This window comes from Fodinibius salsisoli (assembly GCF_026229185.1).
GTDB classification, from domain to species: domain Bacteria; phylum Bacteroidota; class Rhodothermia; order Balneolales; family Balneolaceae; genus Fodinibius; species Fodinibius salsisoli.
The window spans coordinates 1-57671 of record NZ_JAGGJA010000014.1; the positions used below are offsets into that span (position 1 = coordinate 1).

A 57671-nucleotide genomic window follows, 5' to 3' on the forward strand; every position below is an offset into this window, starting at 1 on the left:
CGCCGCCGAAATGCTTCGCCATTACGGTCGTTATCGCCGCCGTCGTGGTCGTCTTTCCGTGGTCCACGTGGCCGATCGTTCCTATATTTACATGTGGCTTGTCTCGCTGAAATGTCTCTTTTGCCATAATACTATTGGTTAATGATGTTTAAGCTCTGGATTCTACAATTTCCTTTTCTAAGTTCTCTGGGACAGCCGCATACTCCAAGAACTCCATAGAAGAAGTTGCACGTCCCTGTGTAATTGATCTCAGATCAGTTGTATATCCGAACATCTCGGACAGAGGCACTTTAGCCTTCACAACCGAACCTTGATTATTGTTATCCATCTTACCGATAAGGCCTCGTCGACCATTAAGGTCGCCAATCACATCACCCATATATTCCTCGGGAGTGATAACTTCAACATCCATAATCGGCTCGAGGATGGTTGGTTTTGCCTTCCTTGCTGAATTTCGGAAAGCAAGCTTAGCACAAAGCTCAAAGCTAAATGCATCCGAATCAACATCATGGTAAGAACCATCGTAGAGACGTACTCCTATATTCTGTGCAGGGTAGTCAGCCTGGATTCCACCACTCATAGCTTCTTTAAATCCTTTCTCTACAGAAGGGATATATTCACGTGGTATATTACCACCTACAATTTCATTAACAAACTTAAAGCCTTCATCGACGGAGACATTATTATCCTCCTCGTCGTACTCTTCAAAGTCAGACAGTGGACCAATCTCAAATTCCATATCAGCAAACTTACCACGTCCACCAGACTGCTTTTTGTACGTTTCACGGTGAGCAATACTCGAGGTAATAGTTTCTCGATAAGACACTTGAGGTGCACCAACATTAGCTTCTACCTTAAACTCACGCTTCAGTCGGTCCACAATAATTTCGAGGTGAAGCTCACCCATACCGGCAATCGTAGTCTGACCGGTTTCTTCATCCGTCTTCACTTCAAATGTAGGATCTTCTTCCGCAAGCTTAATAAGTCCGGTCGTAAGCTTTTCAGCATCGGCCTTAGACTTGGGCTCAACAGCCAACTTAATTACTGGCTCTGGAAACGAAATCTCCTCTAAAAGAATAGGATTGTCGACATCACAGAATGAATCACCGGTACGAACCTCCTTAACTCCTACAGCTGCTGCAATATCGCCAGCTCGTACCACATCAAGATCTTTTTTGTCGTTGGCGTGCATTTCCAGAATTCGACCAACACGCTCCTTCTGACCTGTTGTTGCATTATATATGTAAGAACCTTTTTCAAGCTCCCCGGAATACACCCGGAAGAAGGTCAACTTACCTACATAAGGATCAGACATTATTTTGAAAGCAAGAGCAGAGAATGGCTCCTGAACACTGGGTTTACGCTCCAGCTTCTCATCATGATCTTCGGGATTCTTACCCTGGATTGCGGGAATATCGTAAGGACTTGGGAGGTACTTAATAACCTTGTCAAGAACCGTCTGGACACCTTTATTTTTGAGAGCAGAACCGCACATTACCACAGTAATATCCCTACTCAAGGTAGCCTCACGGATAGCATCTTCAATTTCCTCTTCACTGATCTCCTCTTCCATGAGGTACTTTTCCATCAACTCATCGTTGTGATCAGCGATAGCTTCGAGCATAATCTTTCTATACTCTTCAGCCTTTTCCCTGAGATCATCCGGAATATCAACTTCATCATACTCCATTCCGAGCGTCTCATCATCCCAGATGATACCCTTCATACTGACAAGATCAACCACTCCCCGGAAATTTTCTTCAGAACCAATTGGAACCTGAATTGGAATAGCATTGGCATTAAGCTTACTCTTCATTTCTTCAACAACGTTAAAGAAATCAGCCCCAACGCGGTCCATCTTATTCACAAACGCCATCCGAGGCACATTGTACTTATTGGCCTGCCGCCAAACAGTCTCGGACTGTGGCTGAACAGCTCCAACCGAATCAAAAACACCAATCATCCCATCCAATACACGCAAAGAACGCTCTACCTCAACAGTAAAGTCAACGTGACCAGGAGTATCAATTATATTAATTCGATGATCCTTCCAGATACAGTGCGTTGCAGCAGAAGTAATTGTAATACCACGCTCCTTCTCCTGATCCATCCAGTCCATCTGAGAAGCACCATCATGCGTTTCTCCAATACGATGCGTAATCCCCGTATAATAAAGGATACGCTCAGTCATCGTCGTCTTACCAGCATCTACGTGTGCAGCAATACCAATATTCCGCGTCCGCTTTATCTGGTCTACAATTTTGGGATCTGTTTTTGTCTTCGTCTCAGCCATTACTATAAGTTATCTCTATAAAATCGTTTAGAATCTAAAGTGGGCAAATGCCTTATTTGCTTCCGCCATGCGATGCACTTCGTCTTTCTTACGAATTGCACCACCTTCATTATTAGACGCATCCAAAAGCTCGCGAGACAATCGTCGAGCCATTGACTTATCATTCCGGCCAGAAGAAGCACTAATAATCCAACGCATTCCTAAAGCCGTACCACGATCCGGTCGCACCTCAACAGGCACCTGATAGGTAGAACCACCTACTCGTCTGGACCGCACCTCTACAACAGGTGATACATTACTCAGGGCATTCTTAAATACTTCCATACCCTCTTCACCTGTCTGCTCTTCAATAATTTCAAAAGCCTGATAAAGAATCTTACGAGCTACATTCTTCTTACCGTCCTTCATCAGATTGTTTACGAAGCGCGTAATCAGCTTATCCCCAAATACCGGATCAGGCTGTACATCACGCTTATCTGCTGTCTTTCTTCTCATTTTCTTAGGGTTTAATTCCTACTCAACAATTATTAATTAGGCTTCTTTGTACCATAAAGACTTCGACCCTGCCTACGATCCTCAACACCAGCAGTATCGAGCGTTCCACGCACGATATGGTAACGAACACCAGGCAAATCTTTTACACGGCCACCGCGAACAAGCACGATACTATGCTCCTGTAGGTTATGACCCTCACCAGGAATATAGGCTGTCACTTCATAGCCGTTAGTTAAACGTACACGAGCTACCTTACGCAAAGCCGAATTTGGCTTTTTAGGCGTAGTAGTGTAAACTCGAACACAGACCCCGCGCTTTTGCGGGCAATTTTCTAAGGCAGGAGCAGTTGTCTTACTCGTCTTTGTCTTCCTGCCCTTACGTATAAGTTGTTGTATAGTAGGCACTATTTTAAACGCTTAATTGATTTTTCGGTCAAACAAGAGTTGCCAATGATAAGGAATTATCAACCAATAACGCAAGTATTAAATCCATATTTCTTTTCTTTTTTTGTTTAAAGATTTATTTCTTTACTCAAAGGCCCAAAATTCGGTTAAAATGGGCTCAATAAGTAGTATATAATAATATATCAGTATATCTATTTTGAAATTAATTGACCTTCCAAATCTAAGTACCAAGCGGATAAAGGCACTCTCTGAGAGTGGAATCAATAGTATTCTGGATCTGCTTAATTTCTTTCCCCGGCGCTATTTGGATCGAAGTACGGTTCTGTCTATACGCGATGTAAAAGGCCAGGGCGAAGAAGTGACAGTTGTAGGGCGTGTAAAAAAAATACTGCAGCAGGGATACGGCCGAAAAAAAAGACTGGAAGTCATCATCCAGGATGATACGGCATCACTAAAGGGAGTTTGGTTTAAAGGGGGCCACTATATAAAGAAACAGTTTTCGGAAGGTCAAATGGTGGCTTTCTTCGGGACAGCCAAAAAATACGGGCGCTATATTTCGATTGCTCATCCGGAGGTTAATAAAATTGGCGACCAATCAGATATTGCTGACTTTAGCCGCATCGTCCCTATATATCCGGGGAATAAAGCCCTTTCTAAAACTCATACTACAAGCAAACTGATTCATCGCTGGCAAAAAATAGTCTTAAAGCATGAGAAGCCTCCGGAGTTCTTACCAGACACAGTGCGGAAGGATTATGATCTGCCGCTCCGTCATAAGGCCTACCGCATGATTCACCTTCCGGAGTCTGATTCAGAGTACAAAAAGGCGTTTCAGCGGTTCAAGTTTGAAGAACTTTTCCTTTTCGAACTTAGTGTCGCCAAGACCAAAAATTCGATTATTGAAAAGCACCAAGGGCCTCTTTTCGAAGATTTAGGCAACTATACCCAACGTTTTTTTAACCAACACCTTCCCTTTGAACTCACAGACGGACAAAAATCATCTCTTTCAGATATTAAAAAAGACGTACGTTCTGGAAAACAGATGAACCGTCTCATTCAGGGCGATGTGGGTTCCGGAAAAACAATTGTTGCCATCGGAGCTGTTTTGATGGCTCTGGATAACGGATTCCAAGCCGCCTTCATGGCGCCTACTGAGATATTAGCCGAGCAACATTACCATACCCTGTCGACCTTCCTTGAACCACTGGATATTAACATCCGGTTGTTAGTAGGTAATCAAAAAAACAGCCTGCGGACGGACATCCTCACCGATATTGCGGGTGGTAATGCTCAGGTCGTTGTGGGTACCCATGCCGTCATCCAGGATGAGGTGACTTTTAACAAGCTGGGATTAGCTGTGATCGACGAACAGCACCGATTTGGGGTAAAACAGCGTGCTGAAATTCTTCAGAAAGGCTCGCATCCACACGTTTTAGTCATGTCAGCCACGCCCATTCCCCGGTCACTGGCCATGACAATCTACAGCGACCTGGATATCTCCGTTATCAAGGGGTTGCCCGGGGGACGAAAACCGGTAAAAACGGCGGTTCGTCCACAGAAAAAGCACGATGAAATCTATAATTTTGTCGAGCAAGAACTTGAGGATGGAGGTCAAGCCTATGTCGTCTATCCGCTGGTAGAAGAATCAGAAAAGGTAGACCTTAAGGATGCCACAGCCGGATATAAAAAACTCAAGAAACGATTTTCCGGTTATAATGTCGGCCTGCTTCATGGACAGATGTCATCTGAAGATAAGGAAGCTGTAATGCAACAGTTTATAGCGAATGAAATACAGGTATTGGTTTCTACCACGGTCATTGAGGTTGGTGTAGATGTGCCCAATGCCAGTATTATGATTGTGGAGCATGCTGAACGGTTCGGACTTTCTCAGCTTCATCAGCTGCGGGGTCGCATTGGACGTGGCCAGCGACAGAGCTACTGCGTTCTGATCCATGGCCAAAAAGTGAGTAAGGAAGGCCGCTTCAGGCTAAAAAAGATGGTTCAAACCAATGATGGCTTTGAAATTGCCGAGGCCGACTTAGAATTGCGTGGTCCTGGTGATTTTCTGGGCACTAAACAGAGTGGCCTGCCAGAGTTTAAAGTAGCTGATATTATCGAAGACCAGTGGATTCTGGAGCAAGCTAAAACCGAAGCCTGGAGACTGATCAATAGTGACCCCGATTTGCAAAATAATGAGAACCAAGAGTTGAGGGAAGTTTTCATTCCTTACTATAAAGAGAAAAGTCGCTTTTACGGAATGGGATGATTAAGAATTAATGAGTTGCACAAGTTTCCTAAAATAACTGCTTCTTCTAAAAAGTTTCATTCGTCACGCCATCAAGATTAAAGTGGCTTCAAATCACTGTGGCGTTCTCATCCTGCTATGCAACCAACTCAATATTAGAAGAATATAATAGCTAAATAGTGTTATTCTTCAGAGTTTGAAAACGTCTACAAGTATTTAGTTGCATCAACTAAGAGGGAGTGTGAATAGTTTAAGCGATATAGGATACGTATTCATTTCAAAAAAAGTTCTGGCTTTAATCGTAGTATTCATAGTCTTTCAGCCCATTTACCTGATGGCCCAATCGTTGCTTTTGACTCCTGTCCAAAAGAAAGGTTGGTTTAACCATAGTTCTGAGTACTCTTCAAACCTTCCCCTTCATGCTACTTCATATCAGCAGCCCGCCCAAAATCGAGAACTGATCAATTGGCCCACTTTTGTAGCTACCTCAACCATGATAACCGGTATATATACCGGTCTATTTATCTATGAACAGAACCACCGATGGAACGTCCCCAAGGTCCCCTTTCACTTCAGCAGCGGTTTAAATGCTAAAGGTTTTGATAAATTTGGCCATTTTTATGCAACCAAGTCACAAGCAGAACTGATTTCTAATCTCTATACATTTTCAAACATACGCTCGGGCCGGTCTAACTTGCTGGGAGCCGGTATTGCCCTGACCGTACAGTCACTGATTGAAATAAAAGATGGTAAAGTCTCGGATGTAGGATTTGATGTCTATGACCAGATATCGAACCTAATGGGGATTGCCTGGTTTTATGGGAGAGAAAATAGTGCCTTCCTAAAACGATTTAATTTCCGTTGGTTTTATCATCCCTCAAAAGATAAGCAATTGCTGCCAAAGGGATCGCTAACACGCTTCATAGAAGATTATAACGGACACAGTTACTGGCTAACCACACAAGTAGGTGATTTTATTCCCTATTGGCCCCGATTTATTGTACCTGCTGCAGGAATCACACTGAACAACTGGTCGTATGAACAAAATCAGTCGGGCTACTATTCGTACCACCTAAGTTTTAACCTTGATTTTACTCATATTATACCTCAGCACAGCTCTTGGGGCAAAATAAGCGCTGATCTGCTGAACAGTTTCTACGTCCCTGCTCCCGCAATTGAAGTTTATCCGGATTTTGGCTTTGAACTGCTTTTTTCGATTGACCTTTAACAGATATTTGACCTTTCGTTTAGAAAAGAGCCTCAAAAAGACTCGCAATAAGCCAGCCAATGAGCAGTAAGAGTCCTATAATAAGTAGGATAAGTACGGCAGCAATGCTCCACAACATCCAGCGGCTGTGCTGCTCTGCTGATTGGGCATCGTTTTGATATTCTTCCAGCAGTTCGGCATTGCGGAGGTTCGCCTTCCAGCTTACGTCAAAGAGATCACCCAGCAGCGGTATGGACCCAATAACAATATCCAGCAGCACATTAAATCCCATCCGGAGCAGTACGGATGGTGGCAAATCTGCTCGCACGCCCAAAAGGATGAAGTAACTGGAAATCATACCGGCCAGCCAATCACCGGCCCCGGGTATCAGACTAATGATGGGATCTAATCCAAACCGAATATTGGTACCCGGAATGGTAAAGCGGCTATCAAGCCATTCGGCCAGCCTTGTTACGTTTTGCGTATTATGATCATTATCCATCATTAAAAAATTTAAAATCCGTATTTCTTATGTAACACTACTATTTAAAAAACGATATACTTAGTTACTCTACAAGAATCAAAATATTATTAAAGGAGGCTTTACAAAACCTGACTTCTCATCCTAAATTTAGTTCAGGATCTCCTTTCAGAGGCTACCAAAGCTATCTGATATTCTGAAATGAGTTCAGAATGACAAGATGTGATGGTTTTGCGAATCCTCCTTTAAAACGTTAACCAACAAAAAATTGCATATGCGAAGACTTCTTTATCTTTTTGTAGTATTAGCAATGGTTGCCGGTTGTTCTCCCAAAATGGGCGACACCATTGAAAATAATAATCAAGAACCCGCTGCTGACCAAAAGCCTATTGCCTCCTCCATCGATCTTACCGAGGTCAATAATGATCGTGTCTGGGTACAAATTGATCCCGGAAGTTTTGATGCCGACAGCGTCATCTTTCGCCTGCCCCGGGTTGTACAGGGTACCTACTCTGTTAGTGATTTCGGAAGTTTTACCGACAGCCTGGTGGCCTATAATTATGAGGGACAACCCATCACTGCAACCAAGGATGGGCAAAATACGTGGATCATCCCCAATGCCAGCAAACTTGACAAGCTGGGGTACTATGTAAACGATACTTTTGATATTGAGAACAGTGATAAAGCGACTCCCTTTTCTCCATCAGGTACGAATATCAAGGAAGATAACTTTGTGCTAAACCTGCATGGCTTTGTGGGGTATTTTGAAAACCTGCAAAATCACGAATACCAACTGGATATTACCGCTCCCGCAGAGTTTACACACACATCAGCACTGCCTGTCGTTAAAACCAGCTACAACAGCGACAGCACGGAAGCGACCAATACCTATGTCGCAGATCGCTATTTCCAGATTACGGACAACCCCATGATGTATGGCAACCTTGATGTGGCTGAATTCATGGTAGATGATATGCAGATTGTGCTCAGCGTATACTCTCCCAATGGAAATCATTCGGCATCGGCTATCCAAAAGACAATCAAAAGTATGATGGATGCCCAAAAGGATTACCTGGGTACCCTTGAAACGACCGACCGTTACGACATCTATTTGTACCTGGCTCCACGTAGTGAAACAGCTCCCACGGGCTTTGGTGCGCTCGAGCATCACACCTCAACAGTGGTTGTGCTGCCCGAAGCGATGCCCGCCCCAAGGCTTAACCAGACCATGACGGATGTCGTCTCCCATGAGTTTTTCCACATTGTAACTCCACTGAACGTACATTCCGAGGATGTTCACTATTTTGACTACAATGCCCCGACCTTCTCAAAGCACTTGTGGATGTATGAAGGGGTTACGGAATATTTTGCCAGTCACTTTCAGGTTTATGAGGGGCTGCAATCCAAGCAGGAGTTTTATGACAAGATGAACGGTAAAATTGAGTCTTCGCTTGGGATGAATGACGCTATGAGCTTTACCAAGATGAGCGAAAATATCCTGGAAGAGCCGTATGCATCCAACTACTACAATGTATATCAGAAAGGGGCACTTATCGGCATGTGTATCGATATACTGATGAGGGAAGAAAGCAACGGCAAGCGTAGCATGATGTCGCTGATGACCGAGCTCTCTCAAAAATATGGTACGGACAAACCCTTTACGGATGATAAGCTGATCAACGAGATCACAGCGATGACCTATCCATCAGTGGGCGATTTCTTGCAAACGCATGTAGTTGGTAACACACCCATTGATTATAACGACTTCTTTACCAAGGTTGGACTTGAGCGAGTCAAAGGATCAACACAGACGACCCTTTTCTTAAATGGACAAACGGCATTTATCAAAGCAAATCAGGAAGAAGAAACCATAGAATTCCGTGATATAGAGCTCAATAGTTCGCTTAAAAAACTCGGTGTGCAGAGCGGAGATATTATCAAGTCCGTAAATGGGACAGAATACAGTCTCCAAAACATCCGTCAGCTTATTCCGAAATCTATGAATTGGACCTCTGATACCGATATTGAAATGGTTGTCATCCGGGGAGATCAAGAAGTTACTTTGTCTGGAAGAGTAGGAACACCTATGGTTGAAGCGTTTAACCTTATAGAAATTGAAGAAGCAAGTAAAGAGCAACTCAAGCTCCGTAAGCAATGGCTCGGCCAATAATTTTTTAAAAGCCAAACAAAAAGCCCTTCCTCACAGAAGGGCTTTTTTATTTTCAAGAACTTGTCTGTTGTTCTGTTTAAACGAACTCCTTACGCTTTTCGGCTCGCTTGCGCTCATTGGGATCCAGATAGATCTTACGGACCCGCAGGCTTTCGGGGGTCACTTCCAGCAGCTCATCGTTATCGATAAACTCGATATACTGCTCGAGGCTCATCTTTTTGGCGGGATCAATTTTTACGGCATCCGCACTTTGGGTGGCCCGGTGGTTAGTTAGATTCTTTTTCTTAACCACGTTGACCACCAGGTCGTCTGAGCGGTTATTGATACCTACCACCTGCCCTTGATACACCTCGTCTCCCGGTTCTACCAGAAACGTACCTCTATCCTGCAAACCTTCCAAGGCATAGCTGGTTACCTCTCCCTTTTCGAGGGAAATAAGCGTGCCACTGGTGCGACCCGGAATCTCTCCGGCAAAAGGATCATAGGTATCAAATTGCTGGTGCATAATGCCTGTACCGCGTGTTTCGGTAAGCATTTCCCCACGAAAGCCGATGAGCCCGCGTGATGGCACCTTGAAAATCAGGCGATTGTTATCTCCCTCCTTCGTCATGGAGGTCATGATCCCTTTCCGCTGCTGCAGGTTGTCAATTACGCGGTTGCTATAATCCTGGTGTACATCCACCACTACTTCTTCGTAAGGTTCGTGGCGTTGTCCGTCGATCTCTTTGTAGAGCACCTCGGGACGTGATACAGCAAATTCGTAGCCTTCGCGCCGCATCGTTTCCGTCAAAATGGCCAGCTGTAGTTCGCCGCGTCCGGAAACTTTGTAAATATCCGGATTTTCAGTCTGCTCTACCTTGATAGATACATTGGTCCGGATCTCGCGCATCAGGCGATCCTTAATCTGGTTTGAGGTCACATACTCTCCCTCCAGTCCCGCAAAAGGCGAATCATTGACGCGGAAAAACATCGCCATCGTAGGCTGGTCAATATCGGGATAGTCAATGGAGGTCATATCTGCCGTATCGGTCAGTGTATCACCGATATCCACTTTTTCGTAGCCTGCAAGCGCAAAAATATCACCTGCTTCGGCTTTTTCTACGGGTTCGCGCTTCAGTCCGTTGAATGTAAAAAGCTTGGTTGCCCGTGCTTTTTCTTTCAGCTCTCCATCACTGTTGAGCAGCGCAATCTGCTGCCCTTGTTCGATGGTACCCTGCTCCACGCGCCCAATCGCAATTCTTCCCACATAGTCGTTCCAGTCAATACTGCTGACCAACATCTTGAAAGATGCATCCAGATCCTGCTCCGGCGCCGGAATAGTCTCCACAATTTTATCGAAAAGCGGCTTCAGATCCTCATTATCATCTTCCAACTCATGTTTGGCAATGCCGTTAATGCCTTCCGCATAAATGATGGGGAAATCGAGCTGCTCGTTCGTGGCATCAAGCATTACAAAGAGGTCGAAAATCTCGTTCAGCACATCATCGGGTCGTGCATCTTTCCGGTCAATTTTATTGATGACGACGATGGGCTCGTAACCCAGCTGTAATGATTTACGGAGCACAAATTTAGTCTGGGGCAGCGGTCCTTCGGCGGCATCAACCAGGATAATTACACCGTTCACCATCTTCAGGATACGTTCCACTTCACCACCAAAGTCGGCGTGCCCGGGCGTATCCACGATATTAATTTTGGTATCACCCCACTTAACAGCGGTGTTTTTGGAGCTAATAGTAATGCCTTTTTCACGCTCTAGGTCGCCCGAGTCCATCACGCGCTCGGCCACCTCTTCATTCTCACGAAAGGTGCCACTCTGCTTAAGCATTTGATCGACGAGCGTGGTCTTGCCATGGTCAACATGGGCAATAATGGCAATATTTCTGATATCCTGATACATATTAGGTGTGGAAAAGTTGTTTGGTCAGTTGAAAACGAATTACCGGGTCATATAAACCCAGACAATTTTAGTCGCGTAAGATACGGTTTTATTTTTCCAATTCATTATATCTTTCGTGTATAAGATTATTCCTGTGGAATTAAAATTATGCCATACTTACGTATGATTCTTTACGGGTCAACAATAGCTAGATTTTATCCAGCGAGAAAGCAACTGCGTGGGAATGAATTCCAGCATTAATCATATTATATTGACAGAAATTAATATCAATATTGATCTAAGTATTTCATGGATTTAGAAATCACGAACCAACGCTTTGTAGTATGCGGCGCCAGCAGTGGATTTGGCCGCGCCATAGCCGAACAATTATTAAATGAAGGGGCTAAAGTGATTGCCGTAGCCCGCCGCGAAGAAAAGCTGGATGAACTCACCGCACAATATCCGGAGTTAGCCCAAACAGTAGCTGGTGATTTAACAGATGATGATACGCATAATAAGATTGAAGCAGCCATCGGCAATGCGCAATTGCATGGGGTAGTCATCAATGCAGGTGGACCGCCGGCGCTTACCCCTCTCGAAACGGCCATCCCCGATTGGGATGAAGGTTACAAGAACGTGATGCGCTGGAAAATTGAGCTGGTCCTTAGGCTGGTTTCCTATTTCACTGCCAAAGATTATGGCCGTATCCTGTTTGTTGAGAGCCAGTCGGTGAAGCAACCCATCCCTTCGCTGGTACTTAGCAACTCCTTCCGCGCCGGGGTTGTCGGTTTTGCAAAATCGTTATCCCAGGAAATTGCAGACCAAGGCGTGACCGTCAATGTGCTGGCACCGGGCTCTCACGATACGCCTGCTATTGAGCGCGTCATCCAGAAAAAAGTGGATAATTCGGATAAATCGTTCGAGGAAGTAAAAAAAGAAATGGAAACAAGCATTCCCGTGGGACGCTTCGGCAAGGGCGAAGAAATAGCCTCTCTCGCCGCTTGGATTCTCTCCCCCCATGCCGGCTACGTTACAGGACAGACGATCAGCCACGACGGCGGCAGCATTCAGGGCCTTTTTGGTTGAGCAGGTTGCAGGTAAAATGTGACTCTTATTTGAGATATAAATCAAATTTATTTTTTGATTTTATTCTGAATTCTGGCTTCCGTATTCTGAATCCTCCAAGATCAATTCCTAATTGTTCATTTTTAATTTTTAATTAAAATATGTGGCATCAAACAAAAGTAACGCTTTCGGCTAAATCACGGGGCTTTCATATCATTACGGATGAAGTATTGCGCAGCATACCTGAAATTAAGCAGATCCAAACCGGGCTGGCTCATGTATTCATCCAGCATACCAGCGCCAGCCTGACCATCAATGAGAATGCGGATCCTTCGGTGCGCCGTGACTTTGCTACCCACTTCAAGCGAATGGTTCCTGAGGATACTTCTATGTATGAGCATACCCTGGAAGGTGCCGATGACATGACCTCGCACATTAAAAGTTCTATGCTGGGCTCCTCTGTAAGCATCCCCATCACCAGTGGATCGTTGAATCTGGGAACCTGGCAGGGCATCTACCTGTGTGAACATCGCAATCGTGGCGGCCGGCGGAAGTTGGTAGTAACATTGCACGGAGAATAATCATTAAAATCTTTTTAGCATGAATGAACTAAGCGAATCAGAGATCAAGCAGCTTGCCAGCCAGTTACGAACGCCCGAAGGTTCTGCAGGTATTGATGTTGGACATAAAATGCATGAGACGAACATCAATATGACGATGACCGCTGTTAAGGCACTCAATCTCTCGGATGGAGACGCCATACTCGAAATTGGTCACGGTAATGCTGCTCACCTAACGCGCATCCTCAACCAGGCGAAAAACATCCACTATGCCGGCCTTGATATTTCCCAGACTATGCAGGAAGAGGCACAACGTATCAACGCCGACCTTGTCGGAGATGGCAAAGCCTCATTCCATCTCTATGACGGTCAACAGATGCCGTTTGAGGACAATCAATTTGATAAAATAATGACCACTAATACCATTTACTTCTGGGATAGGCCTGTCGGGCTCCTGAATGAGGCACACCGGGTGATCAAACCGAATGGATTATTTAGCATCTGCTTTGCGGAGAAGTCATTTATGAAAGAGCTACCGTTCGCACAGTACAACTTTCAACTCTACAGCACCGAAGATGTCCACGATATCGTTAAACAAACGTCCTTTGAAGCTGTCGATACCGACACCGAAGTTGAACAAGTAAAAAGCAAAGATGGCTTAAACGTAGACCGCCTATTTACGGTTGTGACTCTTAAAAAAGAATAACAATAAAAGGCTTATATTTGCAGGTACCAACCGAACAAAATACTTTCAATTGACGTGCCCGCTTAACATCTACTAAAATAAAATATTATGGAACTCCTTGACCTGGAAGAACTTAGGCTCATCGGACTGGCCCTCCCCGAGAAAACGACCAATAAAGATGGGCAGTCTTCCATCGACTGTGGAAAGCTGTGGCAAAAGTTCGAATCAGGCAATTATTCATCCAGGATCCCTCAAAAACTGACCGATGAAGTTATTGCTGTTTACCATGAATATGAGGGAAACCACCTGCAACCTTTTTCGTATTTCATTGGTTGTAAAGTAGCCTCGGATGCGCCCATGCCTGATGGACTTAACTCCCTCTCTATTTCTGCCGGAAAGTACATCAGAAAGATTGCGCGTGGAAAAATGCCGGACTGTATTGCAGAGACCTGGCAGGATGTATGGCAACAAGAGCAAGAAGGAAAACTGCACCGAGCTTATCAGGCAGATTTTGAGGTCTATGGCCCCAAGAGCCAAGATTGGGATGATGCGGAAGTAGAAATTTATCTGTCAACAATATAGCGTTTCACCTTCATTTTTTATTCACTAACAAAGATATTTAGTTCTACATTGCCCATAACTTTTATCCACATTTAAAGGATTTATTATTTAATCAATGAAAGCCAAACTCCGCCAGGCATTCCATAATCTACGGGAAGTATTTCGGGATGAACAATTCTACCTGAGCCTGCGGCATACGGTTGGCGCTTTCATCCCGCTTATCCTCTGCGAATTACTGGGCTATGAATCCATTGGATTGGAAATGATGCTGGGTGCTTTTTTTGTGTCTGCCGTGGATATTGCCGGGACCTTACGATCCAAAGCCACGGCCCTGATTGTCACTACGGCCATATCGATCACCATCACATTTAGTATTCTTGTGGTAGGCAACAACCTGATTCTGATGTTGCCGTTGCTCTTTATCTTCATCTTTGGCCTGGCTTACATCTCTCCGTACAGCTTGCGCTACACCCTGATGGCCGTTATGGGATATATTGCCATTATTCTTGCCGTAAGCATGGTAGGGCGGTTTAGCAGTATGGATGGGATCCTCAGGCACTGCTTTCTTCTACTCTGTGGATCCCTTTGGTATTTTGTTTTTGCTATGATTATCCACTGGTTCGCCCGATCCAGAGAAATTAATCGTCGCATAGCAGAGTGTACCCGGCAGACGGCACAATATTTTCAACAGCGGCTGGAGCTGTTGGAGCCCGAAACAGATCATACCCAAGGCCTTCTTGAATTAGCCCGTCTACAACAGGAGCTTAGTGAAACCCAGGAAAGCGTTCGGGAACTGTTATTTAGCGATACCTCCATGCTGTCCCGGCGTAGTTCCGAGCGACGGCGTTTTTATCTTATTTTCATCGAGTTGGTGGACATGCATGAATTAGCCATGGCTACGCCCATTGACTATCCCAAAATCCGGGAGCTGCTGCATCGCTACCCCGAGTATAATATCATTCATTCTGTTATAAGCCGCATCAACCAGGAGATGCATAACCTGGCGGATATTTTGCTCCATGGCGCAAAATATAAGGGTCACCTTCAGTTAGAAGACGAGCTGGATCAACTTCGAAATCAGCTTTTGGCTCTCAAAAAAAGAGTTATGCAGGAAGAAAGTAAGGATGAAGAGGCCTATCACACGCTGCGGCGTATTGAATTGTACCTGCATCAACAACTCCAGAAAGTGGAGGTTATCCAGAATGCGGTTTTAAACCGCAAGACGTATGATGATGCAGATATCAAGCAGTTAGCTTCAACGGATGTCTCCACTAAAGACCTCCCACAGTTTGTTACTCCTAACCCATTAAACTGGAGTAGTGTAGTAGATAATTTTGGTTTCGAATCCAGTTACTTTCGGTATGCTTTACGTACAGCAACAACAGCGGTTGTGGGCTATGCTTTGGCTGACTTTCTACAGTTCCAAAATGTCTATTGGGTGCTGTTAACCGTGCTGGTGGTGATGAAGCCCGGGTACGGCGTTACGCGTGAACGATTTTACCATCGCATTGTCGGAACCCTGATTGGAGCACTCATTGCCTACGGTCTTTACCAGCTGGACCCCGGCCGCTTTATGTCCCTAACCATTTTTGGTATTTCTCTTACCCTGGCCTTTACTTTTATCATCCATAACTATACCGTGGCCTCTTCTTTTTTTACGATCTTCGTAATCTTTCTGTATAGTTTTCTGAATCGTGAAATCCCCTCTATGGTTGTATTTCGCGTGGTCGATACGCTTTTGGGCGCAGTACTGGTGATTGGGGCTATCCGGTACCTCTGGCCCTATTGGGAGCATCAAAAGTTTCCCAGCCTGCTGAGGAAATCATTAATTACCAACAAGCTTTATCTCCAAAAAGTACTGGACCATCTATACGAGGGCACCTTTAATGAAACCGAATACCGGCTGGCCCGCAAAAAAGCCTATGTGGATATGGCAAACCTGGTATCCTCCTACTATCGGCTGATCAGTGACCCCAAATCCAAACAAAAGAATGCTAAGCCTTCGTATGATCTGGCCCTCTTAAGCTATATGATACTCTCAACCACCACTTCGCTGGGTGTTTTTGTCCAACAGCACCGGCGGCAGTCCTTTGATTATAACGAGTTTCATTTAATTGGAGAAGGGATTCTTACCAATCTTGCTTTGGCCATTGATAAACTTCAGGATACGACCGATTTCCAGCCGTCCCCCTCTGAAGTAGAAAAGTGGGATAATATAGAACAGGCCGAAGATGATCTGGCCCGGCAGCTTCGGCAACTCAAGCAACAACTCCAAAAACAGCCTTCCGAACAACAAAATGAGACCTACGTTAAATATGCTCAAATTAATTATCTGAGCCGTCAGCTGGGCTGGATGCTTGAATTAAGCCGTACCATTTCCGGACATACCCAGCAGTCTGACCAACAACAAGTAACAGCATAAAAGAAGCTCTACTTACAGTTGTCATCCCAGGCATAAAACAGAAGTAATATTACCCAATTTATATCTCTTGGATGGGAATCTATTTCCAGCTAACTTATTCTGGAGTTGCTTATTAAAGGATTAAATACTTTTGGGCGGGAAAATAAAAGGGGGACTTATGATCAAGAATATAATTGCTGTCGTCATTGGTATTATTGTCGGAGGGCTGGTCAATATGGGGATTATTATGGTGGGTCCATCTATCATTGCACCTCCGGAAGGCGTAGATGTGACGAACATGAATGATCTTCAGAAGTCTATGCACTTATTTGAAGCTAAACATTTCATTTTTCCGTTTATTGCTCATGCATTAGGGACACTCATTGGGGCGCTGCTTACAGCTAAAATTACGGTATCTCATAAGATGATGCTGGCGATGATAATTGGAGTCTTCTTCCTGATAGGAGGCATTGCAAACGCCTTTATGCTTCCAGCTCCTATGTGGTTTATAATCATGGACTTGCTTGGAGCTTATCTGCCGATGGCTTGGCTGGGATGGAAACTATCGAGGCAAGAGTAATACATAACAAAAAAGGCTTTATTGCAAGTCACAATAAAGCCTTGAGTGCGGAGAGAGAGGGTCAACTACGCTAAAGCTTCGTTGACCTTGGATTAAATCCTTAATCTGACTGTAAAATTCGTTTCATTAATATAGCCTTACCCGAGCCGGTCTTAAAATAGCTCTCTAAACTTTTTGCTTTCTGTTTTGAATTGACGGCTACATATGCCTCAAGCTCAAAAGGCTTATAATGCTTTGTCGACTGGACCTTCCCTTTGTTATGATCCCGAAACCGTTTTTTAAGATTTTCGGAATATCCAATGTAACGCCAATCGTAATCCTTACTTTTAAGAATATATACGTACCACATAATATCTTCTCTAATTAAAAAAAGCTTCGCCCAACAAACTCTAATCGAGCCCGTTAAACGAAGCTTAAGTTACTCGCCTGCGCTCCGAAGCTTTAACGCAGGAGTGCGGAGAGAGAGGGATTCGAACCCTCGATACCCCGTTGGGGGGTATACTCCCTTAGCAGGGGAGCGCTTTCGACCACTCAGCCACCTCTCCAAGAGAAGTCGCAAATATAAGCCCCTTTAGAAATATTATCAATGATTAATTTGATTTAATTTCTAGAACAGCTTGCTATTCCTCTTCTCCGTCTAAAATATAAATTTGTGCAAGGTTCCTCCCCTCCTGGGCATAATCAAGTCCATATCCAAGAACAAACAGCGTAGGGATCCGGAAGCCTACATAGTCGAGTTGTACATTATGATGGGTCGCCTCGGTTTTATGTAAAAGAGAAACCGTTGCTATAGTCTCCGGATTCTTAGCCTGCAGTTTATCAACAATATATTTCATTGAAAGGCCGGTATCTACAATATCTTCGACCAAAATAACGTGACGCCCTTCGATGTTGGCATCAATATCTTTAAGGTCAGTAACCTGGCCGGAGGATACTTTCTCATCACCATAGCTGCTGAGCTTTAAAAAGTCGACTTCGCAGGAAATTTCAACTTGCCGCATTAAGTCTGAAAGAAAAATATAGGCTCCATTTAGTACACCTATAAAAATAGGATTCTTTCCTTCATATTCGGCTGAGAGTTCTTCTCCAAGTTCTTCGACGCGCCGTTCAATTTCTTTTTTGGTAAGATATATGCTAAACGATTCCCCATTACAGCTAACCGTTTCGGGCTTATAAAATGACATCTATACTTTTTTACTGTATGTAATTTTCATGCACTGCACCGTATCAGCTTCCCATTTCACATGGTCGGAGATAGTGCCGACAGAATCACGATTTTTAATTGGCGGAAAGATAACAGCACAGATAGTTTCTTCAAAAGATTCTATGACCAGAGCCTCATATCTTCGAGCCGTACTTATTTTACGGTTCGTAAGATGGTCTGACACCAGCTGATGCCCCTCCATGCCCAGCGGCTGAAAACGGTCTCCCTGTTGCCATCGTCGCAGGGTCAACGGCCAGCTAAGCTTGGCCATATCCAGGTATAAGTTATCTTCTTGGTATGGAGAGGCGCAGGCCTCAACCGAAAACTCAAGGAAACCTGCAATATCTACTGTCTTTGTAATATCTTCTTGGTGCAATTTAACAGCACCAAAATGCTTCTTTTCTTGATTGATAACTACATATTGATCACGGTCTCGCAGCAAGAAATATTCTTCAGTAAGCTGAATCGCCTTCCCCGTCTGGAGGCAAGGAAGCTGATCCAGTTGATTCAATGCTGGCTTGGTAATTTCAGTATCTGGATCTCTTTTTTTTAGTAAATGAAGGATAACGGCTTTCTGTACTCCCAAAGCGAGGCTATGGAATTCCTCCCGATCGACTTTCTCATCCTGGGTTATACGATTGCTAATCCAATCTATTGACTGATCAAAGTTTTCTGCCTGTTCGGCAACTTGAAGCACATTCTGCTCCCAGCCGGGGAAAAAGTCAGAAAGTTCCGCCAACCATTCGTTCCTCAAGAAATTACGGGCGAAATCGGATTCTAAATTTGACTGATCTGTTCGGTATGGAATGCTGTTTTCTTCCACATATTCTGCGACCTGTTCCCGGGAAAATCCTAAAAACGGTCTGAAGAGTTTTCCATCCCATACTTTCATCCCCGACCAGCTTGCCAATCCTGCGCCACGAAAAATCTTCTGAATCACCGTCTCAACCTGGTCATCGCAATGGTGAGCAATTGCAATACCATCTGCCTGCTGTACTTCCATGATTTCTTCAAAAAAATGGTATCGCTTATCACGGGCCCACTGCTGGAAGTTCTCTCCCTCAGCTCCGGCAGGATCTACTCCATAAATAGCACAGTCAAAATCCCATTGTTGGCAAACATCGGTTACAAGCTCAGCATCTTTATCCGAGGCTGTGCCTCGCTTTTTATAGTTAAGATGTACCACATGAGCAGCAATATTAAGCCGATGAAAAACATGTAGCAAGGCCATGGAATCCATGCCTCCGCTTACGCCTATTACGAAACGAACTCCACCCTGATTCTTAAAATATGTGCCCAAGTGTTGTTGAACCGTCGTTTCAATCGGTGACAATCCGGATTTGTTCATGAGAAAAAGATTCAATTCCACCTTCATGATTCAGTAAAAGCAGGCGCCCTGTTTCATTGATTCCCAAAAGTTTATAGGAATCTTGCTTCATCGCACCATTGACCTTCAGACCAACCCACTGGCCATAGCCATCGATTTTTCGGTTAATATGTATCAACAGTTTGGCCTGGTTCTGGTGCCACAGGCGATATTTATGTTCAATACGTGCCAGCAGGTTGCTAAGTAACTCCTCCCGCGCGATCTGCTTCTCCATTTCTATCTGCAAGGATGTTGCTTTTTCAGACAGTTGAGCCGCATACTCTTGCTGATTAACATTTAAGCCTATACCAATGACTAATCGTGCTGGTCTATTTCCAATGAAAACGGCTTCCGTAAGCAGGCCTGCCACTTTCTTCCCGTTAACCAACACATCGTTGGGCCACTTTATCTTTGTGCAGGGCTCTTCACTAATACTTTCCACTTGCTCTACCAAAGCCAATGCACAAGCCAGCGTAAGGGTATGAAATCCATCAGACGTTTGTGGCTTAAAAACCATCGAGAATGTCAGATTCTGCCCGGCTTCTGAAATCCAATTTCTATCGTATTGTCCACGTCCACCGGTTTGATTATCTGTCAACACAACCATACCGGGCTCTACATCATCAGCATCGAGCTTTTTTATATGGGTATTGGTGGATGGAAGCGATCTAAAATATCTAAAATCACGACCCAGCCATTGTGTAGATAAATGGCTCTCAAAGTCAGACAGGTCAAAGGTAGTACTCAAAATATCATCTGTTTGTTGCAATTTGTTGATCAGGTTTCTGCCAGTTTGCTTTTTAGCAGGTCAATTTTAGTAACGGGAGTGGGATCGGTATTGCTTAGCATCGCAAGATAAAAACTGGTCCAGTCTGCCAGCTGAATGAGTGAAAACATGCGGGCCAACCTGCTTTCTCCCCGGGTACCGAGCACATGCAACGAAGCGGTTTGGCCTTCTACCATTTCTTCAACAATAGCCATTCGCTTCTTAACCCGTTCATGGTCTTTATTATCCACCAGCAAAATCAACGAAAGTCGTCCTGTTAGATGGGCAATCCGGTCCCACCCTACAATTTCATTATGCGTCATCTCGGGTAGCGTGTTGCCATACGCCAGAGTTTTTGCACTTTCCTGAAATTGCTCGCGCCAACGCAGGTTAACCGGCTCCATAATAGTTGCATCGGAATAGATAATCGGTAATGTATCCTGAAGCTGGGTAGCTAAATCAAGAGCTTCGTTATCATCCCGATTGGAAAGCTGCTCATTTTCCTGGAGCATCAGCTGGTATGTTTCCTCAAGGGCCTCCTCCCCTTCATCCACAAAACCAAACTGTCGGAAAATATAAAACAGCGGCAGAAAGATATATCCCAAGGCAGCGCGGGGCGTCATCCCACTGGGTATTTTCACATAATCGAAATTTTCACTTGCTGCCTTAAGCATTAGGTTTCCTCCTGAGGTAATTCCTATGACTTGTGCTCCCCGCTCCCGGGCACTTGTAAGGGCTGTGAGCGTTTCCTCGGTTTTCCCTGAAAAACTGCACCCTATAACCAGCGTATCCTCTCCTACCCAGCCGGGGATCTCATAATGACGGACCACCTGAATGGGATAAGGACAGCAGTGGTAACAATAGGCCCGCAGAAGGTCGGCTCCTAAAGCGGATCCCCCCATTCCCACAAAACAGATATTGCGGACTGCGCTCTGGTCAACCGTAAGTTCAATATCCTCGCTAAGGTTCATCGCATCTTTCCACTGGTCCGGAAAGTTTAGCAACAGATCCCACATATTCTGGGTATCAACGGAATGAATAAACGATAGGTCTAAGCCCATGATTTAAATTTTTGTTCTTCTGTACTTTAAAAATTGGTGAATATTTCTTCGGATTCTGCAACAGTTGTACTCTCTAATACTTTTGAAGCCAATGCCTGCATATCCGAAATGCCGCGGGTACACAACGCTTGCTTAACGGCTGGTAAGGCTGATGGAGTCATGCTTAATTCTGTTATTCCCATACCCAACAGGCAGCAGGCTGCTGCAGGGTCAGAAGCTAATTCTCCACATACACTGACCGGAATTGAATGTTCTTTACCAGCATCGGCTACCTGTTTGATTAATTGCCACAAAGCGGGGTGCCGTTGACTGTATAGCCCGGAGATGCGTTCATTGCCACGATCAACGGCCAGCAGGTACTGGGTCAGGTCGTTGGTACCAATACTCAGAAAATCAACTTGTTTTGCAAAGGCCCGGGCCTGGATCGCCACATTGGGCACTTCCACCATAATGCCAATGGGGACGTTGGGATCAATCTCTTCGCCCTCTTTTTGAAGCTCTCCCTGCACTATAGCTACGGCCTTTCGAACGGCGGCCACCTCATCAAGTGAGGAAATCATGGGAACTAAAATGCGCAGGCGTCCGGGGTAGCGGCCCGCGGCTTTTAGGATGGCCCGAAGCTGTTGTTTCAGCACCGTTTTTTTATCCAGCAGCATGCGAATGCCCCGCCATCCCAGAAATGGATTTTGCTCTTGCTCGGCGACATTAAAAAGCTTGTCGCCCCCGGCATCGAACAAACGAATAATCACCGGATGGGGCGCGGTATGCTCCAATACTGATCCATAAAAAGTGTACTGTTTTTGCTCATCATCAAAATGGTCGCAGTGTAGATAAATTGATTCTGTACGCAACAAACCGACTCCCTGGGCACAAAAGCGCTCAATTGACGGAAGCTCGTTTTCAAACTCTATATTTGCCCGTAACGTGAAACCTGCTCCATCAACCGTTTCGTTCGGCTTATCACATACCTGTTGAATTTTGGCCTGCTTACGGGCCGCCTCGGTTATGATATCATCATACTTTTTTTGGGTATCGGTTGAGGGCTTAACAATTACTTTTCCCTGGTTCCCATCCAAAATGATCAGTTCATTGGCAGCAATGGATTTTGAAGCCTCCTCCACTCCTACAACCGTTGGTATCTGCATGGAACGTGCTAAAATAGCTGCGTGAGAGGTGATTCCACCGCGATCCATCACAATGCCACGAATATCATGCTCAGAAAACTCAATGACCTCTCGCGGACTCAATTCGTGTGCAACCAAAATCGCATCATCCGGTATTTCTCTGGTATCATCATTATCATTGACAAGCTGGATGAGTCGGTCGCGGGCATCTGCCAAGTCGAGGGATCGTCTTTTTAATGCTCCCTCCTGATGCTCCTCCATCAGGTCGATATAGACTCCAAAAACCTGGTCAATAGCAGCGTCAGCAGGTCGATTGGCTTGTTTAATCTCAAGTTCTACACGTTTTTTCAAATCAGGATCATTCAGCATCGCTACCTGGGCCTGCAATAGCTCAACGGCTTCCTCATCATCCTGCCCAGCGATCAAATCCTGCAGTTCCTGCTCCGCCACAGAGAGGGCCCTGTTAAACCGATTGATGTGTTGTTCTACATCCATATCCGGAATATGTCGGCCGGAAACCATAGGTCGCCTTCGCTTGTAGAGCCGAGCCTTACCAACGGTAATGCCGGGAGAGGCCGGTGCCCCAGAAAGTATCATTTCCTGCATGTCTGTCTGGTTATTCATCTTCCTCGTACACTTCACCAAATCCATCGTTAATTAATTCAATAATCGCCTCAGCAGCTTCTTTTTCATCAGGGCCATCAATTTCCAATTCCAGTTCAGCCCCTTGTTCGGCTGCAAGCGTCATCACACCCAGAATACTTTTCCCATTCACCTTATATCCGTACATGTGAATAAAAAAATCGGATTTATATCTACTTGCCAATTTTACCATTGCCGCCGCCGGACGTGCATGTAAGCCGGCTTTATTTACGATCGTTACTTTTTCTTTAATCATGTTGGCTCATGTTTATAGCTTAAAATGCTAATTATTGCGTTAACTATCCATGTATGGAAGAGCAAAAAACAAAAAACTCAACTCCATATTATTTAGTTGCCGATTCTGGGTATGTTTTATTAATTTACGCTTCATTTTGAAATGAATTAAATATCGAAATTTCATGTCTGTAAGCAAAAAAGATGTTAAATATGTAGCTGACCTTGCTCATCTGCAGCTCACGGAAGAAGAATCTGACTCATTGGTCCATGATATGAACCAGATTCTGGACTATATGACGACGCTCGAAGAAGTGGATACCTCCGACGTGGAGCCCCTCGAGCACGTTATCGACCTGGAGTATCGCCTCCGTGATGACAAAGCCGAAGCCCCCCTGGATCATAAAGAAGCGCTCAAGAATGCCCCCGACGCCGATACTGATTACTTTCGTGTGCCCCGAGTTATTGACTAATTCGGCTTCTCTGGGAACCCTGGATTTTAACCATGAGCTTCATCGGTTAACTACCTCTTTAATCATCATCTGACACTGATTTGAGTTCACCCAAACAGCCTCATTCCCTAAAAGAAGACTTCATTTCCAGATTATCGACGAATAAGCAGCATGGGGTCGCCCTGTTTATTTTGTTTTTGCTCCCTCTCTTGCTCTATTCGGCTATTTTCTTTGGAGATCAGCAGTTTATGGGCAACGACGTGCTGCAATGGCGCGCCGGTTCGGAATCTGTCATCAACTATATGGAAACCCATGATGGTGAACATCCCAACTGGGCCACCAACATGTTTTCGGGGATGCCTTCGTACGTGCTCCACAATCCGTCTTCGCCTCCGAATATTGATTCCCTGTTCAAATGGCTGGGCGGCAATACCAAGCCACTCACTTTTTTCTGGATTCTCCTCAGCGGAGCCTACTTCTTTTTTGTAATTCAGGGTGTTCGTCCCTTTTCATCGGCCCTGGGGAGCATCTTAATCGGCTTCACGACCTATCTGCCCATCATTATCGAGGCCGGCCACTACAGTAAATTTATGGCTTTTGCATTCATCCCCTGGATGTTTGTGGGCTATTACCTGGTATCCAGATCACAAAAAAAGCTGTTGGCCTTCTTTGTCTTCACCCTTGCCATGACGCTGCAGCTCCGGGCCAACCATCCGCAGGTTACCTACTACTTTCTCTACCTGCTGGGCATCTGGTGGATGTATGACAGCTGGCTGGCCTATAAAAAAGATGAGATTGCCCGTTGGCTTCAGCGCACCGGCATCGCTTTTGGAGCCGGCATCCTGGCTATCATTTGCAGCATTGATCTCTACTGGCGCCTCTACGAATATGCCCAATACAGTACGCGAGGCGGCTCTACCCTAGATGTTTCTTCCCAGGCCGGCGGACTTTCCCTCGAATATGCCTTCAGCTGGTCGCAGGGCGTTGGTGAACTCCTGACGCTCATTATCCCCGGCCTATACGGCGGCTCTTCCGGTGAAGCCTACTGGGGACCCAAAACCTTTACCAGCGGGCCACATTACCTGGGCGGTATTGCTTTCTTTTTAGCACTTATTGGATTTCTGAAATATAAAAAGAAGCTAAAATATCTCTTTTTTGGCGTGGGGTCGTTAACGCTTCTTTTTTCCCTCGGATACCATTTCCCCCTGCTCAATGAGTTCATGTTCAACTACATGCCCTACTTCAATAAATTCCGTACACCAGAGATGTGGCTTATTGTCACAGTCTTCTGCTTTTCAGTACTGGCAGTCTATGGCATAGAAGCTCTTATTGATATTGCTCGTAATAAGAAAGAGTCCTTAAAAGAACTATACCTGCCATTAGGTATTGCGGTAGGATTAGGCGTTATTTTCACCTTGGGAAGCAATGCTCTGCTTTCTTTTGAAAAGCCCGGTGAGTTTGACCAGTATGCCCAACAGTTGGCGCAACAAAATAATGTACAGCCAGACAACCCCCAGATTCAGCAAGGCGTCCAAAATTATATCAACAGCCGGCTAAAGCCCCAACGTAAAGAGATCGCCAACAGTGACTCTATGCGCTATCTCATTCTCGTGCTTCTGGCAGGTGGACTCGTTGTTGGTCTATTGAAAAGAAAAGTCAGCAAAGGCTATTTTCTGCTCGGTATTCTCTTGCTCACCACCTACGATATGCTTCGGATCGATGCCCGCTATGTCAATGAGAGCAGTATGGCTCCCGATCGGTTTGATACCGAACAGCGCATCCAGCAGCAACAGCAACCAGTGGATAAGTATGTCATGGAAAATATTAACAGCGGGGAGGGCTACCCCTATCGCGTCTTTCCGCTGATGCGTAACCCCTTCAACAATGCTATCCCGTCCTATTTTTATCCCACCATCGGGGGGTACACCGGTGCTAAGCTTGCTCACTACCAGGATATGATTGATCACCTGTTGATGAATGATCACTCCAGCATGAACGAACCTATTTTGGATATGCTGAATGTCAAATACGTGACGGCTCAACAGCAAATTCCTTTCACAGGATACACGGAAGTCTTCAGCCGAGACGGCCAGCGGGTTTACCAAAATGACGATGTCTTGCCCAAAGCATTCTTTGTGGATTCGGTAACGACCGTTGCTAGCCCACAACAGGCAGTCGATCGGATGAAGCCGGGCACCCATTTTAATCCTGCTACGAACGCTATTGTAGAAACCAGTGACCAGCTTACAGCTTCTACAGATTCAACAGCTACGGTTTCTGTCACTTCCTACGATGCCAAAACAATTGAGCTGGAAACGTCTTCTTCCAATGAAGGCTTCCTGGTGCTGAGTGAAATTTATTACCCCGCCGGATGGGAGGCGACCATTGATGGCGAACTTGCTACCATTTATAAAACAGACTTTGTGCTCCGCGGACTGCAGGTACCCGCCGGCGACCATTCAATCACCATGACGTTTGAGCCGGCCTCCAGCATCTGGGGACTCCGACTCGCGTGGATGGGACATATCCTCCTCTGGATTTCCGGCATTGGTGCTGGCCTGATGGTGTATCATAGGCGTAAACCATCAGAAGAGGAATAACTGTTCTTTGTTTAGGCTATTTCAAGAATCCACGCTTGAAATAGCGTTTAGGGTCGTCATTAAGAAAAACTGATAAGCGTGAATACATATCAGAGCACCCAAAGCATGATGTTAGGTCTTATACTCATTGGATGGGTAATTCAGCCCCCATACCTGGCAAGGAATTAAGTAATCTGAATTTGAGATAAGAGCTTAAAACGATAACGATCTTTGGGAGATCCCATCTTATTCTTCCCCTAAAGAATTGGGGGAAGAGATGCCTTATCAGCTTCAATCAATTATTAAAAAGTCCCTCTTCCTGCCCCCAGTAGGAGGAAATGAGTGGGTCAACATAGGGAAATAATCCGCCCTCTACGCGATTCATTTCCGATGAATAATAGAATACTCTCTCCAACTACATTTACTCAGAGCACAATTCGGTGTGCTTGGTGATAACATCATCCGAGCTGACATAACCTTCCAACAATTCATAATCTTCCCGGTAGAAATCAATGGCCTGATGCAGCGCTTCTTCGGACAGATCGGCCAAAGTAACGGTGGTCCCACCTGTTTTGCGGCGACGCATCTCCAAATCGGGCTTATATTTTCGCAGCATCTCAATCAGTTCGGGCATCTCATCCAGCGTATAAACGCGATCGAGGTATTCCAGCGAACCGTCCAAAAACTGTGCCTGTGGACGTGAATGATGTTCAATGCCCTTATTAACGCGCCGATAATCAGCCAGATGCTTAATAAAAGCATTGAGGTCTGGCCGTAGCGGAAGCCTAAACCGTTCCAATTTGCTGCGACTGGACTCTAAATCTCCCAGATCAACCACTCGATTGCGGTAACACGAAAGGAGTCGTTTTACGGGATCTCGCACGAGGGCAAATCGGAAGACCCCTTTTTTCTTTTGTAATGCTTGCAGGCTGGTAAAGGCATCGGGGCGCTTTTTATAATAATCGTGATGCTCTCGATAATCGCTAAATTCCGGGAGGTCCGCATCAAATCTTTTGCCAAACTCTATCTCATGCAGGGCATGTTTAATAGAGGTGCAAGCATTTTTGGGAATGGGGATATAGACAAGCTGCTGCTCGGGTAAATAAATTTGGTGGATTTGATATCCGGGAAGCCCCAGCTTACGGCAACTGTATCGCCAGTAGAGACTCAGATCATCAACAGAACGTTTTATGATTCCCATCGTAGTGAATTACAGTAATAGTTTCGGGATATAGAATACAAATGACACAGACATGACGGAATTTTGCAGAATAAATTATTATCTGTGAACATTAGCTTCATCCGCATTACCTGCGTTCCATAAAAATTCAGATGAATATATACGTTAACTCAAAATCGTACCTCCCAACAAACTTTTAACCTCTTTCCAAAGCCGATGAAGAGGTACCCAGCCACAAACATCCGTCAGTCTTGTAACTTTGCCGGTGGCCTTGCGAATATTGTACAGCTGGTATTTTCGCTGGGATTCATTCATTTTTTCTTTGTGCTTCTGGTAAAAAGCAAAATAACCATGGAGCTGGTCCCGTGGATTGGAAATACGCTCCCCTCCATGATCCAGATACACATTTTGCAGCGGCTTCTGCACATTTTTGATCGGACCGAATCGATCCGCCAGCCGAATCCACAGATCATAATCCTGGGCCGCTTCCAGCGTTTCATCGAAGCCACCCACTTCCAGAAGCCGTTCTCTTTTGATGAGCCCTTGGTTACCCACATAGTTGGTGTATAGCAGATCATCGAGGGTAATTCTTTTCTTCTTACGCCAAATAGGGCTGCCCTTTTTATATACCATCCGCACATCGGAGGTTACAAACGCATAGCCGTCCGAATAGGACTCCATGAGCACTTTAATACGGCCCTTATCCCATTGATCATCATCATCCAGCCCCGCTACAAATGCTCCGGATGCCGCTTCGATGCCCTGGTTTCGTGCCCGGCAGGCTCCCTGTGGCTGCTCATTGCGAAGATACTGGACCGACAACACTTCCTTATAATCATTGACCAGTGATTCCATCGACTCTTCTGAGCCATCATCCACAACCACCAACTCCAGCCGCGGATAGGTTTGCACCGCCACCGAATCCAGCGCACGAGGTAATAGCTCTTTTCGGTTGTGCGTCGTGACAATCGCCGAAACAAGGGGTGTAGTTCCCATCAGCAGTCACCATCGATATTATGGAAATTAGCATAATTCATCAGAAAAAATGTATTTTCAAGCTTTGGAAATATCGATCAATAGTTACGTATGTCGCACCGACCGGATGTTACATTTATTATCTGCACCTATAATCGCGCCCATTACCTGGACGATTCGCTCCAATCCCTACAAAAACAGGATTTAGAGGAGCTTCCCGCGGAAATACTGGTGGTGGATAATAACTCAACGGATGCCACACCGCAAATTATCGAACGACATCAAAAGCGGTATGCTAAAGATCCCAATCCCATCCGATATATCAAAGAAACAAATCAAGGGTTATCCCATGCGCGCAACCGGGGTATCCGGGAAGCCCAAGCACCATGTATTGTATTTCTGGATGATGATATTCGTGCCAGCGAAAGCCTGATCCCAGCCTGGTTGTCGTTTTTTTGCAACCAACCGCAAGCTATTGCCGGTGGTGGAAAAATCCATGTGCAGTTTGATGATCCGCGTCCCAGCTGGATGTCACACTTTCTGTTACCGTTGTTGGGCCATCACGATTTAGGAGACAAGCCCAAAACCTATCCCCAAAACAAATACCCTTTCGGAGGAAATATGGGGTTTCGTAAATCTATTTTTGACCAGCTCGGCCTTTTCCATACCGACCTTGGGCGAACAGGAAAAAAACTAAAGGCCAGTGAAGAAAAAGAGCTATTCCAGCGATTCAGAAAGCATGACATCAACCTTCATTATCTGCCCGATGCCATGCTCTACCACCGGGTAAACGACGATCGGCTTACCGAGGAATATATTCAGCGCCAAGCTGTGGGACTGGGCCAAAGTATAGCGCTGCAGCTGCATGATAATCCGAATCAAAAAGTATCCCAACTGATGAAGGAGCTTGGCAAATGGAGCGCAACCCTTCTTCTCTTTGTTGGGTACCTGGTAGCTTTTCAACCGGCCAAAGCCGTGATGCTCATTAAGTTTCGTAAATGGATTGCAGAAGGCTATCTTAGTTCCAGCTGATTGTTAGCGCTTAATCTCTGATGCATACTGCTATGAAAAACATCATCAAATTCCTGTTGCGGAAGTTTTTTTGGGGACTGGGAAGACACCTGTTGTCGGATGACTGGTACGCCAAGGTGCGATATTGGCTGGAGCTGGATGAATGGCCTGACCTCAAGCATCCCACAACGTTTACTGAAAAAATTCAGTGGATTAAGCTCAACGAACGCACCGCCGAACGTCAACGGATAGCAGATCGAACCAAAGTACGCAATTTTGTGGCAGATCGAATTGGAGAACAATATTTAATTCCCCTTATTGGCTGTTATAATACGCTGGATCCGACTACCTGGGAATCGTTACCTTCCCAGTTTGTACTCAAAGCCAATCATGGTTGTGGTATGCTCGCAATTGTTTTTGACAAAGAGGAAGAATCGTACCAGGAGGTCAAGCAACAGACTGACGACTGGCAGGCTACGGACTATTTTACGGTGGGACGCGAGTGGGTTTACAAGCAACTCCCCCGTACTATCCTGGCGGAATCACTGATCCTTACTCCCGATGGAGATATCCCCAAAGATTATAAATTCTTCTGTTTTGATGGAGAAGTTGCCCTTATCCAGGTGGACTACGACCGCTTTGGCGAACAGAAGCGCAATCTCTTTGATCGCGATTTTAATCGCATTCAAGGCCATCTGCTTTATCCACCGTACGAAGGCTCCATCCAGCCCCCGCCGAACCTTAAAAAGGCGATACAAATAGCCGAAAAACTGTCCAAAGGCTTTACTTTTCTGCGGGTAGATCTTTACCTATTGCAGGAGAGCATCTATTTTGGCGAGTTGACGAATTATCCGGGCAATGGCTTTGTCCCTTTTCAGCCTAAGGAGCTGGAGTTACAGATGGGCCAAAAAATAAATCTGGATATTCCTCCAAACTAAATTCAACCTAAGCGCATACTGTATTGGGCGTCATTATTCGACAGAGCATCCAAAACACCATTATCTCCTACCTCGGGGTGGCGCTGGGCTTTGTCTCTACCATTCTGCTTTTTCCCAATTTCCTGAGAGCTGAACAGTACGGTTTGACGCGTGTACTAATTACTACAGCCATGCTCAGCTCTCAATTTGTTCATTTTGGCGTGAAGAGTATCGTCATACGCTACTTTCCCTACTTCAAGCATTCACAATCCTCCCGGTATCGTTTTTTATCCCTTATCCTGCTCGTTCCGATGGTCGGGATGGTCTTATTCACCGTGGTCTACCTGCTTTGTGATGATCTGATTATAAGCTTATTCGACGACCCCTCTGGCCTCTTTCCTGAATATTATGCCTACTTAATTCCACTGGTCTTCGGCGTTCTCTTTTTTGAAATACTCAATAATTATGTGCGGGCGCTACAGGATTCCGTTACCGGCTCGTTTGTCAATGAAGTGTTCGTCCGGATACTCATCATCCTGCTATTGGTATCTTTTCACTACGACCTGGTAGGTTTTACGGGCTTTATGATCGGATTCATCCTCACCTATTGCCTGCAGCCTGTTTATCTGCTGATTTATCTATACCGCCGGGGAGAACTGGGTTTTAAGCTTCCAACTTTTGATAAACCCAAAAAGTTTATGCGAAGCATGGGCGTCTATGGCCTCTTTTCACTGCTTGCCGGCATGGCTACCCAATTGGTGGGCAATATTGACCAAGTGATGCTCGGGGCCATGATTGACCTCAAGAGCACTGCAATATATGCTATTGCTTTTTATGTGGGGTCCGTCATTGCTGTGCCCCAACGCTCGATCGTCAAAATTGCTTCTCCCCTGCTGGCCGACTTTCTCAAAGAGAAGAAGTTTGATGAAATTGACTCGCTCTATAAACGAACGGCGCTTAACCAGATCATTGCCGGCACGCTTTTATATGTGGGAGTCTGGGCCAATATGCACAATCTGATGGACCTCCTGCCACCCGAATACCGGGGTGGCAAGTGGATTATCCTGGTTATTGGTGCTGCCAAATTATTCAACATGGCCACGGGAGTTAACGGAAGTATTATCGCGAACTCCAAACACTTCCGTTTCGATCTGTACACCAACATAATGCTGATCTTTTTGACGGTGGGTACCAACTACATCCTCATCCAATATTACGGTATGCTGGGCGCCGCTATTGCCACCGCTATTTCCATCTTTATCTATAACTTTGTCAAATTTGTCTTCGTCTGGATAACGTTTGGGATGCAGCCCTTTCGGTGGAACGCCCTGGCCGTTCTTGGTATTGCAGTAGCCTGCCTGCTCATTTCTTTTCAAATACCCTACCTGTATAACTTTATTATCGATGTTCTGGTACGATCAGCGGTTATTACGATTCTTTTCACCGGCTCCATATTGCTTTTTAACCTCTCAACGGACGTAAAAAATCTGCTAATTAATATCTGCTCCCGAGTACAAAACTATTTTACCCCAACCTAATTGATGCTATGAAAGCGATACAAATTGTCAATCCCGGCAAGCATTCTGCGCTCGAAATTCAAGAGGCTCCAACACCCGAGCCAAAGCCACAAGAAGTGCTCGTTCGTATCCACGCCACGGCTATTAACCGGGCCGACCTGCTGCAACGCACCGGCAACTATCCCCCTCCAAAGGGCGCAAGTGCTATTCCCGGACTGGAGATGGCGGGCATTGTGGAAGAGGTGGGTCCATCAGTTACCCAGTGGTCGGTCGGTGATCGTGTATTTGGATTACTACCCGGCGGCGGTTACGCCGAATACTGCACGCTCCATGAAGATATGGCTATGTCCATTCCTGGGAACTTCTCCTTTACAGAAGCCGCCGCCATACCCGAGACTTTCTTAACGGCTTTCCAGGCATTGGATTGGCTGGGAAAATTGCAACAGAAAGAAACAGTTCTCATTCATGCAGCCGGCAGTGGAGTTGGCACCTCGGCTATACAGTTGGCAAAGCATCTTTATAAGGCGCGTATTATCGGTACCGCAGGAAAACAGCATAAATTAGATACGGCCAAACAGTTGGGCGCTGACTTCGCCTATAATTATAAAGAACAAAATTTTGCCCAAGAAATTAGCCGGGATATAGGTCCCGATTCGGTTAATCTGATTATTGATTTCATTGGCGAACCATACTGGCATAAAAATATGGACGTTCTCGCTGTGGATGGACGTCTGGTCTATCTGGCCTTCTTGGGAGGCCATAAACTGGAAGAAATGAGCCTCACTCCCATTCTTCGCAAACGACTTTCCATCATAGGTTCAACCCTGCGGTCACGAACAGTGGACTATAAAATTAACCTTTCTCAGGATTTCTCCGCCCAGACCCTGCCTCTCTTTGAAAATGGCACGATACGGGCCGTCATCGACTCTACCTTCGACTGGACCGAGACCGAAGCTGCCCATCAACGCATGCAGGAGAATAAAAATACCGGCAAAATAGTCCTAAGAGGCATCTGATTTGACGGGCCACAGATCAACACTGATTAAAACAAATAGAGTAGAGAATCAGTTATTATCTGTGTAAATCAGTGGCCAAAATTTCTATTTGTTAAAAATAAAGCGCTTAAACTCTGGCTCTTCCCCAAAATTCATCAAAAGTCCCAATTGGTGATAGGTATACGGCCCGTCGTGCCACTATCACTCTATATTCAGTTTATCATGCTCCCAATTCTTTGGGTTATCCTTAATATATTTTCGTATCCTGTTTAATTCTTCATGATTGCGAACTATATGATCATAATAATTTTTCTGCCAGACTTTATCACCCCGTTGTTCATTTAGTTCATTGATTTGCTTCGTAACAGCTGATTTATAAGATCTGACAATTGTTGGAAGCGATCCTCTAACAGGTTTTCCAAATCGTTCAGTAGTGACACGGCGCGCCGTGTCACTACTGGGCTTAAACAACTCAATGATCCCATGCACATGATTAGGCATCACTATAAATTCATCCAGTCGGACATTATTACGTAATTTTTCGGTTTTCCGCCATTCCTCTTCAGCTATTTTACCATATTCGTTCAATTTTATTTGTTCTTTTATAATTTTGCCAAAAAGATGAAATCTGTCAGCAACACAAATTGTTATAAAATAATAGCCGGATTTGGAATAATCGTACCCCTTTAACCGATGAACCTTTCTGTCATGTTTTCGAAATTTATTCATCAGCCTGTAATCTATGATTATCTGTGGCTTTACCAAGTAAGACCGAAATTCCATGTAATCCTTACAAAATTGACAAAGAATTTCTGTTAACAGACGCTTATCTTAGGGACGAATAATTTTTTACAATCGAATTCAATTAATTCATGGCGCAATCGACGTTTAGCACACATGTGGGAATGGTCGACATTCTTCCTGATGAAGTAGACAAATGGCAAAAACTGGAACGCATTATTCATGAGGAGGCTAAAAAATTCAATTTTGAAGAAATACGTACGCCTATCATGGAACAAACGGAGCTGATTGCCCGAGGCGTTGGTCAGTTGACCGACATTGTTTCCAAAGAAATGTTTGCCTTTGATCGGGGAGACGATCACTACGTACTGCGCCCGGAGTGTACTGCTCCTGTTGCCCGCGCCTATGTTGAACATCATCTGGATCAACGTGGGGGCTCACAAAACCTCTACTACATTGGTCCTATGTTCCGGGCAGAGAAGCCCCAAAAAGGGCGCCAGCGCCAGTTTCACCAGTTTGGGGCTGAAATTATTGGGGCTGCCGATCCCGCCGCTGATGTCGATATCATTGCTTTCATGATGTCCATCTATGACCGTGTAGGCATTAGCAATACAACATTAAAACTAAATTCCGTAGGTGATCCGGAAAGTCGTAAAGCCTACACGCAAGTACTGAAAGATCACTTTCGTCCCCACCTGTCGGAAATGAGTGAGGTATCCCAAGACCGGTTCGAAAAAAATCCACTGCGTATTCTCGACTCCAAAGAGGAAGAGGATCAACCTTTTGTCGAAGACGCGCCGGTGATTACAGACTTCCTGACTGACGAGACAGCAGAGCACTACAGCCGCGTTAAAGAACTGCTCACGGAACTGGATATTCCTTTTGAGGAAGATCCCTACCTGGTTCGTGGACTTGACTATTATACCCGAACCGCTTTTGAGCTTGTAAGTCCGGATCTCGGCGCCCAGGATGCCTTGGGCGGAGGCGGGCGGTATGACCTTCTTATCGAAGAAATCGGCGGACAACCCACACCAGCTGTAGGCTTTGCTGCGGGGATAGAACGATTGTTTATTGCCTGCGAAGAGCTTGATATCCAATTGGCGGAAGAAGAAATGCTGGATGTCTATATCGTTACCCTCGGTGATGAAGCTCGAAAATGGGGCATCAACCATCTTCCCAAACTTCGTGAAGCCGGCCTGTCTGCTTCTATGGATTATATTGGCCGTTCCATGAAATCTCAGATGAAAGACGCCGACCGGGAGAATGCCCGTCATGTCATCATTGTGGGAAGTCATGAGCTGGAGGCAGGCAAATTTGTACTCCGGAATATGAAAGAAAGCGAAGAAGAGGCCTTCACCTTTGACGAAATCTTGGAACGGTTAACTTCTTAATATCAACATAAAGGGAGAACTATGAGCAATAAGTCCAAATATTCATTTGTAGCCATAGTGTTAATCCTTGTCGCTATTCTTGGCTATCATTACTATGCGGCATCGCAGGCCGAGCAACAGATCAGGGCGCTGATTGAAGAACAGACTGCTGAAGCCGGCTCTATTTCCGTTCAGTATTCTGACCTGGATGTCACCCCCTTTACAGGTAAGGTCCGGTTCCAGGATTTAACTATCATCTTTGGCAATCATATAGAACGAGCCAAAGAGCTCACGGTTGATCTTTCCTATTTGGATGTCTTAGGCATTTATATTGGGGGAACGGAATATGGTCTTGAGCATATGCATTCCGCCGATGCTTTTCTCTCCAACCCATCCTATGTTAATAAAGAAAGCCTCCGACAGGTTGCTGCTGACAGTCTTCAAATCCGTTTTAACGGGCAGGCACTGGATGGTATTCGGGCAGCCATCACGGATACTGTTTTTACCGAAAATCAAAAACTTCATCTAAATGGCAGGAGGCTACGGCTTCAACTTCCCAAAACGTCTGTCACAAATTTTAAAGCTCAGACCTTCAATTATACTGGTTCAATACCTGCTGGAGAAGATAGTTTTTGGGAAGAAGGGACCCATGAAGTTTCCATGGATTCGCTGACGGTTACCCCGGCAGTATCTTTTCAGAACAGCTATGGATTCTTTATCCAGGGCTTTGGATATGCAACAGATGCTATTCCCTTCCAGTCGGCTGGTTTTAGCTCCACACCGCAGCCTCAGCCCGGTGTACTGCAATTCACCTCTAATTTAAAATCAGAGCTTGCTCTTGTTTCGGCAGAAGGCCTGTTAACGCTTAGAGAACCCCTTGGGAACTCTCCCCTGGAAGAAACGACTGTTACCGTCTCCGACTTTTCACCTTCCTTCCAGAAAGTCTTAGCAAATATTGAAAAACTTCTTTCCATCTCTCTGCCCCGTAAAGATAACGGGATTTTTATTCGCCTTAGAGGGACGTTATCAAATCCTGTTACCGCACAATAGCCTCCTTATCTCTCTCGGCGTTTAAATAATCTAAGGTACAACGCTTCCCCGCTCATCTTTACAGCAATAAAAAGGGACGGCCTGAAAACAAGCCGTCCCTGAAACTGTGATATTTCTTTATGTGAAGTCTTACCTTAGCCAGGCTGAACTTCTGTTTCATTTCCCTCAGGTACATCAAAAGGCTGTTGGGTATCAGCGCCATATTCTGGCTGACGGCTAAGCACAAAGTATCCAAGCAGACCACTTACAAGGGATCCCAACAAAATACCAATTTTACCAAACTCCAAATGTTCAAAGTCTGTAAACGAGAGGTTGGCAATAAACAGCGACATCGTAAATCCTATTCCTGCGAGCAGCGCTACTCCATAGACCGTCTTCCAGGTTTCCTTATTATCAACCAGATCGGTTAAGCCCAGCTTGGTGAGAATCCATGTAAAACCAAGGATACCGATCTGTTTACCAACAAAAAGCCCAACGGCAACGCCCCACGTCAACGGAGATACAAAGGCATGCCCTACCACCTCCGGATCAAAAACGACGCCGGCATTAGCAAAAGCAAAGACAGGCATAATCAAGAAATAAACCGAAAAGTGAAGCTTGTGCTCAAGCCTGTGTAAAGGAGATTCGGCATGTGTGACCGTCTCTTCCATATGATGCAGGGCCTGCCCCTTTGTGACGGGCATATCATCATCTGCAGCCTGTTTGAACAAGTCGAAACCTTCTTGAGCGTACTCTTTGAGCTTATCCAGGCTCCATCCACGGCTGGCAGGGATGACAAACCCTAATACTACGCCGGCTATTGTAGCATGGATGCCCGATTTTAAAACGGCCCACCACATGATAAATCCAATAACCATATAAATAGAAATCTTATTGACTCCCCTATAGTTCAGTAACAACAATACCAGCAAACAAATACCGGCAATGCCTAACGCCACCATGCTGATAGATTCGGTGTAAAAGAACGCAATCACCAGTACAGCAATCAAGTCATCAACAACAGCAATGGCAGTCACAAAGACTTTCGCCCATACCGGCACACGCGTTCCAAGCAGAGCAACAACCCCAATGACGAAAGCAATATCGGTAGCCATCGGTATCGCCCAACCGCTCATATTTTCAGTTCCCGCATTAAAACCCCAGTAAATGAGGGCTGGTAACATAGCCCCGCCGACGGCTGCTACAGCAGGTAATAATGCCGATTGTACGGTTGAAAGTTCACCATATTTCAATTCACGTTTGATTTCTAATCCAACCAGTAGAAAAAAGACGGCCATCAGACCATCATTAATCCAATGGTGAACCGATTCATCTATGGTAAGGTCACCAACCCCCAATTGGATATGCATTTCCAAAAGATGATGATACAATTCATAAAGAGGGCTATTGGCCACAATCAACGCAAGAATGGTCGCAAACATGAGCATCATTCCTGCCGCTGAGTCTTTTCTAAAGAAACCGGTTATTCTGTTAATTATAGTATTGCTATTATCTGCCACTGTCTTAGGTCTTAAAAATTCAATATTCTCTTAGTTCGGCTAATCTGTGAATATGGTGCCAAGGCACCGATATTAGGGTTTTTCTCATTTTAATCGACTTAATATCGGTAACTTGATATACTTTTGAAAGAACTTCCTCTGCTATTTTACCATCAGCGTATTACAATAGATGGGGCTCAGGAAGCTTTAAATAAAAAACCATATTTTCATCCTGTTCGTAGAATGATCTGAAAGAACCTTTAAAGGAATTAGAATTGCAAGAAAAGCTGACCTTTTTTAACATTTTTTTCACAAATGTTTTCCCAGATTTCTTTTCATATAAAGGTCAACCTTTTCTTTGAATTAAATATGGTTTGCTTATTTTTCTACCGATTTAGAAATAGCAACAACAGAAGTGATAAATTCGCCTATGGGTGAACATTTTTTAATTGGCATCGTTTGTGTAATACTTTTTGGAGTTGGCTCGCAATGGATAGCCTGGAAAACAAAATTGCCGGCCATCCTATTACTCCTTGTCGCTGGTATTATTGCGGGCCCCATTACCGGCCTGTTAGATCCAGATGCTTTGATGGGCAATTTACTTGCTCCTTTTGTATCTATTTCTGTTGGCATTATCTTATTTGAAGGAGGTCTCAGCCTTCGTTTTTCCGAGCTCCGCAACATCGGCGGGGCGATTATCAAACTTGTAAGTGTGGGGGTGGTGCTCACCTGGATTATTAGTACCCTATCCGCATTTTATCTGTTTGACATGAACATTCAGCTCGCTGTATTGCTGGGAGCCATCCTGGTTGTCACGGGGCCTACCGTTATCATTCCTCTTCTGCGGCAAGTGCGACCTACCGGACAGGTAAGTTCCGTGCTTCGGTGGGAAGGTATTGTCATTGATCCGATCGGTGCGATGCTAACGGTTCTGGTCTTTGAAGTGATTATTGCCGGTGGACTCTCAGAAGGAATCAGCCTGGCACTGTCCAGTATTTTCAAAACGGTCTTTTTTGGATCATTAGTAGGGTTAGCCGGCGCCGGAATTATCTACATCCTGTTAAAACGCTATTTACTGCCAGACTTCCTTCAAAACCCGGTAACGCTGATGATCGTGCTTGTCGTCTTTGCGGTCTCCAATACTCTTCAACACGAATCGGGATTATGGGCTACTACCGTGATGGGAATAGCCCTTGCCAATCAAAAATCGGCTCGCATTCACCATATTGTTGAGTTTAAAGAAAACCTTCGTCTGCTGCTCCTTTCCGCGCTTTTTGTACTATTAGCGGCCCGTGTAGAGCTGGCAAACCTTATTGGCAGTTTAAACTGGCAAATCTTAGCCTTCTTGCTGATCCTCATTTTTGTAGCACGGCCACTCAGCGTTTATCTTTCAACTATTGGATCGCAGCTCAATAACCGGGAAAAACTTTTCCTGAGCTGGATGGCTCCCCGTGGTGTTGTAGCCGCCTCTATTTCTTCACTATTTGCTTATGAACTGGTGCAGAATGGCTATGCTGAAGCAGGACAATTAGTACCCATCGTATTCATTATCATTATCAGTACGGTAGCTATTTATGGACTTTCCGCCTCAAAAGTAGCTCGTTACCTGGGGGTAGCAAAACCAACACCCCGGGGATTTTTGATGATTGGTGCCCACCAATGGGCCCGAGATATTGCAGAGTTGCTGCATGATAAAGGATTTAAAGTCCTGTTGGCCGACTCTAACTGGTCTAATATTAATAAGGCACGCAAAATGGGATTAAAAACCTATTATGGAAACGTGCTTTCGGAATATGCCATAGATGAAATAAATTTGGATGGCATTGGCAAACTCTTGGCATTGACGCCTAATGACGAAGTTAACTCTTTAGCGGTAATTCGATATAAGGAAATTTTCGGCACATCAGAAGTTTTTCAGCTTGCTGCGGCTACCAAAGCTAAACGAGCCGATCAAGAGGTTCCCGATAACTTAAGTGGACGTATTCTTTTTGATGAGAATCTAAATTTTGATAACATCTCCACCGCCCTTAAAAAAGGCGCTGAGTTAGAGCTTGTTGAAATAGAACAAACCCTCACACAAGAAGAGTTTGATCATAAAATAAAACACCTTACCCCTCTCTTCCTGATCAAAGCTACGCAAGAAATCAGGCCTTATACCGTTGATTTCGCCCCCCTCCCCGGCGAAGGAGATACGCTCATATGCCTTGGCAAAATAGAGGACAGTTATATAACGGGTTCAAAACAAGTACAGGGTCAGTCTGTGCAAAACTAAATATAAATACTTCTCCGCTGTAACTTTTTCTTACATTTGCTGGTATACATTTAATAGAATACGAAAAGTACAGATCAGCAGTCGCTTTTTTTATATATTTTTTAACATCATTGTGTTGTCTTAGTTTATATTGCATGTGTAAATAAAATTTTACTGCCATGCTTAAATATATCAGCCTCATATTGTTTCTGGTAGTTACTGTCGGGAGTATCTCTTGTAGCAGCTCGCAAAGAACGGCTCGTTCGGTGTCTTCATCGCCTCAATCTAAGGCATCCTCATCGGATGGCTATACTACCGCTTTTCCTCATCAGGATATCTCGGCCTCCCTGCAAGAAGCCCAAAAAGCTATGGTCCGACTTATTACGTCGGTATTTTATAACACCTACTCTTTCGATGATGCTCGTGTCCGGTTAGCTGATATCCGGACCAACCGCCCCTCTGATATTGCCTCCGATCAATTTTCAAGCGAAGAGAGTACAGCCGGCACTTCGGTAATGTTAGACTTAAACAACAATGGTGATGCCCTGCTTATCACTTGTGAGCATGTTGTTACCGCCCCGGATACTATCATTTCCTATTTTGATGGAGATGACCTTCCGGCAAATACTTTTATTAAGTCTATCAGTATTAAAAGGAGCCAAAGTAATCTTATTTTCATACCAGGACAACTGAGTACGTTTGAAGTGATCGCATCAAACTCACTGACAGACATTGCGCTGCTAAAAACTAATATTAACAGGGAAGCGCGCAAAGAGTATCAACCACTCCCATTTTCAATGGGCCGCAGTGATCGCCTGCAGTTAGGTTCATTCCTGTATATTTTGGGCTATCCCAAAGGCTTTCCCATGATTACAAGAGGTGTTGTTAGTACCAAAGGCCTTCCACCCCATCGATTTTTTATTATCGATGCCCTCTTCAATCCCGGTATAAGTGGGGGATTGGTAATAAGCAGCAACGATAATTTTAACAATTTCGAATGGGTAGGGTTAGCCCGCTCAGCCACAGCATCCAGAGAACAGGTTTTGGTCCCCTCCCCCAACAGTGAAGATGAAAACAAAAATATATTACGGCCTTACAGAAACCAGATCTACATCGATCAAAAGCACCGAATATCTTATGGTATTACCCAAGCTGTTCCCATCGATGAAATCCGTTCTTTCATTGACGAAAATCGGGGGCTTATCAGAAGACATGGGTTCAATTACTAAAATTGTTGATGAATAAACCACAATACTTTTTCCATTTCTCTCTTCACCATAGATGAAGAACCAACATAATGGTTGTTCATAAAGCTAAACAAAAGTTTGTTGCCGCTCTCTGTTAGGATATAACCACTCAAACAATGATTATTGCTCAGCGTGCCTGTCTTCGCAAATATATAAGGTGGGCCTCCGTCACGAGCGCCATACCAGTGCCTGATCGTTCCCTTTTCGCCCCCTATCGCTAATAGCTCAAATAAGTTCTTGTCAGATTTAAATTCTTTATCAATCTGCTGCAGCAACCAAATCATACTGCGAGGGGTAAACATATTGTACCGCGAAAGCCCGGAGCCATCCACCCACTGCGGCTCATCCGGCATTCCTGAAAGATGAGTCTCTTTCATCGTATCGATCACCGTAGCGGTATTCAGCGGTTTCTCCAGCTCTGAGGAAGATGCCAGCAGCAGTTGCTCAGCAATAAAATTATCGCTGGGCTGTAGCATCTTCTTATAAAGAGTATCCGCATTAACGCTGTATAATTTTTGAGGATTCTCCGGCAGTTGCTCTTTAACATACTGCACGGGTTTATCCAGCGTATCGCTCAACATTTCCACAATAAGCTGCGGCGTATAGTGATACGGTTTATGGATAGTAAATGTAGAAGTATCGGAGGCCGGCAGATAACGAAAGGTGTTTCTAGAAAATGGACGCTCTAATACCAACTGTCCATTTTGGGCGTCTTTAGGTGTCCCTTTTTCCAAGTATTCCCGAAACAATGGAGGATTAATATTAAGCCCCGAACTATCCCCGCGGATAGAAGTAGTTGTAACCTCCTGCATCTTGAACTCCACCATATTACCATACATAGGAAAGGGCGACTTTTCAGCGGAATAGGCATACTGGTAATCACCCCAAGCCCAACCCGGACCCAATCCCTCATCGCGATAGTGGGAATCAGAATAATACAGTTCTTTTGTACTGTTCTTTAGGAATTCAAATATTAATCCGTTATCCAAATCAGATCGCAAGAATGAAGGATCTCCGGTTCCCCAGAAAACCAGTGAATCTCCCCGTTCAACATATTGCAGGGCCGGCAGCTTCTCGGGTAATAGTTTAAGTCCCGTATAAAAGGTGAAAAGTTTGGTGTTGGAGGCCGGAGTGAAATACCGGCGCTCGTTCTGAGCATAAATCATGGAATCTACAGCCGGATCATAGAGGGCGAAGCCCGTAAAGTTGCCCGAAAAAACATCCGAAGTATCAAAAGCCATTGCCAAATTAGTTCTATTCGTGCTCCCGGTTTCTTCCTTCGTCAACCCCTCAGAAGAACGGCAAGACATTATTCCCAACGTAGCCATGATGGTTAACAAAAGGGCAACAACAGTTCGATTCTTTACGACATCATTCATTTGATCAGGCGTATATTAGCAGGTCAATAGTTTTATTCTATGGAATCCTATGGATTTGCGTTACAGCGGGTGGACCTTTCAAACCAAGGGCATGAACTTTATGGCGTAGTTTTTCCATGAAACTTTCCCCTGGATCTATTTTATCTGTTCGGTATCCCTCATCCCGCTCTTTCCACAAAGCATGTTCTTCAAAAAGCGTATATTCATGGTGACCAATCAGGTATTTTACCGGATGTTTGTTTGCTAACTTGCGTATCAGCCATGCATTAGCTTCTAACTGGGCAGCTGTAAGCCGTTGCGATTGACTGCCTACATTTTCAATACCTATGGCCGTATGATTTAAACCAATGGTATGACGTGCCATTATCGTATCGGGTAGTAATTGAAAAATATCTCCATTTCTCTTTATCAAATAATGTGCCGATACATTCAACACTCCGGCCCCTTTAATATCAGGACGTGTATTTCTTAAGGTTGGAGGATCAAAGACTTCAAAAGTTTTCTTAAAAGTTGGAATGGCCGTCCAGTGTACAACAACCATCTGAGGGGTAATTGTGGGTGTTTGCTGCTGTATTCCGTAATGCTCTTCCAGGTATTGCAAGGAAAGAGCCGTACGTGTGGAATCAAACTGGATGGGTTTTTGCTCAATATTATGACTCTTACTACAAGAGAGGTAAGCAAGAATAATAAAAATAAGAATCGGTAACTTTTTCATCCCACCTTTAAGCCATGTTATCGATTTTATAATTTGATGTAATCATAAACCAGCCGAGAAATATCTGCAAAAGCAGACAAAACCTGCTCCCGCGCTGGTGCCTCTTTTGAAAGTAACACAAGCACATACCTCCCACCATCCGGCAGAATAATCAATCCAACATCGTGGTTTACTCCCGTAATCCAACCTGTTTTGTGAGCGACTACGACCTCTTCCGGAAGCCGCGCCGGGATCATCTCGTTAAAATGCTGGTTCTTCAGGATGTCTATCATCGCCTGTGAGGCTTCCTTACTTACAGCTTCCCCCCGACCAAGATGCTCATAGATAACGGCCTCATCAAAAGCTGTTGTCCGGTTGCTTAATCCCTGCTCATACGCTTTAATGTCCTCAACGCCGCGCAGTACCCGGATACTATCGGCCCCGTAACTGCGCATCGTTTGGGTAACATTTTGGGCACCTGCTTTTTCAATGAGGATATTGGTCGCCAGGTTGCTACTCATAGTAATCATGTCGTCAATCAGCTGGCGAATGGTTCGCTTTTGACCAATGGCGTCGTATAATTCACCTTCACTATCGGAACTGATATCCATCTGGTAGATGCTGCTATCGACAATACTTCGGAATTCATTAGTAACCACCACCGAATCATCCAGCGAAAACTTTCCCTCTTCTGCCTGCTTAAAGAGCTCCACCATAACCGGCGTCTTCATAGTACTTGCGGCATGAAACATTTCGCGCTCGTTGATATAAACCGTTTCGGTACTGTCATCCAGGTTTTTGAACGCAACGGCAAAAGTGCCTTCCAAAGAGTCGAGCCGGACCTGTATTTCCTGCGCTAACTGTGCGTTTGTTATCACGGAGTCTGACTCTGCGCACGAACTAAATATCACTAAACCAACCAAAGCTGCAATGAGGTTACGAACGGTCATTGGGTATTATCCTTCATTCAACTTACTGTACATTTCTGACGTCTGGATGATATTGCCTTCCCAGTTATCGAGATAGCGGCGGGCCTCGAGATACCGGTTTAAATTGAAAGCATCAAAATTATCGGCAGTGGAATCGACGCTGCTGATATGTACGCGTCCGGCGGAATGGATAAACTGATGATCGCCAATCCACATGCCCACGTGCACAACCCTGCGATCTGAGCTATCGGTCGCTTCTTTACCAAAAAACAGCAGGTCACCCACCTGCAAATTATCAAATTTTTTCTGGTCATCGACCAATGTGCCGGCGTGCACCTGTTGGGAGGCATCCCGGGGTATAATCCGACCGTTCATAAAATAGATTGTTTTGGTGAAACCGCTGCAATCGATTCCTTTTGTAGACGTTCCACCCCATAAATAGGGCGCTCCCATCATGGCTCTGGCAGACTCAACCAGCGATGCTTTGGAGATACTCAGATCCTTTTGCCACTGGTCGAAGGGCTTTGCCTCTGCCTTATTGACAAATGCCTTGCGGCCATCCGGATAGGTTACCGCATAGAATCCACCCAGGGTATTGTCTAACTTCAGGATACTGCCGGCTACCAGATCGGTTACTTTTTCGGATGATGCGGAGGGCTCTTGGTAAGCAAATCCATACGTCTGCTGATAGATAAGCTTGGGGGCTCCGGCCCAATCGTTATATCCTGATTCAGTAATTCGCCGGAGGCCTCCGCTATCGACCCATCCAAGATAATCGTCCGGAGTTTGAATAAGATACCACCCACCCTCTTTTTTGAATACCTTTAGTGGCATGCCCAGTGTTGCCTGTGTGACTAATTGTGCCGGATGAGACGGGCTTGACCGGATATTGGCTACCGAATTGTTGACTAACCCAAACGTCTCTGCTTCCAATTGTTTGGACGGCAGCAGCTCAATACTATCGACTACAGAAATTCCCCGATCAGAAAGCGAATCAAGTAAGGCCTGCTTAGCCTTAGCTAAAGTCGTTTCTCCACTCAAAATGAGCGAACCGGAAGTTGATTTAACTTCTACCTCGAATCGACTGACCCGGGAATCCGGCACAAAATATTGCTGGGTGGCTTCAATAACCGATGCTATCTCGCTGGTTGAATCGGATGAGGAAGAACATCCCGTTAACAAAATGGCGACTAAAACGACTTTTACAGCAAGTGTTTTTTGATACATTAGCAATATTTGGTCATAAGTTAGCAGTTAGCAGTTAGCAGTTAGCAGTTAGCAGTTAGCAGTTAGCAGTTAGCAGTTAGCAGTTAGCAGTTAGCAGTTAGCAGTTAGCAGTTAGCAGTTAGCAGTTAGCAGTTAGCAGTTAGCAGTTACAGACTGTCCATTCCTACACTCCGGGTCAAGGATTAATTTCAGAAATTCTATTTGATACTTCTCACTGCCTTCTGCCTACCGCCAACTGTTTACTGTAGGTTACTCTTGGTCCCACCAAATACGATCCAGAAGAGTAATGTCCGGCACATTTTCCGAATTTCGTTGTGTTTCGGAATCGGGATAGCTCAGTCGGCGAATGAACTGTCCATTTAATGCTGGATTTAGATTAGCCGGCACTTCCATATCTTCGTATTGGTAATCATAACGACGGGCATCAACCCAAGCTTCGGGGTGCAAATACATGGCCGTATATTTTTCCTTGAATATCTGATCCAGGGTCAGGCCATTTACTCCAACTGCCACAGCCGGATCGGTTGAATAATCATTTTTGGCAGATTCTGAAACACCCACTTTATTCATATGGGCTTCTATACCTGCTAAATAGGCTTCATAAGCACGCGTCAACTGGTTAGACCGAAATGCCGCTTCGGCTTCAATAAACTTCTGTTCTGCATAAGTAGCTATAAGTATTGGAGCCGTCTCAGAAGCATAGAACGTATTTGTAGTCAAAACACTGCGCGCGCCCTGTTCGGGTGCATCTCCCCGGCCGGCCCCATTTCGGGTACCGATGTATTCACCATTATCATTAGTATCGGTAAAAGTTTCCATTCGGGGATCGAAAACACCATACAGCGTGCCATCCAAATGCTTGATTATTTGCTCCGACAGCCAACCGCCCAGCAACAAGTTTGAATTGTCGATAGCAACATTGGCCCACGGATTAAACTCTTCCTGGAAATAGTCCACTTGCGCATCCTCACTATTGCCAGTAAATCCCTGGTCTAATTCAGCCAATATTTCGGAAGGTGCATATACCTCTTGTTTACTCAGATGGTTCAAATAACGAGCTTTAAGCATATGAGCAAAACTGATCCATTTAGCGGTATCCCCCTGGTAAATAAAATCATCATCACCCAAAGAAATTGTTGAATTTCCCTGCTCAAGATCTGCAATACCCTCGTCAAGCATGGTAAAAACCGTATCATAAAGTGCTTCCTGGCTATCGTAGGCCGGTGTTAAGGTCTCAACAAAGAATGCTTCACTATATGGGACATCACCCCACGCATCAACTACAGTAGCCAAATTAAGGGCCGTAAGTATTTTGGCGACTCCCAAATATTCAGTCGCCCCCTGCTCTGCAGCATCCTGCCTTAGTACAGCCAAATCAGTCATTACATCATAAAACCTAAACCATGTGTCATCGTAAGCCACATCATCCTGAATGTCTGTTGAACTGGCCTGGTTGGGAGACGCCAGGTATTGAACGTAGTAGGACGTTGTACTGCCCAGGGAATACATATTCTGAGAAGTTTCAAACGTTGTGCTTGTCATCAAACCCGTCAAGGGTGCTTCTGTAGGATTATTGGGGTCAGTATTTACATCCAGGTAATCACTGCATCCAATAATACCTACGCAAAGAGTTATTATTAGATAAAACGTTATTTTTTTTGAATTCTTCATAGTGTAATAATTTGGCTTTTAGAGGGAGAAATTCAACGAAAATACAAAGCTGGACACACCTGGATGATCTAAACCTGTAAATCCGGTGGCATTAGTCCCTGCAGGACCACTTCTTGATTCAGGATCAAATCCTTTAAAAGGGGTATACAGAATGATATTGCTTGCAGTTGCCGATGCGGTTATCCGTTCAAATGGAATTCTTTGAATCCAATTTGCAGGCAGACTATAAGAGAGATTAATATTACGCAATTTTATAAAGGAAGCATCTTTAACAAAATTTTCTGTCGATGTACGATATGTATTTCGATAAAATCCTGCCCCGTAATCTCTTACCTCTCCCGTTTCTGGATCTATCCTGCCTTCCGGGTCAGCCCCCTGTCCAAGCCATACTTCCTGAGTATTTGGCTGTCCATCTGCCGTTACTCCATTAAATACACGGTACTCATTTCGGTCAAGTGTATTCTCGGTTATGCCAAAAGCAGCAAAGAAGTTGTCGTATTGACTATAAACATCCATTCCTTGTTGGATATCAATCAAGAACGAAAAATCCACGTTCTTATATGAGAAACCATTGTATATGCCGCCAATCCAATCCGGAAAAGCGTTACCTAATACTTTCTGATCGTTGTCAACGACTGGGAAGCCATCCTCACCAATAAGGACCGTACGATCTTCGTCGACATATAGCTGATCTTCTGGTTCACCATCAGGATAATATCGTGCATAACTAGTCCCATAAATATTTCCAAAAGGTTCACCTTCAACAAGCCGGATACTTGCCCTTGAACCTCCATAACCAAATGAAGACCCTAAAAATATGCTTTCAATCCCTTCTCGGATGGATATCACTTCATTTCTATTACGACTGTAATTGACTCTTACATCCCATTGGAAATCATCTGATTCAATGGGTGTTACATTCAGCTGCATCTCAATGCCTCTGTTTTCTATTTCGCCAGCATTTGTGATCAATCGGGTCCCTCCCACGGCATTCGAAATAGGTACTGTAAGTATTTGATCAGCACTATTGGCCTTATAATATGTAAAGTCAATACCAGCACGACCATTCCAAAACCTTAAGTCAGTCCCAAGCTCTATGGAGGTTGTAATCTCAGGTTTTAGGTCGGCACTCCCTATCGTTTGAGTTCTGGTATATCCGACCTGTCCATTAAGGGGATATGTATCTGGAGAATTAAAAGTAATGCCTGTCGAATAAGGATCGGCATCTTTACCTACTTGGGCATATGAGGCTCGTATTTTGCCGTACGAAAAGAATTCTGGGAGTTCCATGATTTCGGAGAATACGAAACCTGTACTCACAGATGGATAGAAAAACGAACGATTGTCTATTGGCAAGGTAGAAGACCAATCGTTCCTACCAGTAGTATTGACAAATAAATAGTCGTTATAATTGAGCGTTAGATCTCCATATATTCCGATCAATCGACGCTGATATTTATCCTGACCTGTGGAGATTTCGCGTGTGTTACTTAAGTTATAAAACCTCGGGGTAACAAAATCGTTACCCTCTGCCGTAACTATATTTCTTTCTCGATCAAACACATCGTTACCAAGTGTAAATTCAGCAGATAACTCTTCAGTAATTTCTCTATTGAAGGTCAAGTTCAGGGTTGAGTTAAAGTCCCGGCTATTAATTCTTCGCTCCCTGATAAAACCAGTGCTGCTCAGCACATTTTCATTTTCTATACCTAAAGGTCCGGGTGTTATGTTCGTCCGCTGGTCGCTATAATAATCCATCCCGAATCGGTACGAAGCGCTCATCCACTCAGCCAAGTTATAATTCACATTGACGTTTCCAATAACACGATTTACATCGTCCTCATAGGTAGAATATTTCGCGTCATAAATGGGGTTTGTACCGGAACTTTCATTTCCGTAATAACCTCTCATAGTTCCGTCAGATTTTTCATAATCTGTGACATCTTTGGTAGGAGCCCAGTACATTAACCGTTCCATGAACCGATCAGCGGGAACGCGATTACCACCCGAATTGACAAAATTAACTGACGATGAAATTTGCAAATCATCACCCGGCTTAATGTTACCTGAGAAGCGTACTGAAGTTCTTCCCCAGTCACTGAATGGAATCACACCGTCGTGGGAAAGATTAGAAACTGAACCATAGTAGGTTGCGATATCGCTCCCTCCTGAAACACTAATACTGTTATTAATTTTAACCCCGGTTTCCATTGAGTTTCCCCAAATATCGTAATATTGCCAGCCTTCAAGTGTATCTGCAACTTCAGCTATAGGAGCCCCCCAATTGGGCCAAAAACTATCCGTCGTAGCTTCGCCCCCAAAACCTTGTCCATACACTTTTTGAAAACTGGGGTAACTATTTACGCGATCAAATCCGATGGAGTTATTAAAATTAATCTGTACATCTCCTGCCTGGCCTTTTTTAGTGGTGATAATAACCGCGCCATTGGCAGCACGCACCCCGTACAGGGCCGATGCAGCGGCGCCTTTCAAAACGCTTACCGACTCGATATCATCAGGATTTAAATCAGCAGCACGATTACTCAACCCCCTGGGCGTATCCTGAGACTGAATTGTAGAGTTATCAATGGGAACTCCATCAACCACAAATAACGGTTGGTTATCTGCATCCGGATCCAGAGAACTAATACCACGAATAAGTATTCGTGAACTACTTCCTGGTGCGCCCCCAGTATTGGTAACCTGTACACCAGATACTTTAGCCTGCAATGCGCTTACTACATTTTCACTTTGTCCTGCTGTTAGCTCTTCACTGCTTACCTGCTCAACAGAATAACCCAATTCTTTTTCTTCCTGCTCAACCCCAAAAGCCGTCACCACCATTTCACCAAACGCCTGTACCTGTGGCTCTAATGCCACATTAATGGTTGTTTGGCTATTTATAGCAACCTGTTGACCCTCATAACCAATAAATGTAAAGGAAAGAGAGTCAACCTCGTCGGCAACGGTTAAACTGTAAGTCCCATCCGAGTCGGTTGAAGTACCGGTTGTGGGATCGCTGGTTACAAAAACGTTTACACCGGGCAGCGGATCTCCAGTCTGGGCATCAGAGACGGTACCCGCTATATTTTGTTGAAGCTGAACGACTCGCAATTCGGGATGTGGCCGCCTTTTTAAAACAATTTCTCGCATCTGCGAAATATTGGCTTCAAAAGCTGTTTCTTCTAGCACTTGTTCAAGAGCTTTGCCAACCGGCACCTTATCCAACTGTATGGTGATCGGTTCTTTTAAGGAAAGCAACCCGGCATTATAGGCTAACCCGAGATCTGCCTGATTTACGATATCTTCCAATATATCCCTAATCGGTGTTTTATGAGCTTCAACGGATATTGTACGTTGCAACTCTGCAATACGGTTAGAGTATTTGCTGACCGAATAATAGGCTTGTCCCATCGGTTTCTTTTTGGCTGATGACAAATACTGCCCCTCTGCTGTGGCAGATTGTCCCCTTGCAAACGGAACCAGTAGTATGGTAAACAGTGCCCAGACTACGAACTGTAATCCTCTGTATTTTAGCGATCTTTTCATAAATCCCCCATGTAATGTGTTATGGCTATTGTGAAGATAAAACAAGTTCTTTAATTGACTATTCTTGGTAAAAAGTGACATCATTGTTCTCAAACCTGTAATTGATGTTAAGCGATGTAGCAATCACATCCAGAACATTTCTGATGGATCGGCTTTTCAAAAAAGCTGTCAGTGACATTGCGGCGGTCTCTTCCTCTTCGAAAGTGACCTGCACGCCATACCTGCGTTCTATTTCCCGGGCTACCTTGCTTAGCGGAGCCTCTTTAAATTTCAGGATCCCTTTCTTCCACCCCAGATAAAGCTCCATATCATCAACGCTGTCCGTAACCACTCTTCCATCCGACAACAGATATCGCCCAAGCTCATTTTCATTTAAAATGGATGCCGAGGAAGAGGGCTTTTCCGTAGATCTAAAAGAGACTCGCCCCTCTTCAACCACCACTTGCACTTGTGCTTCTTCTGGGTAGGACCGAATGGCAAAAGAGGTGCCCAACACGCGGGTTACGGTTCCAGCGGAGTGAATCACAAATGGTCTGTCAGGATTACTTTTAACATTGAAATGAGCCTCCCCTTGCAAATAGACTTCCCGGATATCGGGCGCAAAGTTCTCTGGAAACTCCATTTTCGAATCTGCATTCAATATGACTTCCGTTCCGTCGCCGAGTGTCAAATTAGCCCGCTGTGCAACCGAAGTATTTATCTCTTTTAGTATAGGCTCCCTGGATACCGATTCTGTAGTTGACTCAGACCAATGGGAATAGGCAAAAATTCCACAGAATCCCGCCACCAAAAGTATAGCAGCTACCCGGATTGTCTTTTGAAAGGCTGAGTGAATAGAAAACCGCTTGTGTTCATATAACGAGGTAGAAGAAATGTTTGTTAGTCGTGCTCCTTTTCTCTCCTCGCTGTTCATCTGCAACTTAAGTTGTTCCCATTCCTGCTCCGGAATACGTCCTTCTCTTTCCGAATTTCTCTCAGCACCCGATAATTCCCAAATACGCTTAAATTCTTTGAGCTTTCGTACATTATCCGGCGCCTCCACTATCCACCGTTCTACTATTTGGCGTTCCTCAACCGTACATTTCTCGGCCAGGTAACGAGCCAACAGGGAATAATCTGGTTCATTCAACTCCATATCAAAGTGTATCGTTAGGCAATCGTTTGTTTATTAGACAACTGCCAAACCGTCTACCCCCAAAGAAAAATCAAAAAATATCCTCCCCCAGCTCAGCAGGTAGTTCCTTTAGTTTAGCCTAGTAGGTCAGGCCTGATAAATTGTTCTTTTTTATTTTTAATTGCTCTCCGTTAATCTCTAACTTCCATCTTTTTGAATTTATTAATTTTATCCAGATAGATGAGCAGTTCTAAAGGTCCTATTGGTATTTTTGACTCCGGGGTAGGTGGCCTCACGGTGATGAAAGATATTATACACCGACTCCCTTCCTATGATTACCTATACCTGGGTGATAGTGCCCGAACCCCATATGGCAATCGTTCTTTTGCGTCTATCTACCAGTTCACACTGGAGTGCGTGAGATACCTTTTCTCCCAGCAGTGTCATTTGATTATCTTAGCCTGTAATACAGCCTCGGCCAAAGCCTTACGAACCATCCAACAACGGGATCTACCTAAAATAGCTCCCAATAAACGTGTTTTGGGAGTCATTCGACCCACGGCTGAAGTTATTGGCTTACATTCTAATACGGGACATGTGGGCGTTCTGGGAACTACGGGGACGATCCAATCCGATTCTTATGAAATGGAAATCGAGCATCAGTTTCCCGAACTGATTGTGCATCAACAAGCCTGCCCTATGTGGGTACCCCTGGTAGAAAATAATGAGCACAACGGCCCCGGAGCCGATTATTTTGTCGAAAAATACCTTCATGAAATAAACCAACAATCGCCTGATATCGATACCCTCCTGCTGGCCTGCACGCACTACCCCCTGCTGGAGGATAAAATCCGCAGTACGCTCAATTCCAATATTTCCATACTCAGCCAAGGTCCTATTGTGGCCGCCAGTCTGGAGGATTACTTGCAGCGCCATCCCGAAATTGACGAAAACTGTTCTAAAAACGGAAGCCGTCGGTTTCTAACCACGGATGCTCCAGAAACTTTTGATCAGCATGCCACCACTTTCTTTGAAGAAAAAGTAACCTCAGAATATGTCGAAGTTTAAGTTTGCAGTAACGAGCCTATGAGTAAGAAGATATTAGCCGTTGTGGGTGGTGGAGCAGCTGGTTTTTTTGGAGCGGTCAATGCAGCACGTCTGAATCCGAACCTTCAGGTTATCATTTTTGAACGCAGCCGCGAAGTAATGTCTAAAGTACGTATTTCTGGAGGTGGCCGATGTAATGTTACCCACCACTGTTTTGATCCGGAAATACTGTCGCAGGCTTACCCACGAGGGTCGCGTGAGCTGCGGTGGGCCTTTGAGCAATTCCAGGCCCAAGATACCGTTAGTTGGTTTGAAGATCGGGGCATTTCCCTAAAGACCGAAAAAGATGGCCGCATGTTTCCCACCACTGATGATTCTGCTACTATTATCAATTGTCTTAAGGCCGAAGCAATCAAACACAATATTGAAATTCGTACTAAAACCCCTGTGGAAGCTCTATCTGTTACCGATGATAATCGCTTTCAAGTTCACCTACGGAGAGCAACATCATTAACGGCCGACTTCGTCCTGATTGCAACGGGAGGATCAAACCGTGGCAGTCGGTATGACTGGCTTCGCGAACTTGGACATTCTATTAAGAAGCCGGTTCCTTCGTTATTTACTTTTGACTTTCGCCGTAAAATATTTGAAGACCTGGCCGGCATTTCCGTTCCAGAGGCCTCAGTCGCCATTGAGGGAACCTCCTTTAAACATAGCGGACCTCTGCTGATTACGCACTGGGGACTCAGTGGTCCGGCGGTACTCAAAACATCGGCTTGGGCCGCCCGGTATCTGTACGATGAGGAGTACCGATTCACTATTCGGGTTAACTGGCTCTATCCCAAAAATGAACAGCAAGTTCGAGAAAAACTTCAAGCACTGAGGGATAAGAATGCCCGAAAACAAACTGACAAGCAGGATCTTTTTCCTCTCCCCAATCGACTCTGGGAACGGTTTTTAGAGCTCTCTGACATCAAGCCGACTTTACGCTGGGCCGAGCTTTCTAATCGCCAGATCCATAAGCTGACACAAAATCTTGTGCAAGCAACCTATCAAATTCAGGGCAAAACCACTTACAAAGAAGAGTTTGTGACCAGCGGAGGAATTCCGCTACCGGAAATCAACATGGGCACTATGGAGAGTAAAATATGCCCTAGTCTTTACTTCGCCGGCGAGGTGCTCAATATTGACGGCATCACCGGCGGTTACAACTTCCAATCGGCCTGGACTACCGGATGGATTGCAGCTCAACATGTGGGAGCCTAAAATTAGTCAGCTTGAGTGCAGCCCCGTTTGTCTCGGCAAAATAGGACTCATTTATGTCTTACTAATATTTACTTTGTTTCGTACCTCCCTCAATAGCAGGTCGTCAAGAGGCATTTCAAATACTTTCCTTAAAAATACTGATTCCAGCCCAAAATATTTATCAATTATAACCGGAACAAAATCAGACATTTATGGGTAAATATTAGAAAATAACTAAAATTCAAGGAGATAAATGGGATGTTTCACCGTTGCTTTCAGTTTTTTAATGTTTGGGACTACAAGTTTTTGAGGATGTTAAGTGTAGGGGTGTACCTGTTACTGCCAACATGTACAGCCTCTCAAAATACTGTTCATTCAGGCGAATTTATTGTCGAACCACCCACCCTCGAAAATTTAGGATTCGAGTGGAAAATTGATGGGGACGATAACCGTAATGCCGAAGTCTTGGTTGAGTATAGGGCCGCGGGGTCCGACTCTGACTGGAAGCAAGGAATGCCGCTTCTGCGAATTGGAGGAGAAAAAATTACAGAAAGGGCAGGAATTGACTATGTAACTCCCGCTATGTTTGCCGGGAGTATCCTGGATCTTCATTCGGATACTGAATATGAATGTCGTTTTACCTTAAGAGATCCCGACGGGGTTGAGGGAGAAGCGGTGAAGACGGTCACAGTCCGCACGCGCGCGGAACCTAAAGAAGCCCATGACGGTCGCATATTGCATGTATATCCTCAACATTGGAAAGGGGAAAAGCAAGAGCCTGCTTTCACAGGGCTTATGGAAGCCTACAATGGTTCCCAAAAAGCAATAGGCGATTGGTATTTGGTAGATGAAAACCAAGTAAAGCCCGGTGATATCATTATGCTGCATGGGGGGCTCTACAGGGCGGATAGGTCTGACTACATTAATCCAGAAAGTATTCCATTTGACGGTACTTATTTTCTTACTGCCAAGGGAACCGCTCAGCGACCGATTGTGATCAAAGCCGCCGGAGATGGTGAAGTGCTCTTCGATGGCGCAGGTGCTCACACTCTTTTCAATGTGATGGCTACTGAACATCATATTTTTGAAGGCATCACTTTCATAAATGCAGACCGTGTATTCGATGCCGGGCGAAAAAAAATAACGGGGGCCAACGGACTCACGATCAGGAACTGCCGGTTTGAAGAAGTGGGAGAAGCAATTCGGACAGAATATGCCGGATCAAAAAACTTTTATATAGTCGACAATCTCATCATTGGTCGAAATGACCGGTACCGCCTTCTCGGATGGACGGACCGAAGACACAGTAATCCCGGTCCCTATGGCAAGTATCTTCTAAATAGCTATATGGCCATAAAGGTATATGGATCCGGACATGTTATTGCATACAATTCAATAGCATATTTCCATGACGGTATTTCTATTTCCACTTACGGGAGCCCTGAGCAAGAACGACAGTTGCGCGCGGTGTCAATTGATATCTATAACAATGACATCCATCTTGTAAATGACGATTTTATTGAAGCTGATGGCGGTGTTCACAATATCCGTATCATGCGCAACCGCGGAGTAAATGCTGCTCAGAGCGGACTGAGCGCGCAGCCTTTATTTGGTGGGCCGGCCTACTTTATTCGCAATGTTTTATATCACATTCCATCGGGAGGAGCTTTTAAATTTTATAACCAACCGGCAGGGCTGGTTGCCTATCACAACACTTTTATAGCCGACATAACCAAAAATTTAGAAATTCATTCCAACTCACACTTCCGGAATAACCTATTCCTGAGCAGAGATCACAGAAAGGGAATTGCTGTCTTTCCCTTTGCTACCTCCTACTCAACATCGGACTACAATGGGTATCGGCCAAACCAGGGAGTAGAACGGCAGTATGTGTGGATTACACCAAGCCTTTGGAAGGTGCGGGATTATTCACTTTCCTATAAAGACAGCTGGTCTTTTGAGACCCTGGAAGGTTTTAGCAGAACCAGCGGTCTTGAAGAGCATGGCATAACGGTCGATTACAACATTTTTAAAGACCTTCAACAACCGGATCCGCAAAAACCGCATACCATTTATCATGCAACGGACCTGAATTTTAAACTGAAGCCCAACAGCAAAGCGGTTGACGCAGGCATGAAAATTCCCAACGTGAACGATGACTCCACAGGAAAAGCCCCGGACCTCGGAGCGCTTGAAGTCGGCCTCCCCACTCCGATTTTTGGCTGCCGGGGTCATGGTCGTGCCCTGGATAAACCCTTTTATCGTTGATTACAATAAATGCATGGATCGGTTGGAATTGGTAGAGTTTGTCAAGCTATTTGGCTTGTATGAGCATTTCTTTGGCGACCCCATCTTGTTCTTCCCCTCCAAGCAGGGGAAGAGACGCATGAGCCTCTTTTAATTTCTCCCTACTCCGCAGGGAGAGAAACTCATTGATATGGTTGTATAGCAGATCCAGTGAAAATATCATGAATTTTCCCTCCCTAATTTTAGGAAGGGAGCAAAGGTGGGTCACAAATAGAGCTGAGTCTCTCTATCAATAATATATTAACCGGTCTTCTATTTCAATCAACGTTAACCACTCACTAAATTGACCTACGAATAATTTATCCGGAGTCCGTGGATTTTTGGCTTACAACAGCTTACTTGCCAGGTTCGCCAGTTCAGAACGTTCACCTTTTTCCAGGTTGATGTGGGCATACAGGTCATTATCATGCATGCGGTCTACCAAGAAAGAAAGCCCGTTACTCTGGGTATCCAGATATGGTGTATCAATTTGATAGATATCACCCGTAAAGATAATTTTAGTATTCTCTCCAGCCCGTGTAATGATTGTCTTAACTTCATGCGGGGTTAAGTTCTGCGCCTCATCCACTATAAAAATAATGTTTGACAGACTACGACCGCGGATATACGCCAATGGAATAATCCGTAGCTTTTCGTTTTCAAGCATCTCTTCCACTTTTTGATACTGCTTGCTGGTTTGCGGATACTGATTTTTAATAAACGTCAGGTTATCCCACAATGGTTGCATGTAGGGATCGATCTTCGAGTTGATATCCCCCGGCAGGTAACCAATATCATTATTGCTGAGTGGCACAATGGGACGAGCCAGGTAGATCTGTTGATAACTGTGGCGCTGTTCCATAGCTCCTGCCAGGGCCAGCAGCGTCTTTCCCGTGCCTGCTGCCCCGGTGATGGTCACCAGTAAATTATCGGGATTCATAATGGCCTGCAGCGCAAAGGTCTGTTCGGCATTCCGTGGGGTTACTCCATAGGCGGTATTCCGGTGTACGGGTTCGATAAGATCTTTCTGGGCATTATAGTACCCCAAAGCCGAACTGGAATGATTTTTTAGAATATAGAAATGATTGCTGGCGGGCGGCTCCTCCAAAACGGCTTCCGGTTCCAGCTGTCCCTCCTCATATAAGCGGTTAATCAGCTCAGGATCATCATATTTGAGCTCAGTCTTGCCCCTGTACAGGTGGTCTATATCTTTGATACGGATACTCTCATAATCTTCGGCATCTATACTGAGGGCCCGCGCCTTAATTCGCAGATTAATATCCTTGGAAACCAGGATGACCTTTTTATCAGGTTCATCCTCCATCAGCTTCAGAACGGCATTCAGAA

Annotated in this window: 48 protein-coding genes and 1 tRNA gene (1 of these 49 running past the window's edge); 22 read left to right on the top strand and 27 right to left on the bottom strand. The window is 44.9% G+C overall.

Going from position 1 to position 57671, the window contains the following annotated elements:
• From J6I44_RS16660 to rpsL, 4 genes are all read right to left on the bottom strand, one after another.
• The coding region (locus tag J6I44_RS16660) for a GTP-binding protein (protein ID WP_265766455.1) at positions 1 to 127 on the bottom strand (127 nt) is incomplete at its 3' end.
• A gap of 21 nt (positions 128 to 148) precedes the next feature.
• A complete protein-coding gene (gene fusA, locus J6I44_RS16665; RefSeq protein WP_265767292.1) occupies positions 149 to 2293 on the bottom strand; it encodes an elongation factor G in 2145 nt (714 codons plus the stop codon).
• A gap of 27 nt (positions 2294 to 2320) precedes the next feature.
• Positions 2321 to 2788: a 30S ribosomal protein S7 gene (rpsG, locus tag J6I44_RS16670; protein WP_265767293.1), complete on the bottom strand. Its 468-nt coding sequence runs from the start codon at positions 2786 to 2788 to the stop codon at positions 2321 to 2323.
• Between the two features lie 32 nt (positions 2789 to 2820).
• On the bottom strand, positions 2821 to 3192 hold the full coding sequence (gene rpsL, locus J6I44_RS16675) for a 30S ribosomal protein S12 (RefSeq protein ID WP_265767294.1): 372 nt from the start codon (positions 3190 to 3192) through the stop codon (positions 2821 to 2823).
• A gap of 196 nt (positions 3193 to 3388) precedes the next feature.
• Between rpsL and recG the strand changes: the two genes are divergently transcribed.
• Together recG and J6I44_RS16685 are read left to right on the top strand one after the other, a co-directional pair.
• Positions 3389 to 5458 (top strand): ATP-dependent DNA helicase RecG, encoded by a 2070-nt coding sequence (gene recG, locus J6I44_RS16680; RefSeq protein WP_265767295.1) that lies wholly within the window; start codon positions 3389 to 3391, stop codon positions 5456 to 5458.
• Positions 5459 to 5678: 220 nt separating this feature from the next.
• Positions 5679 to 6665, top strand: coding sequence for a DUF2279 domain-containing protein (locus J6I44_RS16685; RefSeq protein ID WP_265767296.1), 987 nt, complete (start codon positions 5679 to 5681; stop codon positions 6663 to 6665).
• A 19-nt stretch (positions 6666 to 6684) separates the two neighbouring features.
• Here J6I44_RS16685 and J6I44_RS16690 read toward each other — a convergent pair whose 3' ends face one another.
• The gene (locus J6I44_RS16690) at positions 6685 to 7149 is read right to left on the bottom strand and encodes a DUF4112 domain-containing protein (protein ID WP_265767297.1); all 465 of its coding nucleotides are present in this window, start codon (positions 7147 to 7149) and stop codon (positions 6685 to 6687) included.
• Between the two features lie 250 nt (positions 7150 to 7399).
• Here J6I44_RS16690 and J6I44_RS16695 point away from each other — a divergent pair, with 250 nt between their 5' ends.
• On the top strand, positions 7400 to 9295 hold the full coding sequence (locus tag J6I44_RS16695) for a M61 family metallopeptidase (RefSeq protein ID WP_265767298.1): 1896 nt from the start codon (positions 7400 to 7402) through the stop codon (positions 9293 to 9295).
• Positions 9296 to 9371: 76 nt separating this feature from the next.
• On the opposite strand, the gene typA is transcribed toward J6I44_RS16695, so the two are convergent.
• Positions 9372 to 11192, bottom strand: coding sequence for a translational GTPase TypA (typA, locus tag J6I44_RS16700; protein WP_265767300.1), 1821 nt, complete (start codon positions 11190 to 11192; stop codon positions 9372 to 9374).
• A gap of 288 nt (positions 11193 to 11480) precedes the next feature.
• Between typA and J6I44_RS16705 the strand changes: the two genes are divergently transcribed.
• From J6I44_RS16705 to J6I44_RS16730, 6 genes are all read left to right on the top strand, one after another.
• Positions 11481 to 12257: an SDR family oxidoreductase gene (locus J6I44_RS16705; RefSeq protein ID WP_265767301.1), complete on the top strand. Its 777-nt coding sequence runs from the start codon at positions 11481 to 11483 to the stop codon at positions 12255 to 12257.
• 140 nt (positions 12258 to 12397) lie between these two features.
• Complete coding sequence (locus J6I44_RS16710; protein ID WP_265767302.1) at positions 12398 to 12817, top strand: secondary thiamine-phosphate synthase enzyme YjbQ; 420 nt, start codon at positions 12398 to 12400, stop codon at positions 12815 to 12817.
• A 19-nt stretch (positions 12818 to 12836) separates the two neighbouring features.
• Positions 12837 to 13502 carry a class I SAM-dependent methyltransferase gene (locus J6I44_RS16715; RefSeq protein ID WP_265767303.1) on the top strand — a complete coding sequence of 222 codons (666 nt, stop codon included), beginning with the start codon at positions 12837 to 12839 and terminating at the stop codon, positions 13500 to 13502.
• A gap of 87 nt (positions 13503 to 13589) precedes the next feature.
• Positions 13590 to 14063, top strand: coding sequence for a GyrI-like domain-containing protein (locus J6I44_RS16720; protein ID WP_265767304.1), 474 nt, complete (start codon positions 13590 to 13592; stop codon positions 14061 to 14063).
• Between the two features lie 94 nt (positions 14064 to 14157).
• Entirely contained in the window at positions 14158 to 16464 is a 2307-nt protein-coding gene (locus tag J6I44_RS16725) for an FUSC family protein (RefSeq protein WP_265767305.1), read from the top strand.
• A 157-nt stretch (positions 16465 to 16621) separates the two neighbouring features.
• Positions 16622 to 17023 (top strand): hypothetical protein, encoded by a 402-nt coding sequence (locus tag J6I44_RS16730; protein WP_265767306.1) that lies wholly within the window; start codon positions 16622 to 16624, stop codon positions 17021 to 17023.
• 100 nt (positions 17024 to 17123) lie between these two features.
• Here J6I44_RS16730 and J6I44_RS16735 read toward each other — a convergent pair whose 3' ends face one another.
• The 8 genes from J6I44_RS16735 to J6I44_RS16770 all read right to left on the bottom strand — a co-directional run bounded on the left by J6I44_RS16735 (position 17124) and on the right by J6I44_RS16770 (position 23442).
• Positions 17124 to 17372, bottom strand: a complete 249-nt coding sequence (locus tag J6I44_RS16735) for a GIY-YIG nuclease family protein (protein ID WP_265767307.1) — start codon at positions 17370 to 17372, stop codon at positions 17124 to 17126.
• Positions 17373 to 17478: 106 nt separating this feature from the next.
• A tRNA-Ser gene (locus J6I44_RS16740) sits at positions 17479 to 17568 on the bottom strand.
• 75 nt (positions 17569 to 17643) lie between these two features.
• On the bottom strand, positions 17644 to 18207 hold the full coding sequence (gene hpt, locus J6I44_RS16745) for a hypoxanthine phosphoribosyltransferase (protein ID WP_265767308.1): 564 nt from the start codon (positions 18205 to 18207) through the stop codon (positions 17644 to 17646).
• Positions 18208 to 19575 (bottom strand): tRNA lysidine(34) synthetase TilS, encoded by a 1368-nt coding sequence (gene tilS, locus J6I44_RS16750; protein ID WP_265767309.1) that lies wholly within the window; start codon positions 19573 to 19575, stop codon positions 18208 to 18210.
• Positions 19547 to 20341 carry a biotin--[acetyl-CoA-carboxylase] ligase gene (locus J6I44_RS16755; RefSeq protein WP_265767310.1) on the bottom strand — a complete coding sequence of 265 codons (795 nt, stop codon included), beginning with the start codon at positions 20339 to 20341 and terminating at the stop codon, positions 19547 to 19549. Before J6I44_RS16755 ends, tilS begins: the two co-directional genes overlap by 29 nt.
• 29 nt (positions 20342 to 20370) lie before the next feature.
• Positions 20371 to 21420: a bifunctional phosphoglucose/phosphomannose isomerase gene (locus J6I44_RS16760; RefSeq protein ID WP_265767311.1), complete on the bottom strand. Its 1050-nt coding sequence runs from the start codon at positions 21418 to 21420 to the stop codon at positions 20371 to 20373.
• A 26-nt stretch (positions 21421 to 21446) separates the two neighbouring features.
• Positions 21447 to 23168, bottom strand: coding sequence for a phosphoenolpyruvate--protein phosphotransferase (gene ptsP, locus J6I44_RS16765; protein WP_265767312.1), 1722 nt, complete (start codon positions 23166 to 23168; stop codon positions 21447 to 21449).
• A complete protein-coding gene (locus tag J6I44_RS16770; protein WP_265767313.1) occupies positions 23161 to 23442 on the bottom strand; it encodes an HPr family phosphocarrier protein in 282 nt (93 codons plus the stop codon). Before J6I44_RS16770 ends, ptsP begins: the two co-directional genes overlap by 8 nt.
• Positions 23443 to 23605: 163 nt before the next feature.
• Between J6I44_RS16770 and gatC the strand changes: the two genes are divergently transcribed.
• Together gatC and J6I44_RS16780 are read left to right on the top strand one after the other, a co-directional pair.
• Positions 23606 to 23893 (top strand): Asp-tRNA(Asn)/Glu-tRNA(Gln) amidotransferase subunit GatC, encoded by a 288-nt coding sequence (gene gatC / locus J6I44_RS16775; protein WP_265767314.1) that lies wholly within the window; start codon positions 23606 to 23608, stop codon positions 23891 to 23893.
• 80 nt (positions 23894 to 23973) lie between these two features.
• Positions 23974 to 26472 carry a glycosyltransferase family protein gene (locus J6I44_RS16780; protein ID WP_265767315.1) on the top strand — a complete coding sequence of 833 codons (2499 nt, stop codon included), beginning with the start codon at positions 23974 to 23976 and terminating at the stop codon, positions 26470 to 26472.
• Positions 26473 to 26872: 400 nt separating this feature from the next.
• Here the strand turns inward: J6I44_RS16780 and J6I44_RS16785 are convergent, their stop codons facing one another.
• Positions 26873 to 27652, bottom strand: coding sequence for a sulfotransferase family 2 domain-containing protein (locus J6I44_RS16785; protein ID WP_265767316.1), 780 nt, complete (start codon positions 27650 to 27652; stop codon positions 26873 to 26875).
• Between the two features lie 144 nt (positions 27653 to 27796).
• The gene (locus J6I44_RS16790) at positions 27797 to 28627 is read right to left on the bottom strand and encodes a glycosyltransferase (protein ID WP_265767317.1); all 831 of its coding nucleotides are present in this window, start codon (positions 28625 to 28627) and stop codon (positions 27797 to 27799) included.
• Positions 28628 to 28717: 90 nt separating this feature from the next.
• Between J6I44_RS16790 and J6I44_RS16795 the strand changes: the two genes are divergently transcribed.
• The 4 genes from J6I44_RS16795 to J6I44_RS16810 are packed head-to-tail and all read left to right on the top strand — an operon-like array spanning position 28718 to position 33067.
• A complete protein-coding gene (locus J6I44_RS16795) occupies positions 28718 to 29638 on the top strand; it encodes a glycosyltransferase (protein ID WP_265767318.1) in 921 nt (306 codons plus the stop codon).
• A 32-nt stretch (positions 29639 to 29670) separates the two neighbouring features.
• On the top strand, positions 29671 to 30555 hold the full coding sequence (locus tag J6I44_RS16800) for an ATP-grasp fold amidoligase family protein (RefSeq protein ID WP_265767319.1): 885 nt from the start codon (positions 29671 to 29673) through the stop codon (positions 30553 to 30555).
• Positions 30556 to 30578: 23 nt separating this feature from the next.
• Entirely contained in the window at positions 30579 to 32072 is a 1494-nt protein-coding gene (locus J6I44_RS16805) for a lipopolysaccharide biosynthesis protein (RefSeq protein WP_265767320.1), read from the top strand.
• Between the two features lie 8 nt (positions 32073 to 32080).
• A complete protein-coding gene (locus tag J6I44_RS16810; protein ID WP_265767321.1) occupies positions 32081 to 33067 on the top strand; it encodes an NAD(P)H-quinone oxidoreductase in 987 nt (328 codons plus the stop codon).
• A gap of 180 nt (positions 33068 to 33247) precedes the next feature.
• Here J6I44_RS16810 and J6I44_RS16815 read toward each other — a convergent pair whose 3' ends face one another.
• Positions 33248 to 33775, bottom strand: a complete 528-nt coding sequence (locus tag J6I44_RS16815; protein WP_265767322.1) for a transposase — start codon at positions 33773 to 33775, stop codon at positions 33248 to 33250.
• Positions 33776 to 33918: 143 nt separating this feature from the next.
• On the opposite strand from J6I44_RS16815, the gene hisS reads away from it, so the two are divergent.
• Together hisS and J6I44_RS16825 are read left to right on the top strand one after the other, a co-directional pair.
• Complete coding sequence (gene hisS, locus J6I44_RS16820; RefSeq protein ID WP_265767323.1) at positions 33919 to 35178, top strand: histidine--tRNA ligase; 1260 nt, start codon at positions 33919 to 33921, stop codon at positions 35176 to 35178.
• 21 nt (positions 35179 to 35199) lie between these two features.
• Complete coding sequence (locus J6I44_RS16825; RefSeq protein WP_265767324.1) at positions 35200 to 36207, top strand: hypothetical protein; 1008 nt, start codon at positions 35200 to 35202, stop codon at positions 36205 to 36207.
• 134 nt (positions 36208 to 36341) lie between these two features.
• Here J6I44_RS16825 and nhaA read toward each other — a convergent pair whose 3' ends face one another.
• Complete coding sequence (gene nhaA / locus J6I44_RS16830; RefSeq protein ID WP_265767325.1) at positions 36342 to 37706, bottom strand: Na+/H+ antiporter NhaA; 1365 nt, start codon at positions 37704 to 37706, stop codon at positions 36342 to 36344.
• A 409-nt stretch (positions 37707 to 38115) separates the two neighbouring features.
• On the opposite strand from nhaA, the gene J6I44_RS16835 reads away from it, so the two are divergent.
• Together J6I44_RS16835 and J6I44_RS16840 are read left to right on the top strand one after the other, a co-directional pair.
• Positions 38116 to 39957 carry a cation:proton antiporter gene (locus tag J6I44_RS16835; RefSeq protein ID WP_265767326.1) on the top strand — a complete coding sequence of 614 codons (1842 nt, stop codon included), beginning with the start codon at positions 38116 to 38118 and terminating at the stop codon, positions 39955 to 39957.
• A 245-nt stretch (positions 39958 to 40202) separates the two neighbouring features.
• The gene (locus tag J6I44_RS16840) at positions 40203 to 41165 is read left to right on the top strand and encodes a S1 family peptidase (RefSeq protein WP_265767327.1); all 963 of its coding nucleotides are present in this window, start codon (positions 40203 to 40205) and stop codon (positions 41163 to 41165) included.
• On the opposite strand, the gene J6I44_RS16845 is transcribed toward J6I44_RS16840, so the two are convergent.
• The 7 genes from J6I44_RS16845 to J6I44_RS16875 all read right to left on the bottom strand — a co-directional run bounded on the left by J6I44_RS16845 (position 41162) and on the right by J6I44_RS16875 (position 51767).
• The gene (locus J6I44_RS16845) at positions 41162 to 42562 is read right to left on the bottom strand and encodes a D-alanyl-D-alanine carboxypeptidase/D-alanyl-D-alanine-endopeptidase (RefSeq protein WP_265767328.1); all 1401 of its coding nucleotides are present in this window, start codon (positions 42560 to 42562) and stop codon (positions 41162 to 41164) included. The genes J6I44_RS16840 and J6I44_RS16845 overlap by 4 nt on opposite strands.
• Positions 42563 to 42599: 37 nt before the next feature.
• Positions 42600 to 43277 carry an N-acetylmuramoyl-L-alanine amidase gene (locus tag J6I44_RS16850; RefSeq protein WP_265767329.1) on the bottom strand — a complete coding sequence of 226 codons (678 nt, stop codon included), beginning with the start codon at positions 43275 to 43277 and terminating at the stop codon, positions 42600 to 42602.
• Positions 43278 to 43303: 26 nt separating this feature from the next.
• On the bottom strand, positions 43304 to 44206 hold the full coding sequence (locus J6I44_RS16855; RefSeq protein ID WP_265767330.1) for a serine hydrolase: 903 nt from the start codon (positions 44204 to 44206) through the stop codon (positions 43304 to 43306).
• A gap of 6 nt (positions 44207 to 44212) precedes the next feature.
• Entirely contained in the window at positions 44213 to 45412 is a 1200-nt protein-coding gene (locus tag J6I44_RS16860) for a C40 family peptidase (RefSeq protein ID WP_265767332.1), read from the bottom strand.
• Positions 45413 to 45661: 249 nt separating this feature from the next.
• Positions 45662 to 47083 carry a SusD/RagB family nutrient-binding outer membrane lipoprotein gene (locus J6I44_RS16865; protein ID WP_265767333.1) on the bottom strand — a complete coding sequence of 474 codons (1422 nt, stop codon included), beginning with the start codon at positions 47081 to 47083 and terminating at the stop codon, positions 45662 to 45664.
• A gap of 18 nt (positions 47084 to 47101) precedes the next feature.
• Complete coding sequence (locus tag J6I44_RS16870) at positions 47102 to 50632, bottom strand: SusC/RagA family TonB-linked outer membrane protein (RefSeq protein WP_265767334.1); 3531 nt, start codon at positions 50630 to 50632, stop codon at positions 47102 to 47104.
• A gap of 58 nt (positions 50633 to 50690) precedes the next feature.
• The gene (locus tag J6I44_RS16875; protein ID WP_265767335.1) at positions 50691 to 51767 is read right to left on the bottom strand and encodes a FecR family protein; all 1077 of its coding nucleotides are present in this window, start codon (positions 51765 to 51767) and stop codon (positions 50691 to 50693) included.
• A gap of 219 nt (positions 51768 to 51986) precedes the next feature.
• On the opposite strand from J6I44_RS16875, the gene murI reads away from it, so the two are divergent.
• From murI to J6I44_RS16890, 3 genes are all read left to right on the top strand, one after another.
• The gene (gene murI, locus J6I44_RS16880) at positions 51987 to 52814 is read left to right on the top strand and encodes a glutamate racemase (RefSeq protein ID WP_265767336.1); all 828 of its coding nucleotides are present in this window, start codon (positions 51987 to 51989) and stop codon (positions 52812 to 52814) included.
• Positions 52815 to 52832: 18 nt separating this feature from the next.
• Positions 52833 to 54059 carry a BaiN/RdsA family NAD(P)/FAD-dependent oxidoreductase gene (locus tag J6I44_RS16885; RefSeq protein ID WP_265767337.1) on the top strand — a complete coding sequence of 409 codons (1227 nt, stop codon included), beginning with the start codon at positions 52833 to 52835 and terminating at the stop codon, positions 54057 to 54059.
• A gap of 237 nt (positions 54060 to 54296) precedes the next feature.
• Positions 54297 to 56306: a polysaccharide lyase domain-containing protein gene (locus tag J6I44_RS16890; protein WP_265767338.1), complete on the top strand. Its 2010-nt coding sequence runs from the start codon at positions 54297 to 54299 to the stop codon at positions 56304 to 56306.
• 46 nt (positions 56307 to 56352) lie between these two features.
• On the opposite strand, the gene J6I44_RS16895 is transcribed toward J6I44_RS16890, so the two are convergent.
• Positions 56353 to 56508, bottom strand: coding sequence for a hypothetical protein (locus tag J6I44_RS16895; RefSeq protein WP_265767339.1), 156 nt, complete (start codon positions 56506 to 56508; stop codon positions 56353 to 56355).
• Positions 56509 to 56670: 162 nt separating this feature from the next.
• A protein-coding gene (locus J6I44_RS16900; RefSeq protein ID WP_265767340.1) for a PhoH family protein crosses the window boundary here: on the bottom strand, positions 56671 to 57671 show its 3' portion. It continues 331 nt past the right edge of the window; the window shows 1001 of its 1332 coding nt (coding positions 332-1332); its start codon lies off the right edge, out of view; the stop codon is at positions 56671 to 56673.

What these genes read in the sequence shown, in the direction of transcription:
- fusA (WP_265767292.1), bottom strand. Translation starts at nt 2,293, where the DNA reads ATGGCTGAGACGAAGACAAAAACAGATCCCAAAATTGTAGACCAGATA.
- J6I44_RS16795 (WP_265767318.1), top strand. Translation starts at nt 28,718, where the DNA reads ATGTCGCACCGACCGGATGTTACATTTATTATCTGCACCTATAATCGC.
- typA (WP_265767300.1), bottom strand. Translation starts at nt 11,192, where the DNA reads ATGTATCAGGATATCAGAAATATTGCCATTATTGCCCATGTTGACCAT.
- gatC (WP_265767314.1), top strand. Translation starts at nt 23,606, where the DNA reads ATGTCTGTAAGCAAAAAAGATGTTAAATATGTAGCTGACCTTGCTCAT.
- murI (WP_265767336.1), top strand. Translation starts at nt 51,987, where the DNA reads ATGAGCAGTTCTAAAGGTCCTATTGGTATTTTTGACTCCGGGGTAGGT.
- J6I44_RS16865 (WP_265767333.1), bottom strand. Translation starts at nt 47,083, where the DNA reads ATGAAGAATTCAAAAAAAATAACGTTTTATCTAATAATAACTCTTTGC.
- J6I44_RS16735 (WP_265767307.1), bottom strand. Translation starts at nt 17,372, where the DNA reads ATGTGGTACGTATATATTCTTAAAAGTAAGGATTACGATTGGCGTTAC.
- J6I44_RS16785 (WP_265767316.1), bottom strand. Translation starts at nt 27,652, where the DNA reads ATGGGAATCATAAAACGTTCTGTTGATGATCTGAGTCTCTACTGGCGA.
- J6I44_RS16790 (WP_265767317.1), bottom strand. Translation starts at nt 28,627, where the DNA reads ATGGGAACTACACCCCTTGTTTCGGCGATTGTCACGACGCACAACCGA.
- J6I44_RS16730 (WP_265767306.1), top strand. Translation starts at nt 16,622, where the DNA reads ATGATCAAGAATATAATTGCTGTCGTCATTGGTATTATTGTCGGAGGG.
- J6I44_RS16770 (WP_265767313.1), bottom strand. Translation starts at nt 23,442, where the DNA reads ATGATTAAAGAAAAAGTAACGATCGTAAATAAAGCCGGCTTACATGCA.
- J6I44_RS16825 (WP_265767324.1), top strand. Translation starts at nt 35,200, where the DNA reads ATGAGCAATAAGTCCAAATATTCATTTGTAGCCATAGTGTTAATCCTT.
- tilS (WP_265767309.1), bottom strand. Translation starts at nt 19,575, where the DNA reads ATGAACAAATCCGGATTGTCACCGATTGAAACGACGGTTCAACAACAC.
- J6I44_RS16705 (WP_265767301.1), top strand. Translation starts at nt 11,481, where the DNA reads ATGGATTTAGAAATCACGAACCAACGCTTTGTAGTATGCGGCGCCAGC.
- J6I44_RS16895 (WP_265767339.1), bottom strand. Translation starts at nt 56,508, where the DNA reads ATGATATTTTCACTGGATCTGCTATACAACCATATCAATGAGTTTCTC.
- J6I44_RS16760 (WP_265767311.1), bottom strand. Translation starts at nt 21,420, where the DNA reads ATGGGCTTAGACCTATCGTTTATTCATTCCGTTGATACCCAGAATATG.
- J6I44_RS16860 (WP_265767332.1), bottom strand. Translation starts at nt 45,412, where the DNA reads ATGTATCAAAAAACACTTGCTGTAAAAGTCGTTTTAGTCGCCATTTTG.
- J6I44_RS16695 (WP_265767298.1), top strand. Translation starts at nt 7,400, where the DNA reads ATGCGAAGACTTCTTTATCTTTTTGTAGTATTAGCAATGGTTGCCGGT.
- J6I44_RS16870 (WP_265767334.1), bottom strand. Translation starts at nt 50,632, where the DNA reads ATGAAAAGATCGCTAAAATACAGAGGATTACAGTTCGTAGTCTGGGCA.
- J6I44_RS16710 (WP_265767302.1), top strand. Translation starts at nt 12,398, where the DNA reads ATGTGGCATCAAACAAAAGTAACGCTTTCGGCTAAATCACGGGGCTTT.
- J6I44_RS16715 (WP_265767303.1), top strand. Translation starts at nt 12,837, where the DNA reads ATGAATGAACTAAGCGAATCAGAGATCAAGCAGCTTGCCAGCCAGTTA.
- J6I44_RS16815 (WP_265767322.1), bottom strand. Translation starts at nt 33,775, where the DNA reads ATGAATAAATTTCGAAAACATGACAGAAAGGTTCATCGGTTAAAGGGG.
- ptsP (WP_265767312.1), bottom strand. Translation starts at nt 23,168, where the DNA reads ATGAATAACCAGACAGACATGCAGGAAATGATACTTTCTGGGGCACCG.
- J6I44_RS16875 (WP_265767335.1), bottom strand. Translation starts at nt 51,767, where the DNA reads ATGGAGTTGAATGAACCAGATTATTCCCTGTTGGCTCGTTACCTGGCC.
- J6I44_RS16690 (WP_265767297.1), bottom strand. Translation starts at nt 7,149, where the DNA reads ATGATGGATAATGATCATAATACGCAAAACGTAACAAGGCTGGCCGAA.
- hisS (WP_265767323.1), top strand. Translation starts at nt 33,919, where the DNA reads ATGGCGCAATCGACGTTTAGCACACATGTGGGAATGGTCGACATTCTT.
- hpt (WP_265767308.1), bottom strand. Translation starts at nt 18,207, where the DNA reads ATGTCATTTTATAAGCCCGAAACGGTTAGCTGTAATGGGGAATCGTTT.
- J6I44_RS16725 (WP_265767305.1), top strand. Translation starts at nt 14,158, where the DNA reads ATGAAAGCCAAACTCCGCCAGGCATTCCATAATCTACGGGAAGTATTT.
- J6I44_RS16855 (WP_265767330.1), bottom strand. Translation starts at nt 44,206, where the DNA reads ATGACCGTTCGTAACCTCATTGCAGCTTTGGTTGGTTTAGTGATATTT.
- J6I44_RS16890 (WP_265767338.1), top strand. Translation starts at nt 54,297, where the DNA reads ATGTTTCACCGTTGCTTTCAGTTTTTTAATGTTTGGGACTACAAGTTT.
- rpsG (WP_265767293.1), bottom strand. Translation starts at nt 2,788, where the DNA reads ATGAGAAGAAAGACAGCAGATAAGCGTGATGTACAGCCTGATCCGGTA.
- J6I44_RS16885 (WP_265767337.1), top strand. Translation starts at nt 52,833, where the DNA reads ATGAGTAAGAAGATATTAGCCGTTGTGGGTGGTGGAGCAGCTGGTTTT.
- J6I44_RS16810 (WP_265767321.1), top strand. Translation starts at nt 32,081, where the DNA reads ATGAAAGCGATACAAATTGTCAATCCCGGCAAGCATTCTGCGCTCGAA.
- J6I44_RS16835 (WP_265767326.1), top strand. Translation starts at nt 38,116, where the DNA reads ATGGGTGAACATTTTTTAATTGGCATCGTTTGTGTAATACTTTTTGGA.
- J6I44_RS16845 (WP_265767328.1), bottom strand. Translation starts at nt 42,562, where the DNA reads ATGAATGATGTCGTAAAGAATCGAACTGTTGTTGCCCTTTTGTTAACC.
- J6I44_RS16800 (WP_265767319.1), top strand. Translation starts at nt 29,671, where the DNA reads ATGAAAAACATCATCAAATTCCTGTTGCGGAAGTTTTTTTGGGGACTG.
- J6I44_RS16850 (WP_265767329.1), bottom strand. Translation starts at nt 43,277, where the DNA reads ATGAAAAAGTTACCGATTCTTATTTTTATTATTCTTGCTTACCTCTCT.
- J6I44_RS16720 (WP_265767304.1), top strand. Translation starts at nt 13,590, where the DNA reads ATGGAACTCCTTGACCTGGAAGAACTTAGGCTCATCGGACTGGCCCTC.